The organism is Actinomycetota bacterium, from assembly GCA_040754375.1.
Lineage (GTDB): Bacteria > Actinomycetota > Acidimicrobiia > Acidimicrobiales > AC-14 > JBFMCT01.
Genome location: JBFMCT010000004.1, coordinates 1 through 55,200, shown reverse-complemented (window position 1 = coordinate 55,200; position 55,200 = coordinate 1). Strand labels below are relative to the sequence as shown.

At 72.4% G+C, this 55,200-nt stretch carries 62 protein-coding genes and 1 tRNA gene (1 of these 63 only partly in view); 33 read left to right on the top strand and 30 right to left on the bottom strand.

Translation table 11 applies throughout. The features are described 5' to 3' along the window. The 4 genes from AB1673_03075 to AB1673_03060 all read right to left on the bottom strand — a co-directional run. Window positions 1-368 carry the 5' end (the start) of a pitrilysin family protein gene (locus AB1673_03075; protein MEW6152960.1) on the bottom strand. 904 nt of this gene lie to the left of the window's left edge, so only the first 368 of its 1,272 coding nucleotides appear in the window; it begins with the start codon at window positions 366-368; the stop codon falls past the left edge of the window. Window positions 369-378: 10 nt separating this feature from the next. Beyond that, a complete protein-coding gene (locus AB1673_03070; GenBank protein MEW6152959.1) occupies window positions 379-2,850 on the bottom strand; it encodes a polyribonucleotide nucleotidyltransferase in 2,472 nt (823 codons plus the stop codon). Window positions 2,851-3,054: 204 nt separating this feature from the next. After that, window positions 3,055-3,312: a 30S ribosomal protein S15 gene (gene rpsO, locus AB1673_03065; protein ID MEW6152958.1), complete on the bottom strand. Its 258-nt coding sequence runs from the start codon at window positions 3,310-3,312 to the stop codon at window positions 3,055-3,057. An 87-nt stretch (window positions 3,313-3,399) separates the two neighbouring features. Beyond that, window positions 3,400-4,785 carry a hypothetical protein gene (locus AB1673_03060; protein MEW6152957.1) on the bottom strand — a complete coding sequence of 462 codons (1,386 nt, stop codon included), beginning with the start codon at window positions 4,783-4,785 and terminating at the stop codon, window positions 3,400-3,402. 80 nt (window positions 4,786-4,865) lie between these two features. Here AB1673_03060 and AB1673_03055 point away from each other — a divergent pair, with 80 nt between their 5' ends. The 4 genes from AB1673_03055 (at window position 4,866) to AB1673_03040 (ending at window position 6,238) form a co-directional block, all read left to right on the top strand. Beyond that, the gene (locus AB1673_03055) at window positions 4,866-5,036 is read left to right on the top strand and encodes a hypothetical protein (protein MEW6152956.1); all 171 of its coding nucleotides are present in this window, start codon (window positions 4,866-4,868) and stop codon (window positions 5,034-5,036) included. 175 nt (window positions 5,037-5,211) lie between these two features. Continuing rightward, window positions 5,212-5,469, top strand: a complete 258-nt coding sequence (locus AB1673_03050) for a hypothetical protein (GenBank protein ID MEW6152955.1) — start codon at window positions 5,212-5,214, stop codon at window positions 5,467-5,469. Further along, window positions 5,459-5,788 (top strand): type II toxin-antitoxin system PemK/MazF family toxin, encoded by a 330-nt coding sequence (locus AB1673_03045; GenBank protein ID MEW6152954.1) that lies wholly within the window; start codon window positions 5,459-5,461, stop codon window positions 5,786-5,788. The genes AB1673_03050 and AB1673_03045 overlap by 11 nt, the downstream gene beginning before the upstream one ends. 12 nt (window positions 5,789-5,800) lie before the next feature. Then, a complete protein-coding gene (locus AB1673_03040) occupies window positions 5,801-6,238 on the top strand; it encodes a PIN domain-containing protein (protein ID MEW6152953.1) in 438 nt (145 codons plus the stop codon). 48 nt (window positions 6,239-6,286) lie between these two features. Here AB1673_03040 and AB1673_03035 read toward each other — a convergent pair whose 3' ends face one another. From AB1673_03035 to AB1673_03020, 4 genes are all read right to left on the bottom strand, one after another. Then, window positions 6,287-7,360, bottom strand: a complete 1,074-nt coding sequence (locus AB1673_03035; GenBank protein ID MEW6152952.1) for an iron-siderophore ABC transporter substrate-binding protein — start codon at window positions 7,358-7,360, stop codon at window positions 6,287-6,289. Window positions 7,361-7,464: 104 nt separating this feature from the next. Beyond that, a complete protein-coding gene (locus AB1673_03030) occupies window positions 7,465-8,448 on the bottom strand; it encodes an ABC transporter substrate-binding protein (GenBank protein ID MEW6152951.1) in 984 nt (327 codons plus the stop codon). Between the two features lie 146 nt (window positions 8,449-8,594). Continuing rightward, the gene (locus AB1673_03025) at window positions 8,595-8,996 is read right to left on the bottom strand and encodes a type II toxin-antitoxin system VapC family toxin (protein ID MEW6152950.1); all 402 of its coding nucleotides are present in this window, start codon (window positions 8,994-8,996) and stop codon (window positions 8,595-8,597) included. Then, window positions 8,993-9,250: a type II toxin-antitoxin system prevent-host-death family antitoxin gene (locus AB1673_03020; protein ID MEW6152949.1), complete on the bottom strand. Its 258-nt coding sequence runs from the start codon at window positions 9,248-9,250 to the stop codon at window positions 8,993-8,995. The genes AB1673_03025 and AB1673_03020 overlap by 4 nt, the downstream gene beginning before the upstream one ends. A gap of 150 nt (window positions 9,251-9,400) precedes the next feature. On the opposite strand from AB1673_03020, the gene AB1673_03015 reads away from it, so the two are divergent. Both AB1673_03015 and AB1673_03010 read left to right on the top strand, forming a co-directional pair. Beyond that, window positions 9,401-9,673 carry a ribbon-helix-helix protein, CopG family gene (locus AB1673_03015; GenBank protein ID MEW6152948.1) on the top strand — a complete coding sequence of 91 codons (273 nt, stop codon included), beginning with the start codon at window positions 9,401-9,403 and terminating at the stop codon, window positions 9,671-9,673. Then, window positions 9,670-10,077 (top strand): PIN domain-containing protein, encoded by a 408-nt coding sequence (locus tag AB1673_03010; GenBank protein MEW6152947.1) that lies wholly within the window; start codon window positions 9,670-9,672, stop codon window positions 10,075-10,077. The genes AB1673_03015 and AB1673_03010 overlap by 4 nt, the downstream gene beginning before the upstream one ends. A gap of 47 nt (window positions 10,078-10,124) precedes the next feature. Here the strand turns inward: AB1673_03010 and AB1673_03005 are convergent, their stop codons facing one another. The 11 genes from AB1673_03005 to AB1673_02955 form a co-directional block, all read right to left on the bottom strand. Further along, window positions 10,125-11,039 carry an ABC transporter ATP-binding protein gene (locus tag AB1673_03005; protein ID MEW6152946.1) on the bottom strand — a complete coding sequence of 305 codons (915 nt, stop codon included), beginning with the start codon at window positions 11,037-11,039 and terminating at the stop codon, window positions 10,125-10,127. A gap of 135 nt (window positions 11,040-11,174) precedes the next feature. Then, window positions 11,175-12,023, bottom strand: coding sequence for a (2Fe-2S)-binding protein (locus AB1673_03000; protein MEW6152945.1), 849 nt, complete (start codon window positions 12,021-12,023; stop codon window positions 11,175-11,177). Continuing rightward, entirely contained in the window at window positions 12,020-12,988 is a 969-nt protein-coding gene (locus AB1673_02995) for an ABC transporter substrate-binding protein (GenBank protein MEW6152944.1), read from the bottom strand. Before AB1673_02995 ends, AB1673_03000 begins: the two co-directional genes overlap by 4 nt. A gap of 1 nt (window position 12,989) precedes the next feature. Further along, on the bottom strand, window positions 12,990-13,982 hold the full coding sequence (locus AB1673_02990; protein MEW6152943.1) for an iron chelate uptake ABC transporter family permease subunit: 993 nt from the start codon (window positions 13,980-13,982) through the stop codon (window positions 12,990-12,992). A gap of 83 nt (window positions 13,983-14,065) precedes the next feature. Then, on the bottom strand, window positions 14,066-15,136 hold the full coding sequence (locus AB1673_02985) for an iron chelate uptake ABC transporter family permease subunit (protein MEW6152942.1): 1,071 nt from the start codon (window positions 15,134-15,136) through the stop codon (window positions 14,066-14,068). Between the two features lie 130 nt (window positions 15,137-15,266). Then, entirely contained in the window at window positions 15,267-15,677 is a 411-nt protein-coding gene (gene arfB / locus AB1673_02980) for an alternative ribosome rescue aminoacyl-tRNA hydrolase ArfB (GenBank protein ID MEW6152941.1), read from the bottom strand. Window positions 15,678-15,697: 20 nt separating this feature from the next. Further along, window positions 15,698-16,582 carry a GTPase Era gene (era, locus tag AB1673_02975; protein MEW6152940.1) on the bottom strand — a complete coding sequence of 295 codons (885 nt, stop codon included), beginning with the start codon at window positions 16,580-16,582 and terminating at the stop codon, window positions 15,698-15,700. After that, window positions 16,579-17,859, bottom strand: coding sequence for a hemolysin family protein (locus tag AB1673_02970; GenBank protein ID MEW6152939.1), 1,281 nt, complete (start codon window positions 17,857-17,859; stop codon window positions 16,579-16,581). Before AB1673_02970 ends, era begins: the two co-directional genes overlap by 4 nt. A 16-nt stretch (window positions 17,860-17,875) precedes the next feature. Further along, window positions 17,876-18,391 (bottom strand): rRNA maturation RNase YbeY, encoded by a 516-nt coding sequence (gene ybeY / locus AB1673_02965; protein MEW6152938.1) that lies wholly within the window; start codon window positions 18,389-18,391, stop codon window positions 17,876-17,878. Further along, window positions 18,388-19,299 (bottom strand): PhoH family protein, encoded by a 912-nt coding sequence (locus tag AB1673_02960; GenBank protein ID MEW6152937.1) that lies wholly within the window; start codon window positions 19,297-19,299, stop codon window positions 18,388-18,390. The genes ybeY and AB1673_02960 overlap by 4 nt, the downstream gene beginning before the upstream one ends. 74 nt (window positions 19,300-19,373) lie before the next feature. Further along, window positions 19,374-19,718: a histidine triad nucleotide-binding protein gene (locus AB1673_02955; protein ID MEW6152936.1), complete on the bottom strand. Its 345-nt coding sequence runs from the start codon at window positions 19,716-19,718 to the stop codon at window positions 19,374-19,376. Window positions 19,719-19,785: 67 nt separating this feature from the next. Here AB1673_02955 and AB1673_02950 point away from each other — a divergent pair, with 67 nt between their 5' ends. Then, window positions 19,786-20,379 (top strand): hypothetical protein, encoded by a 594-nt coding sequence (locus tag AB1673_02950; GenBank protein MEW6152935.1) that lies wholly within the window; start codon window positions 19,786-19,788, stop codon window positions 20,377-20,379. Here the strand turns inward: AB1673_02950 and AB1673_02945 are convergent. Further along, on the bottom strand, window positions 20,349-20,579 hold the full coding sequence (locus AB1673_02945) for a helix-turn-helix domain-containing protein (protein ID MEW6152934.1): 231 nt from the start codon (window positions 20,577-20,579) through the stop codon (window positions 20,349-20,351). The genes AB1673_02950 and AB1673_02945 overlap by 31 nt on opposite strands. Before the next feature lie 111 nt (window positions 20,580-20,690). Between AB1673_02945 and AB1673_02940 the strand changes: the two genes are divergently transcribed. The 3 genes from AB1673_02940 (at window position 20,691) to AB1673_02930 (ending at window position 21,387) form a co-directional block, all read left to right on the top strand. Beyond that, a tRNA-Ala gene (locus AB1673_02940) sits at window positions 20,691-20,764 on the top strand. A 66-nt stretch (window positions 20,765-20,830) separates the two neighbouring features. Next, entirely contained in the window at window positions 20,831-21,079 is a 249-nt protein-coding gene (locus AB1673_02935; protein MEW6152933.1) for a ribbon-helix-helix domain-containing protein, read from the top strand. Continuing rightward, on the top strand, window positions 21,073-21,387 hold the full coding sequence (locus AB1673_02930) for a type II toxin-antitoxin system PemK/MazF family toxin (GenBank protein ID MEW6152932.1): 315 nt from the start codon (window positions 21,073-21,075) through the stop codon (window positions 21,385-21,387). The genes AB1673_02935 and AB1673_02930 overlap by 7 nt, the downstream gene beginning before the upstream one ends. A gap of 104 nt (window positions 21,388-21,491) precedes the next feature. Here the strand turns inward: AB1673_02930 and AB1673_02925 are convergent, their stop codons facing one another. Beyond that, on the bottom strand, window positions 21,492-22,967 hold the full coding sequence (locus AB1673_02925) for a metallophosphoesterase (GenBank protein MEW6152931.1): 1,476 nt from the start codon (window positions 22,965-22,967) through the stop codon (window positions 21,492-21,494). A gap of 206 nt (window positions 22,968-23,173) precedes the next feature. On the opposite strand from AB1673_02925, the gene AB1673_02920 reads away from it, so the two are divergent. The 3 genes from AB1673_02920 (at window position 23,174) to AB1673_02910 (ending at window position 24,544) form a co-directional block, all read left to right on the top strand. Then, window positions 23,174-23,698 (top strand): septum formation family protein, encoded by a 525-nt coding sequence (locus AB1673_02920; protein MEW6152930.1) that lies wholly within the window; start codon window positions 23,174-23,176, stop codon window positions 23,696-23,698. A 226-nt stretch (window positions 23,699-23,924) separates the two neighbouring features. Further along, window positions 23,925-24,254: a metalloregulator ArsR/SmtB family transcription factor gene (locus AB1673_02915; GenBank protein ID MEW6152929.1), complete on the top strand. Its 330-nt coding sequence runs from the start codon at window positions 23,925-23,927 to the stop codon at window positions 24,252-24,254. Continuing rightward, window positions 24,251-24,544, top strand: a complete 294-nt coding sequence (locus AB1673_02910) for a hypothetical protein (protein MEW6152928.1) — start codon at window positions 24,251-24,253, stop codon at window positions 24,542-24,544. Before AB1673_02915 ends, AB1673_02910 begins: the two co-directional genes overlap by 4 nt. Before the next feature lie 82 nt (window positions 24,545-24,626). Here AB1673_02910 and AB1673_02905 read toward each other — a convergent pair whose 3' ends face one another. Both AB1673_02905 and AB1673_02900 read right to left on the bottom strand, forming a co-directional pair. Next, window positions 24,627-25,598 carry an SPFH domain-containing protein gene (locus AB1673_02905; GenBank protein MEW6152927.1) on the bottom strand — a complete coding sequence of 324 codons (972 nt, stop codon included), beginning with the start codon at window positions 25,596-25,598 and terminating at the stop codon, window positions 24,627-24,629. Between the two features lie 3 nt (window positions 25,599-25,601). Next, window positions 25,602-26,096, bottom strand: a complete 495-nt coding sequence (locus AB1673_02900) for an NfeD family protein (GenBank protein MEW6152926.1) — start codon at window positions 26,094-26,096, stop codon at window positions 25,602-25,604. A 215-nt stretch (window positions 26,097-26,311) separates the two neighbouring features. On the opposite strand from AB1673_02900, the gene AB1673_02895 reads away from it, so the two are divergent. The 3 genes from AB1673_02895 to AB1673_02885 are packed head-to-tail and all read left to right on the top strand — an operon-like array spanning window position 26,312 to window position 28,744. Then, on the top strand, window positions 26,312-27,217 hold the full coding sequence (locus tag AB1673_02895) for an ABC transporter ATP-binding protein (GenBank protein MEW6152925.1): 906 nt from the start codon (window positions 26,312-26,314) through the stop codon (window positions 27,215-27,217). After that, window positions 27,214-28,020 (top strand): ABC transporter permease subunit, encoded by an 807-nt coding sequence (locus AB1673_02890; protein MEW6152924.1) that lies wholly within the window; start codon window positions 27,214-27,216, stop codon window positions 28,018-28,020. The genes AB1673_02895 and AB1673_02890 overlap by 4 nt, the downstream gene beginning before the upstream one ends. Window positions 28,021-28,045: 25 nt before the next feature. Beyond that, complete coding sequence (locus tag AB1673_02885) at window positions 28,046-28,744, top strand: hypothetical protein (GenBank protein MEW6152923.1); 699 nt, start codon at window positions 28,046-28,048, stop codon at window positions 28,742-28,744. Window positions 28,745-28,773: 29 nt separating this feature from the next. Here AB1673_02885 and AB1673_02880 read toward each other — a convergent pair whose 3' ends face one another. Beyond that, on the bottom strand, window positions 28,774-29,187 hold the full coding sequence (locus AB1673_02880; GenBank protein ID MEW6152922.1) for a hypothetical protein: 414 nt from the start codon (window positions 29,185-29,187) through the stop codon (window positions 28,774-28,776). Window positions 29,188-29,331: 144 nt separating this feature from the next. On the opposite strand from AB1673_02880, the gene leuS reads away from it, so the two are divergent. Further along, window positions 29,332-31,761: a leucine--tRNA ligase gene (gene leuS, locus AB1673_02875; protein MEW6152921.1), complete on the top strand. Its 2,430-nt coding sequence runs from the start codon at window positions 29,332-29,334 to the stop codon at window positions 31,759-31,761. Window positions 31,762-31,806: 45 nt separating this feature from the next. Here the strand turns inward: leuS and AB1673_02870 are convergent, their stop codons facing one another. Next, window positions 31,807-32,973, bottom strand: coding sequence for a hypothetical protein (locus AB1673_02870; protein ID MEW6152920.1), 1,167 nt, complete (start codon window positions 32,971-32,973; stop codon window positions 31,807-31,809). A 20-nt stretch (window positions 32,974-32,993) separates the two neighbouring features. Next, complete coding sequence (locus tag AB1673_02865; protein ID MEW6152919.1) at window positions 32,994-33,701, bottom strand: Bax inhibitor-1 family protein; 708 nt, start codon at window positions 33,699-33,701, stop codon at window positions 32,994-32,996. A gap of 117 nt (window positions 33,702-33,818) precedes the next feature. Between AB1673_02865 and AB1673_02860 the strand changes: the two genes are divergently transcribed. Together AB1673_02860 and AB1673_02855 are read left to right on the top strand one after the other, a co-directional pair. Continuing rightward, entirely contained in the window at window positions 33,819-35,696 is a 1,878-nt protein-coding gene (locus tag AB1673_02860; GenBank protein ID MEW6152918.1) for a prolyl oligopeptidase family serine peptidase, read from the top strand. 82 nt (window positions 35,697-35,778) lie between these two features. After that, window positions 35,779-36,972, top strand: a complete 1,194-nt coding sequence (locus AB1673_02855; protein MEW6152917.1) for a hypothetical protein — start codon at window positions 35,779-35,781, stop codon at window positions 36,970-36,972. A 71-nt stretch (window positions 36,973-37,043) separates the two neighbouring features. On the opposite strand, the gene AB1673_02850 is transcribed toward AB1673_02855, so the two are convergent. Further along, window positions 37,044-37,910 (bottom strand): hypothetical protein, encoded by an 867-nt coding sequence (locus AB1673_02850; protein ID MEW6152916.1) that lies wholly within the window; start codon window positions 37,908-37,910, stop codon window positions 37,044-37,046. Between the two features lie 90 nt (window positions 37,911-38,000). Continuing rightward, the gene (locus tag AB1673_02845; protein ID MEW6152915.1) at window positions 38,001-38,903 is read right to left on the bottom strand and encodes a PAC2 family protein; all 903 of its coding nucleotides are present in this window, start codon (window positions 38,901-38,903) and stop codon (window positions 38,001-38,003) included. Window positions 38,904-38,990: 87 nt separating this feature from the next. Between AB1673_02845 and trxA the strand changes: the two genes are divergently transcribed. The 9 genes from trxA (at window position 38,991) to holA (ending at window position 47,167) form a co-directional block, all read left to right on the top strand. Then, on the top strand, window positions 38,991-39,695 hold the full coding sequence (trxA, locus tag AB1673_02840; protein MEW6152914.1) for a thioredoxin: 705 nt from the start codon (window positions 38,991-38,993) through the stop codon (window positions 39,693-39,695). Window positions 39,696-39,721: 26 nt separating this feature from the next. Beyond that, entirely contained in the window at window positions 39,722-40,027 is a 306-nt protein-coding gene (locus AB1673_02835) for a hypothetical protein (protein MEW6152913.1), read from the top strand. 176 nt (window positions 40,028-40,203) lie between these two features. After that, on the top strand, window positions 40,204-40,992 hold the full coding sequence (locus AB1673_02830) for a ComEA family DNA-binding protein (protein ID MEW6152912.1): 789 nt from the start codon (window positions 40,204-40,206) through the stop codon (window positions 40,990-40,992). A 625-nt stretch (window positions 40,993-41,617) separates the two neighbouring features. Continuing rightward, a complete protein-coding gene (locus tag AB1673_02825; GenBank protein MEW6152911.1) occupies window positions 41,618-43,408 on the top strand; it encodes a ComEC/Rec2 family competence protein in 1,791 nt (596 codons plus the stop codon). A gap of 102 nt (window positions 43,409-43,510) precedes the next feature. After that, window positions 43,511-43,966 (top strand): CrcB family protein, encoded by a 456-nt coding sequence (locus AB1673_02820; protein MEW6152910.1) that lies wholly within the window; start codon window positions 43,511-43,513, stop codon window positions 43,964-43,966. Continuing rightward, window positions 43,963-44,340 (top strand): CrcB family protein, encoded by a 378-nt coding sequence (locus AB1673_02815; protein ID MEW6152909.1) that lies wholly within the window; start codon window positions 43,963-43,965, stop codon window positions 44,338-44,340. The genes AB1673_02820 and AB1673_02815 overlap by 4 nt, the downstream gene beginning before the upstream one ends. Before the next feature lie 172 nt (window positions 44,341-44,512). Then, a complete protein-coding gene (locus tag AB1673_02810; protein MEW6152908.1) occupies window positions 44,513-45,373 on the top strand; it encodes a DUF2470 domain-containing protein in 861 nt (286 codons plus the stop codon). A 103-nt stretch (window positions 45,374-45,476) separates the two neighbouring features. Beyond that, complete coding sequence (locus tag AB1673_02805) at window positions 45,477-46,160, top strand: hypothetical protein (GenBank protein ID MEW6152907.1); 684 nt, start codon at window positions 45,477-45,479, stop codon at window positions 46,158-46,160. Beyond that, on the top strand, window positions 46,157-47,167 hold the full coding sequence (gene holA, locus AB1673_02800; protein MEW6152906.1) for a DNA polymerase III subunit delta: 1,011 nt from the start codon (window positions 46,157-46,159) through the stop codon (window positions 47,165-47,167). Before AB1673_02805 ends, holA begins: the two co-directional genes overlap by 4 nt. 18 nt (window positions 47,168-47,185) lie before the next feature. Here the strand turns inward: holA and rpsT are convergent, their stop codons facing one another. Further along, on the bottom strand, window positions 47,186-47,455 hold the full coding sequence (rpsT, locus tag AB1673_02795; protein MEW6152905.1) for a 30S ribosomal protein S20: 270 nt from the start codon (window positions 47,453-47,455) through the stop codon (window positions 47,186-47,188). Window positions 47,456-47,479: 24 nt separating this feature from the next. Here rpsT and AB1673_02790 point away from each other — a divergent pair, with 24 nt between their 5' ends. Then, complete coding sequence (locus tag AB1673_02790; GenBank protein ID MEW6152904.1) at window positions 47,480-47,947, top strand: hypothetical protein; 468 nt, start codon at window positions 47,480-47,482, stop codon at window positions 47,945-47,947. Between the two features lie 78 nt (window positions 47,948-48,025). Here the strand turns inward: AB1673_02790 and AB1673_02785 are convergent, their stop codons facing one another. Further along, window positions 48,026-50,791 carry an HAD-IC family P-type ATPase gene (locus AB1673_02785; GenBank protein MEW6152903.1) on the bottom strand — a complete coding sequence of 922 codons (2,766 nt, stop codon included), beginning with the start codon at window positions 50,789-50,791 and terminating at the stop codon, window positions 48,026-48,028. Between the two features lie 60 nt (window positions 50,792-50,851). Between AB1673_02785 and AB1673_02780 the strand changes: the two genes are divergently transcribed. From AB1673_02780 to AB1673_02765, 4 genes are all read left to right on the top strand, one after another. Then, entirely contained in the window at window positions 50,852-51,262 is a 411-nt protein-coding gene (locus AB1673_02780; protein MEW6152902.1) for a hypothetical protein, read from the top strand. Window positions 51,263-51,313: 51 nt separating this feature from the next. Then, the gene (gene lepA, locus AB1673_02775; protein ID MEW6152901.1) at window positions 51,314-53,101 is read left to right on the top strand and encodes a translation elongation factor 4; all 1,788 of its coding nucleotides are present in this window, start codon (window positions 51,314-51,316) and stop codon (window positions 53,099-53,101) included. A 96-nt stretch (window positions 53,102-53,197) separates the two neighbouring features. Beyond that, window positions 53,198-54,562, top strand: coding sequence for a deoxyribodipyrimidine photo-lyase (locus AB1673_02770; GenBank protein ID MEW6152900.1), 1,365 nt, complete (start codon window positions 53,198-53,200; stop codon window positions 54,560-54,562). Window positions 54,563-54,709: 147 nt separating this feature from the next. After that, window positions 54,710-55,200 (top strand): SH3 domain-containing protein (locus tag AB1673_02765; protein ID MEW6152899.1); only part of this gene is annotated, 491 nt, incomplete at its 3' end.

Genomic DNA, 55,200 nt, shown 5'->3' with positions numbered 1-55,200 from the left:
GCGTCGATCTCCTCGGGGCGGAACGACGGCGACCAGATGATGTCCGACAGGATGTCGAGGGCCAGGGTCAGGTCTTCGTCGAGCAGCCTCACGTAGAACGCCGTGTACTCCTTGGTGGTGAAGGCGTTCATCTCCCCGCCCACGGCCTCGACGGCCTGGGCGATCTCGTGGGCACTGCGCGTCTCGGTTCCCTTGAACAGGAGGTGCTCGAGGAAGTGGGACGCGCCGGCCACGACCGGGTCCTCGTCACGGGAGCCGGCATCGACCCAGAACCCCACCGACGCCACCTTCGAGCCGGGCATGTGCTCGGAGACGACCGTCAGACCGCTGGCCAGGACCTCCTGGCGGACCAGGTCGCTTCTCGTCACTGGCGCCGGCCTAACGCCGGCGGCCGCGACCGCGGTCACGGTCGCGGTTGCGGCGGGGGCCACCGCCCCCCTCGTCGGGACGGCCGGCGCCCGCCGGCTCGCCGGCGGGGCCGAGGTCGCCGAAGGCCTGGCGGGCCTCGGCGTCGAAGGTGTCCTCGAACGACACGAACTCGCGGCCCGAGGGGCCCTCAGACGACCTCTCGGCGCCGCGGTCGCTGCGGTCGCCCCGGTCACCTCCCCGGCCACGGCCCCGGTCGCCTCGGTCGGCCCGCTCGCCTGCCCCGCCGCCCCCACCTCCGTCGCCTCCGTCGCCATCGCCATTCGCCCCGACGGGCGAGAGGGCGACCTTGCCGGTGGTGGGGTCGATGTCGTCGACCCGCACCTCGATGTCGGTGCCCAGCGAGACGACGTCCTCGACGCGGTCCACCCGCTTGCCACCACCCAGCTTGGAGATGTGGATGAGGCCGTCACGGCCCGGCAGGATGTTGACGAAGGCCCCGAACTTGGTGATGTTGACCACCTTGCCGGTGTAGACGGCGCCGATCTCGGCCGTGGGCGGGTCGAGGATCAGCTCGATGCGGCGGCGGGCCTCGGCCACGGCCGCCCCGTCCTTGGCCCCGATCGTGACCCTACCGACGCCGTCAGCGTCGTCGACGTTGATGTCGGCGCCCGTCTCCTGCTGCATGGTGTTGATGACCTTGCCCTTGGGCCCGATCACCTCGCCGATCTTGTCCAGGGGGATCTCGAAGCTGACGATCTTGGGCGCGGTGTCGCGCACGTCGGCCCGGGGCTCGGCGATGGCCGCGTTCATGACCTCGAGCACCTTCATACGGGCGTCGCGGGCCTGGTCGAGGGCGGCCGCCAGCACGTCGGCCGGCAAGCCGTCGATCTTGGTGTCGAGCTGGAGGGCGGTCACGAACTCGGCCGTACCCGCCACCTTGAAGTCCATGTCGCCGAAGGCGTCCTCGGCCCCGAGGATGTCGGTGAGGGTGATGTAGCGCCCCTCCTCGAAGATCAGGCCCATGGCGATCCCGGCCACGGCCGCCTTGGTGGGCACGCCCGCGTCCATCAGCGACAGGCTCGACCCGCACACCGAGGCCATCGAGGTCGACCCGTTGGAAGACAGGCAGTCGGAGACGAGGCGGAGCGTGTAGGGGAACGACTCCTCGTCGGGCACCACCGGCAGCAGGGCCCTTTCGGCCAGCAGGCCGTGGCCGATCTCGCGGCGCTTGGGGCCACGCATGAAACCGGTCTCGCCGGTGGCGAAGGGGGCCATGTTGTAGTGGTGCATGTAGCGCTTGGAGTCGTCGATGCCGATGGTGTCGAGCATCTGCTCCATGCGGGGCATGCCCAGCGTCGCCACCGTGAGCACCTGGGTCTCGCCCCGCTGGAAGAGGGCCGACCCGTGGGCCGTGGGGATTATCCCGATCTCGGCCGACAGCTCGCGGATGTCGGTGGGGCCGCGGCCGTCGATGCGGACGCCGTCCTCCACCACCCGCTTGCGGATCAGCTTCTTCTGCAGCGACCGTACGGCTGCCTTGATCTCCTTCTCCCGGCCCTCGAGCTCGGCGCCCAACTGCTCGATGATGGCCGTGGTGGCCGCGTCGGTGGCCTCGTTGCGCTCGGCCTTGCCGGTGATGGTGCTGGCCTGGGCGATGGGCTCGGTGCCCACGGCCACGACCCGCTCCCAGACGTCGTCGCCGTAGTCGACGGCCGCCTGGAAGGGCACGCCTGCGCCCTTGCCCTTGCGGGCCACGAGCTCGTTCTGGAGGTCGATGGACTCCTTGATCCACTGCTTGGCCGCCTCCAAGCCCTGGGCCACGACCTCCTCGGTGACCTTGGGGGCACCGTTCTCGTAGAACTTCCAGGCGTCCTCGGTGCCACCCGCCTCGACCATCATGATGGCGATCTCACCGGCGGCCGTCTGGCGCCCGGCCACCACCAGCTCGAAGGTCGACAGGTCGCCCTCCTGGTAGGTGGGGTGGGCCAGCCACTGGCCGTCGGTGGTCCAGGCCAGGCGCACGGCCCCGATCGGGCCCTCGAAGGGGATGCCCGAGATCATCAGGGCAGCCGAGGCGGCGTTGATGGCCAGCACGTCGTGGGGGTTCTCCTGGTCGGCGCCCAGGATCGTGCCCACCACGTGTACCTCGTTGCGGAAGCCGTCGGGGAACGACGGGCGCAGCGGGCGGTCGATCAACCGGCAGGTGAGGATGGCCTGGTCGGTGGCCCGCCCCTCCCGGCGGAAGAACGAGCCCGGGATCTTGCCGGCCGCGTACATGCGCTCTTCGATGTCGACCGTGAGGGGGAAGAAATCGACCCCCTCGCGGGGCGCCTTGGAGGCCGTGGCCGTGACCAGCACGACGGTGTTGCCCATCTGGGCCACCACCGAACCGTTGGCCAGCAGGGCGAGCTTGCCCGCGGAGAAGGACAGGGTCTTGTCGGTGCCGCTCACGGCACCGGAAACGGAAACGGCTTCCGCCATCTCTGGCTCCTTTTGGCCGGCCGGCTTTCTTGCCGGACGGCGATCAGGGCGGCGGTGGGAGCCAGTTCCCAGTTGTCAACCACCCGGCCGGGGCCGGGGAGCTGGCAACTGGCAGCTGACGCCTCTGCGCCGCCGGATCGTTGGGATCTGTTGTCTGGTACGCAACGAGCGGCCCCGCGGGGCCGCTCGAAGAGGGTTCGCCTGTTAGCGGCGGAGGCCGAGGCGGGCGATCAGTGCCCGGTAGCGCTCCACGTCGTTGCGCCGCACGTAGTCGAGCAGCCGGCGCCGCTGGCCCACGAGCATCAAGAGGCCACGGCGACCGTGATGGTCTTTCTTGTGGGCCTTGAGGTGCTCGGTGAGGTGGTTGATGCGCTCGGTGAGGAGCGCGACCTGGACCTCGGGGGAGCCGGTGTCGGTCTCGTGAAGGCGGTACTCGGTGATCGTGGCGTTCTTGTCGGGCATCAGTTCTTCGGGTTCTGCTCGCTCGCTCGGTCGTGCCGGGCCGCGCCGGCAGGGTCGCCAGCACGTCGGGAGAACTCTACCAGCCGGTCAGCCCGTGACCCGGAAGGTGGCCGGGATCGACACCCGCAGCGTGCCCGCCGCCGGGTTCTCCTCCCGGAAGCACACCTGCCAGTTCCCCGGCCCCCGGTTGATCGGGCCCGACGTGTTGGGGATGAACCCCGTGCTGTTGGGGAACCGGTTGGTGGGGTTGAGGGGCACGGTGTCCCACATGCAGGGCCGGTCAGGACCGCCGTCGAGCCCGCTCACCAGCTTGTAGGGCCGGTTGGTCGAGGTCCCGGTGGCGTAGGCCCGAACCGTGGTGCCCGACGGCCCGCTGGCCGTGAAGCCGCCGGTGGCGAACCACGTGAAGCCCACCACCTGGGTGGTGGCCGGCGGCGTGCAGTCCTGCACCGTCTGCCAGCCCATGGCCTCCAGCATGCACAGGGCGATGGGCCCGGGGGCGTGCACCGCCTCGGCCGTGTTCAGGAAGGGTGTGGCCAGCGAGTTGGCCGACCCCGCCGGGTAGGTGAACTCGTCGAGGTGGGCGTAGCTGCTGCCCAGTGACCACGATGGCGGGGAGTAGAGCCGGGGCCGGTCGGACAGGCCTCGGTTGGTGCGGGGGCTGTTGAAGAACAGGGCACCGCTCTGGAGGGCGTTGCGCAGGGCAGCCGACGGGTTGGGGAAGGTGGTGGTGTTGAGCAGGCTCGTCCCCTGCTGGTTCTGGGTGAACCGGTCGTAGATGTCGGGCCACGGCTGGGACCCCAGGCCCCAGTAGCCCTGGTTGGAGGCGTTGACGTCCATCGTGCCCAGGAAGCCGAGGCCGTGCAGGAACTCGTGCATGACGACGCTCATCAGGTCGAACCGGCCGGCGGGCGGGTTGCCGTCGGTGCCGAAGTACCAGTCACTGCGGACGTTGATGTCGATCTCGACGTCGGGGTCGCTGCCGCCCAGGTTGGTTCCCGCCAGGGCCTCGGCCAGGGGCTGGGCGTAGAACGTGCCCGGCACCGGGGCGTTGGTGAAGTCGCGATAGACGAACGTCGGCCCGGCCCCGCCCAGGGTGCCCGCGCCGAGGTTCGTGTAGGTGGCCCGGACGGTGATGGGTTGGCTCGAGGTGATGAGCTGGGACCAGACGGCCATGGCCGCGTTGACGGGGGCCTGAGCGGCGGTCGGGAAGCCGGGGGCGAACGTCACCTGGATGGTGGATGCCGGCGGGGGCGGGGCACCGTCGACACCACCGGCCCGGACCGGGGCGGGGACATAGGTGTTGGTATCGCCGTCGGCCGCCAGCAGCAGGACGCGGCCCCCCGGCACTGAGGTGGGCGGGCTCTGGGCCGACACAGCGCCGGTCGAGGCCAGGGCGGGCAGGGCAGCCACCACCGCCAGCACCAGCCACCTCGACGAGCGAGACCTGATCGCCCTCCGCACCCCCGTCACGGCCCTCCCCCTCAGCTCGGCACCGGCTCACGAAACCTACCAGCGCCCCCACGGCGGGCGCCCGCTCTAGCCAGGGCCGGATGGTGCTGCCCAAGCGTCTGCGCGAGCAGGTGGTCACCGGGGCCGGTGAGGTGTTGGTTCGCCCCACCGCGGATGGCCTGCTGATCACTCCCGCGGGCCAGGCGAGCCACGTCACGCTGGGAGCCGATGGCATGCCGGTCCCTGCTCCTGGGACGACCGGTCTCCAATGACGAGGTGCTGGCGGCCATCGACGAGGAACGCGCTCACCGGTGATGGGCACCTCGGCGCTGGTCGCCACCTTGGTCGCCGACCACGAGCACCACGGTCTGGCCCGGGCCCACCTGCGTCCCGACCGGCCGGTCCCGGCCATCGTCGCGGGGTCGGGCATCGCAGTATGGTTCTTTCATGGCCAAAGTCACTCAGATTGCCTTCCAGATAGACAATGAGAGCCTGGCCGCGGTGGACCGCGAGGCCGAGCGGCGCTCGGTGGCCCGGGCCGAGGTGCTGAGGCTCGCCGTCCGGCGGTTCCTGGCCGCCGAGCGGGAGGCCGATATCGACGCCCGGCTGGCGGCCGGTTACGACGCCCGGCCCGCGGGTGCCAACGAGGAGGCGCTGGCCGAGGTGAGCCTCGACGGGCTGGCAGCCGCCGACCTTGACTGGTAACCCGCCGCGCCGGGGCGAGGTGTGGCTGGCCGAGATGGACAAGCTCCGGCCCGCGGTCGTGCTGCACCGCGACTTCGCCGGCCGGTCGCTGAACGCCATCTTGGTGGTACCGCTCACCACGACCATCCGCGACATCCCCACGGCGGTGCGCCTGGGCCCCGCCGACGGGATCGACCGGGACTGCGTGGCCGCCCTCGACAACCTCACATTGCTGCGCAAGGACCGGCTACGGGCTCCGCTCGGCCAGCTGTCAGCCTCGAAGATGGCCGAGCTGTGCCAGGCCTTGGCCGTCGCCGTGGCCTGCACCCCCGACCCTTGAGGAGGGTCGCCTATGACCTCCTCGGTGCAGATGGTCGACAAGTCGGGCTGGGAGCAGGCTCGCTATGGCCGCCGGGCGCGTGACCGGCTCCATTCGTTGCGGGAGTCCGGCCGGTTGGCCGTCTGCGTCGTGAGGATGGCAGAACTGCTGTACTCGGCCCGCGACGTGGCCGAACTGTCCCGGCTGAGACTGGAGCTCGGCTCCTTTCCCTACCTTCACTGCAGTGAGCGGGCCGAGCGACAGATCGAGGAGGTCATGAGCGTCCTGGCCACGAGGGGCCAGCATCACCTCCCGATCCCCGACCTCATGCTGGCCGCCATCGCCCAGGCCGCCTCGGCCACGGTGCTGCACTACGACTCCGGCTACGAGCGGATCGCCGCCGTCACCGGCCAGCCCCACGAGTGGGTCGTTCCTCGCGGGTCCGGCCACGGTGGCGACGGCGCCGAGTAGGGGCGTCGAGCTCGATCACCCGGCCGGCCCGCCGTCCACGGTCCGCCTCTACCGCGGCCCACCGGCGGCCTTGGCGGCGGTGGCCAGGATCCTCACGTACTCGTCCAGCCCCCAGGTGAGCGACAGGGCGGTCGGGGGCGATACCGAGGCGATGAACTCCTTGCCGATGACGGGTGCCACCCTCCCCGTCCGCACCTGCTCCATGAGCTGTCCGTGAGGAGACGACAGGAAAGCCTCCGAGGCCTCCGGTGTGTCGGCGTAGCTCACGAGGATGTCGCTCGTCAGCTTCTCCAACTGCTCGTAGCTCAGTGTGTAGAAGAAGCTCGACTCCCCCGAGGCTAGGGCCGTAACGCTGGGGGCGTTGACCAGGCCGAGCCCGAGGGTGAACTCCACCCGGGCGTCGGCCGGCTTGTACACGTAGAACGTGCCGGCCGAGTCCCACACCATGGCGACCGATTTGCCCTTGAGCTCGGGGTGGGCCGACGCCTTGGCCGCGACCTGGTCGTCGATGCCTCGAAGCACCTCGGCCGCCTGCTGGTCCCGGCCCAGCGCCGATCCGACGATCTTGACCGTGTCCCGCCACGGCGTGGCCCAGGGCTTACCCGGGTACGCAACCGTCGGGGCGATGGCCGACAGGAGCTTGTAGTCCTCGCCCGTTATACCCGAATAGACGGCGAGAATGAGGTCGGGACGGGCGGCGGCGATAGCCTCGAACGGTGGTTCCTCGGCATCAGGAAGAACGATCGGCAGCGCCGCGTTTTCAGCCTTGAGCCTCTCCCGGATCCATGGGAGCACGCCCTCGTTGTCGCCCCCGTAGGCCTGGAACGGTATGGCCACCGGCACCACCCCGAGCGCAACGGCGGCGTCCGCGCTCCCCCATCCCCAGGCTACGACGCGGCGGGGTTCATGAAGGATGACCGAATCCCCGAAGGCGTGAGAGACCGTGCGGGGAAACGCGGCTGTGCGTGTGCCCGACGCCGGCTGTGTTGGCGCGCCCTCTTCGCTGGTCCCGCACGCCGGCGCGACCAACAGGACCAGCGCCACGATGGCGACGCCGGTCAGTCGAGTGGCGGTCGCCCGGCCGGGCCCGACAAGCCGCCGCGACGGCATCTCCTCGATCATGCGAACTCCCCTTTCTCGGTTGGATCGACTGACTGCCGGGCCGGGCGACGCGCGGACCTCTGGGTGCGGCCCGTACGGCCCAGCGGCCCTGTCGCTTGGTCGCCTCAGGCGGGCACGTAGAGACGCTCGAGGTCGTCGACGAGGGCGCGGGCCCACAGGTGGCCCAACCCGGGCCACAACCGGGCGTCTACGAGGTCGACCCGGCCGGCGGCCACGGCCGGGATGGCCCGGAAGAGCGGCGTGGCCGCCACCTCCTCGTAGACGGCCCGGGGGATGCTCTCGCTGCCTACGGGGATGATGAGGCGGTCGGCGTCGATCTCGGCCAGTCGCTCCAGGCTCTGGTCCCGCTCGCTCGTAGCCGGGCCTACCACCTCCAGCCCGATCCGGCGCATCAGTTCGGCGGTGTCCTCGTCCTGGCCCCGCCAACTGAACGAGCCGGACTTGTAGAACTCGATGCGCGCCACCCTCAGCCGTGGTTGGCCGGAGCGACGCTCGGCCAGGCGGTCGAGGCGGGTCTCCAGCTCGGCCACGAGGCGCTCGCCCTCGGGCCGGCGGCCGAGCACGTCGCACACGCTCAGGAACAAGGTGCCCCAGCTCTTGAGCGGGCCGTTCTCGAACCCGGGGCCGGCCGTGGCCGCGCTCTCGCCCAGTCCCACGTAAGGGGCGATCTTGACGAGCTTCTCGTAGACCGGCTCAGCCGTCACCCAGTTCCACCCGAGCATGAGGTCGGGGCGCAGGGCCAGCAGCTCCTCGGGGTCGGGTGGGATGTTCTCGGTGATCTTGACGGAAGAGCCCAGCTTGACCCACGGGCCAGCGAAGCTGGTGGTGAGCACCGGCATGACCCCCACAGCGACCATATCGATCTCGAAGGAACCGATGGCGGCCACCACCCGTCCCGGGTCGGCCGGCACCTCGACCGGGCCGTTGTGTGAGGTGACCGTGCGGGTCGCCGCCCCGTCCGGTGCGGTCACACGATCGCGGCCGCACGCGGCCAACAACCCGGCGGCAGTGAGCGCCGCCACGAACTCTCGGCGGGTCAGTTCGTCCTGCACCTCGGGAAGCGCTGGGCACAGCGACGTCGTACTCATTCGCTCTCCTTGGGCTCGTGCACGTCCTTCTCGGTGAACCCCGGCTCGCGACGCAAGGACCACCCAGCAGTTCAGGAATCTATGGTATACCTAAGAGGTCTTCTTAGGCAAGCCTTATAACCCGCCTTGGCCGCCCCGGCGAGGGCTCAGACGCCGGCCACCGCGAAGCCGAGGGCACGGGCCGCCTGCCCCTGGCGCACGTCGAAGGTCAGGAACGTCATAGCCGTTCCCAGCCGCTTGGCGGCACCGAGATGGAGCGCATCCATCGTCCGCACCCCGGTCTGCTCGGCGATGGTCGCGCTCAGCTCGCACGTAGCCGGGTCGAGCTCCACGATGGAGATCGACCCCAGGTCCGCACCGAAGTCGGCGCGGGCTGCCGTCGCGTCCGCGGGTTGAAGAAGGCGAGCAAGGTTGCGTCGCACCTCTACGACGGTGTGCCGACCGGTGACGAGCTCGGGGTCACTGGCCAAGAGCTCGACGGCCCGGTCCGAGTCGGCCTCGTCCACGTAGCGCTTCAGCAGTGCGCTCGAGTCGACGTAGAGCGTCACTCGGAGCGGTCCTCGTTCAGGACGTCGAGGGTGCTGCGGTCGGACCTTCGCCGACGGACCGCCCCCAGGCCGGTCCTCGCCGCTGGCGTGAGCCATCCCGCCTCAGCCGCGGCGTTCAGGTCGACGCGACCGACGGGCGGACCGAGGACGGCCACCGGCCGGCCTCGGTCCGTGACGGTGATGAGCTCGCCCGCGGACGCCCGCTGTATGTAAGCGGACAGCTTTGCTTTCAACTCCCGGATGGCCACGTCCATGTGGTCACGGTACTAGGCCTCGTGACCACATTGCTCGGGCCAGGTCTCCGTCGACAGGTTCGGGTACTCAGAGTGGTGGGACTGCGGGCCAGGCCGACCCGGACGATCACCGCCGCCGCACGGCTGCCGCCCACGACGAGGACGACAGGGATGATGGCATTTACGGCACAACTGTTATCATTCTCGGTCGTGGTGCGAACTCAGATCTCCCTCGAGCCCGAGCAGATGGACCGGCTGCGCGAGCTCGCACGCTCGCGAGGAACGTCTATGGCAGCCCTCGTACGACAGGGGGTGCTCGCCCTCATCGAGGACGCCTCGACGACTGATCGTCGTGCCCGAGCCCGAGCAGCTTCGGGGCGCTTTTGTTGGAGCGGCGACTCCCGAGACCACGATCGTGACCTCCTCGAGGCCTTCGGGGGATGAGCGTCTTCGTCGACACCTCGGCGTTGCTGGCCGTGCTCAACGCCGCCGACGTGGCCCATCGCCGAGCCGACGAGATGTGGGCGCAACTGCTGGCGGGTGACCGCCCACTTCGCACCCACAGCTACGTCGTGGTCGAGACCTCGGCCCTCGTGCAGCGACGCCACGGGATGGACGCGCTGCGGAGCCTCCACGACGAGATCCTGCCGGTGCTCTCGGTCCGATGCCCTGACATCGAGCTTCACCGCCGTGCGACCACCGCGCTCGTAGCCGCCGGACGCCGGGACATCTCGCTCGTCGACTGGACGTCGTTCGAGGTCATGCGCGAGGAAGGCCTGGTCGATGCCTTCGCCTTCGACGAGGACTTCGACGAACACGGCTTTCGCACCTTGCCGCGGCCTAGCTGAACGGGAACGGTCGACGGCGGGCCCGTCAGCCTCCCGGTCGGCGGTCACTACTCGGGCTCCACGGATGGGGACGGGGCCCGCCTCGAGCCGGCGCTCGCGGGCCGGTGCCCGTTGGGGGCAGGCCCGGTCTGGGAGCCGGGACGGTGGGGGTGGCCGGCGGGGACTACGAGGGGGGTGCCGGCCACCGGGTCGGCGATGATGCGCACGGCCAGGCCAAACACCCGCTCGACCATCGCCTCGGTGACGACCTCGGCGGGAGAGCCCTCGGCCGCGATGGCCCCATCGACCATGGCCACGAGGTGGTGGGCATAGCGGCACGCCTGGTTCAGGTCATGGAGCACGATGACGATGGTGCGCCCTTCGTCACGGTTCAGGCGGGCCAGCAGGTCGAGGATCTCGACCTGGTGAGCCATGTCGAGGAAGGTGGTGGGCTCGTCGAGGAGCATGATGGGCGTGCCCTGGGCCAGGGCCATGGCGATCCAGGCCCGCTGGCGTTGACCCCCGGACAGTTCGTCGACGGGCCGGTCGGCCAGCTCCACCGTGGCCGTGGCTTCCAGCGCGGCGCTGACCGCGGCCTCGTCGTCGGGGCTCCACTGCTGCAACCACCGCTGGTGGGGATTGCGGCCCCGGGCCACCAGGTCGGCCACGGTGAGGCCCTCGGGGGCGACGGGAGACTGGGGCAGTATCCCCAATCGGGTGGCCACCTCTCGGGTCGGCAGCTTCCCGATGGCGTGGCCGTCGAGGTACACCGTGCCCGACTTCGGCTTCAGGAGGCGGGCCAGGGCCCGCAGCAGGGTGGACTTGCCGCAGGCGTTGGGCCCCACGACCACGGTGACCCGCCCCGGGGGGATAGCGATCGAGAGGTCGTGCACCACGATCCGGTCGTCGTAGGCCAGCCGCACACCCTCAGCCCGCAGCCGCTCCGCAGACGCCGTGCCCCTACCCGCGCCCGGCTCCGCCATCACGGGTGCTCCCAACCACGCCAGGTGGGCTCGGCCTGCAGCTCGGTTGCGAGCGCCATCACCGGGAGGGCCGTGGACAGGCTGGCGGCCGCTCGTAGCCGCCAGAGGATGACAGAGTCATGGGACATCCGACCGCTACCTCTCCGCGTCCGGCGCGGCGAGCCAGTCGGCGAGCTTCCGGTGGCGATGGTCGGGGTCAGTGAACGGGCAGGTGGTGCAGTAGCCGTCCCCGCACGGGTCAGGGTCGGCCACGGTGAGGTAGTAGAGACAGCAGGTGCCCTTGACCTGGAACCACGCCTCGTCCCCGCCGGCGGCCGTGACGGGCAAGGGGTGGGGGCGGTTGAGGCCCACCGGTACCTGGGCGGCCAGGGCATCCAAGAGCTCGGCCGCCTCCGCCCAGGCCGCCAGGCCAGCCCGGCCGGTAGACCGAGCCACGGCCAGCGCGGTGCCGCCCACGCGGTCGGCCACCGACCCCCACAATCCACGCCTTCCGTAAGGCGTGCGGTCCCGCACCGCCTCGAGGAGGGGCCCGACCGAGGCGGTAAGGCGTTCCGCCCACCACATCCGCAGAGCCGCCGGGTCGGGTACCACCACCGTGCCGGCCTCACCCGCGGCCGGGTCGTCCGCCAGTACTGCCGCCCGCGCTTCGAGGAAGGCCAGCGCGTCGAACCAGCCTTCCTCGTGCAGGTGCAGGGCCACGTTGGAGGGCGCCGGGTCGGGACAGCGGCGATCGGTCACGAGCGCGCCCACAGTGGCGCTCACTACCGGGCCACTCACCCGCGCGCCGAGGTAGGAACCGGCCACGTCGGCCCGACCTTCGCTGGCCCGTAAGTCGGTGGCCAAATGGTCGAGCAGCCCGGTGCCGATCACCTGGTCGAGACCGACCCACCCCTTACCTTGGGGGGCACCTACCGCGAAGCCCAGGTGCCCCGCAGCCGCGCTCAGCCGCGCCCCGGTCTCGGCCAAGTACGTGGCAGTGCTCATCGCGACCGGCCACCGGCCAGGGTGTCGAAGAGATCGTCGAGCACGGCCATGGCCTCGGTGACCCCGAACCCGAACCAGTAGGTGGGGACCTCGTGGACGTTGCCGGCCTGCACGGCCCGCAGCGTCCCCCACACCGGCTGTGCCCTCAGAGCCTCGACGGCGGAGGCGGCCTTCGCCGGGTCGTCCTCGGAGGCGAAAACGTAGAGGTGGTCGGCGTCGACCTCGTTCACCCGCTCCAGTGAGAGGCGGCCCTCGGCCTGGGGGGTGCTTATGCCGGCGTCGCCCAAGATGGCGGCCGCGAACCCGGTCGTCGAGTAGTTCTGCACGGCGTCAGGCCGGGCGCGCACCACCGAGACCGTCAGGTTGGCCCGGGACGAGCCGACCTTGCGGCCCAGCTCCTCCGCCCTGGCCTGGTAGCGGACCAGGGCCTCCTCACCCCGCTCGCGCCGGCCTACGGCATCGGCGAAGTAGGAGAAATAGTCCTTCCAGCGCAGGTCGTTCTCGAAGTCGTAGGCCACGACCGGGGCTATGCGGCTGAGCGTGTCGTACTCGCCTGCGAAGAGCTTCCCGCCGAAAGCACCATGGAGGATGAGGTCGGGCCGCTGCTGGACGAGGGCCTCGACGTTGAGGCTCGTCGCCCGCAGCGGCACCGAGGCCGTGCGGTCGCCCTGGAGGGGTGACAGCCGGCCGATCACCGCCACCGGGCTCAGTCCGACGGTGATGGCCGCATCGAGGGCGATGACGTTGAGCACCGCCACCCTCATGGGGGTGGCCGGCACCTCCACCGGCCCGAAGGCGGTGCCGACCGTGCGGGTCGAGGGGCCGGCGGTCGTCGAGGGCGCCGCCCCCGGCGGGCCGTCGGCGTCTCCGCATGCGCCCAGAAGGCCGGCGGCGATCATGATCCCCACGAACTCTCGACGGCTCAGGTCGTCGTCGATGCTCGGCGGGTCAACGAGGGCGGGCATGTCAACCTCCCTTTCCGATGCGATTGGCTCGGGCCAACAACCAGATGAGGTACGGGGCGCCGATGACGGCGGTGACGACGCCGACGGGCAGCTCCGTGGGGGCGAAGAGGCGGCGGGCCGCCAGGTCGGACAGCAGCATCAGGGCGGCCCCACTGAGGGCGGCCGGCCCCAAGGCGGCGGTGGCTCCGCCGACCAGGCGGCGAGCGATCTGGGGCGAGACGAGGGCAACGAAGGCCACTGGTCCGGCCGAGGCGGTGGCCACCGCCGCCAGGCCCACCCCGGAGATGATCAGCCCGGCCCGGGCTGCCTCCACCCGCGTTCCCAGCCCCCGGGCGGCGTCGTCGCCCAGTTGCAACGCACGGAGCTGGCGGCCCAGGCCCAGGGTCAGCGGCAAGAGCAGCACCAGGGCCAAGGTGACCGGCCGCACGTGCTCCCAACCTCGCCCATTGAGGCTTCCAGTGAGCCAGACCGTGGCCTGATGGGCCTGGAAGATCTCGGCCCGGGTGAGCAGGTAGGAGGTGATGCTGGAGAGCATGGCGGTAACCCCGATGCCCACCAGCACCAGCCGGTAGCCCGTTACCCCCCGGCGGTAGGCCAGCAGGTAGACAGCAACGGCAGTGGCCAACGCCCCGGCCAGGGCCCCCAGGGAGACCTGCGTCGAGGTGCCCCCGACGACCACGATCACCAGCACGGCGGCAGCCGCGGCCCCGGCGTTGACACCGATGATGTCGGGGCTGGCCAGAGGGTTGCGGGCCAGGCTCTGGAAGACGGCGCCCGACAAACCGAAGGCGGCGCCTACCAGGGCCCCCGTCAGCACGCGCGGCAGACGCAGGGTGTTGACGATGAAGAAGGCGTCGGTGTCGCCGTAGCCGAACACCGCGGGTACGACCTCGGCGAGAGGTATGGGGAAGTCGCCCACACTGATGCTGACCGCCCCAGCCAGGGCGATGACCCCCAGCAGGGCGAACGACACCCCGGCCACTCGGACGTTCACGGCCCGCGAGATACTCGGACGGGCTACCCGCAACACCCGAAGGCTGGGCAGCACCACCGTGCGAGAGAGGCTGACCGGTGACCTCACAGCTCGGCCAGCTTGCGGCGGCGGACCAGGGCGATGAAGAAGGGTGCGCCCACGAAGGCGGTGACGATGCCGACCTCGAGCTCGGCCGGCCGGGCCAGGACACGGCCGACGATGTCGGCGACCAGCAGCAGCACGGGGGCGAGCAGTGCCGAGTAGGGGAGGACCCAGCGGTAGTCGGGCCCGCACATGGCCCGGGCAATGTGGGGCACAGTCAGGCCCACGAAGCCGATGGGGCCGGCGGCCGCCACCGCCGAACCCACCAGCAACACCACCGAGACGGCGCCCACGAGCCGCGAGAGCCCGACCCTGCTGCCCAGTGAGCGGGCCACGTCGTCGCCCAGGCTGAGGGTGTTGAGGGCCCGGGCCGCGGCCAATGCCAGCACCACACCGACCACCAGGAAAGGCAGGACCTGGCGGACGATGTCGCCGTCGCGCCCGGCCAGAGAACCGACCACCCAGAACCGGAACTGGTCGAGGGTGGCGATGTCGAGAAGGAGCACGGCGCTGGTGAGTGCCCCCAGCAGAGCGCTGACGGCCGCCCCGGCCAGGGCCAGCTTGACCGGGGTCGGGCCCTGTCGGCCCAGTGAACCGAGGCCGTATACCAGCACGGCGGCCCCGAGCGTGCCCGCGAAGGCGAACCATACGTACACCGAGAGGTCGGAGATGCCGAAGGCGTAGATGGCGATCACCACGGCCAAGGAGGCGCCGGCGTTGACCCCGAGGATGCCGGGGCCGGCCAACGGGTTGCGGGTCACCCCCTGCATAACGGCGCCGGCCAGCCCCAGGGCCACACCCGCCCCGAGACCGACGACCGTGCGGGGAACCCGCAGGCTGCGGATGATCAGGTGGTCGTTGGACCCGTCGAAGGCGAAGAAGGCGTCGAGCACCACCCCCAGGGGGATGGGCTTGGAGCCGTAGGCCACGCTGGCCAGGGAGGCCCCGACAACCGCGGCCAGCAGCAGGACGAGGCCGCACCACCGGGCCAACGCCCGCCGGGCCAGAGCCGGGGGCCGGGCTACGGAGGGACCGGGCGCGGGGCGGGGAGGGGCGACCGCTGGGGCGGTCATCGGGGCCTCGGCTGCGCCCGGTCCATAGTTCCGCCCTCGCCCGGTGCGGCCCCCAACGCAGTTCGGCTCACCGCGGCATCCTGCCCTTGTGTTAGGGCAGCCGTCAAGAAGGAGTTAGGGATCCCTAATATCAGTCGGTGGGTGGCCGGCCTCGCTGGCGCTTGACCTCGGACCGTTGGCGCTTGTCCTTCAGGCGAGCCTCTTTGGCGCCCCGGGAGGGCCGGCTGGCCACCCGGGTCTTGGGCACCCGCAGGGCGTCGGCCAGGCGGGCCGCCAGCCGCTGGAGGGCCAGGTCGCGGTTGCGGGCCTGGGAGCGTTCGTCGGAGGCGACCACCCGGACGACCGGGCCCAGGCGTTCGAGCAACCGCGCCCGCTGGCGGGGCCCGAGCGAGGGCGAGGAGGCCACGTCGAAGCGGACCTCAGCCCGGGTGTTGGCCGTGTTGGCGTGCTGGCCTCCCGGGCCACCCGACCCGCTGAAGCGCCACTCCAGCTCGTCGAGGGGTATGCGGCAACTGGAGCTGACCCGCAGCATCTCGGCCATCGTGGGTGGCTCCCGCCGGCCTACAGGCCCAGGCGGTCGAGGGAGTGGGGGCGGCGCTGCCAGTCGGGCTCGACCTTGACCACCAGTTCGAGGAAGGCGCCGTCGACGAGTTGGGCGCGCACGGCCGTTCCGACCCGCTTCAACACCTCGCCCCCCTTGCCGATGACGATCCCCTTCTGGGACTCCCGCTCGACGAGCACCTCGACCTTCACGTGGGGCCAGTCCCACTCGGTGACCCGGCAGGCGATGGAGTGGGGCAGCTCCTGGCGGGCCACGGCCAGGAGCTGCTCGCGGACCAGTTCGGCCACCCAGAAGGCGTCGGGGACGTCGGTGACCGTCCCCTCGGGGTAATAACGAGGGCCTTCGGGAAGGCGCTCGACGACCGCCGCCACCAGCTCGGACGTGCCCGCGCCGGTCGTGCCCGAGACCGGGTAGTACTCGGAGAACTCGAGCTCGGAGGCCCGGCGCAGTTGTTCGAGCACCTCCCGGCGGGGAGCGGCGTCGATCTTGGTGACCACGCAGATCGTGCTCGCCCGGGGCAGGCGGTCGGCCACGAACCGGTCTCCCCGGCCCAGGGGCTTGGTGGCGTCGAGCACGAAACAGACCACGTCGACCTCGTCGAGGGCCTGGCGGGCGGTGGCGTTGAACCTCTCCCCCGCGGCCGTCTTCGGTTTGTGGATCCCCGGGGTGTCGACGAACACGACCTGGCTGGAGGGGCTGTCGAGCACCCCCCGCACCTGGGTGCGGGTCGTCTGGGGTTTGTCCGACACGATCGACACCTTGGTGCCCAAGATGGCGTTGAGCAGCGTCGACTTGCCGGCGTTGGGCCGCCCCACGAGGGTGGCGAACCCCGACCGGAACGGCTCCGGACCGGGCGCCCCCTCGGGCGCTGGCTCGCCGCTCACTCGGTCGCCGGGCCGTCGCCGGGCTCGTCGGCAGCCAGCTTGGTTATGCGCACCCGGCCGATGCGGCGGCCCTGCACTCGCTCGGCGTGGAGCCGGTGGCCGTCGTGGTCGACGGCCTCGCCCTCGCTGGGCACGTGGCCCAGGAGGTTGAGCACCAACCCGCCCACGGTGTCGAAGTCGCCGTCGGCAAAGGCGGCCCCGATGAGCTCGTTGACCTCGTCGATCGGCATGCGGGCGTTCACCCGGACGCCGCCGTCGGGCATGGGCTCGACGGGTGCCTCCTCGGCGTCGTACTCGTCGACGATCTCCCCCACTAGTTCCTCGATCAGGTCCTCGAGGGTGACGAGGCCGGCCGTCCCGCCGTACTCGTCGACCACGATGGCCATGTGGGCCTTCTCCTTCTGCATCTCGGGCATGAGCTCGGCCACCCTCTTGGTCTCGGGCACGAAGCTGGCTGACCGCACCAGTTCACGCACGGGCCGGTCCTCGCCCCCCGAGCGCAAGGCCCTCATGAGGTCCTTGGCGAACAGGATGCCGACGATGTCGTCGATGCCCTGCTCGTAGACCGGGATGCGGCTGAACCCGGCCGACATGAACAGCTCCATGGCGTCGCCGGCGCGCGCCCGGGCCTCGACGGTCACCATGTCGGGCCGGGGCACCATGACCTCGCGCACGACCGTGTCGCCGAACTCGATGATGGAGTGGATCAGCTTTCGCTCGGTGCGCTCGATCACCTCCTCCTCCTCGGCCACGTCGGCCAGGGCCAGCAGCTCCTCCTCGGAGACGAACGGGCCCCGCTTCAGCCCCTTGCCCGGGGCCAGGACGTTGGACACCCAGATGAGGGCGGCCATCAGCAGGCGGACAGGCCACAGGCGGGAGATGCCGTAGACGAGGGGGGCGACGGCCAGCGCCGCCTTCTCGGAGTGCTGGACGGCGTAGGTCTTGGGCACGACCACGGCGGCCACGAAGATCACCAGTGTCTCGGCCGTCACGGCCACCGCCACCCCGGCCAGGCCGAAGGACCGGTCGGCCAGGATGGCCACGACGGTGGCGGCCGTGACGTGGCAGGCCAGGACGAGCAGCAGCAGCGGGTTGAGGGAGCGTTCGGGGTGTTCGAGGAGCCGGGCCAGCGAGCGTGCCCCCCGCCGACCGTCCTCGACCAGGGAGGCGGCCTTCGTGCGGGTCACCCGGGTGATGCTGGCCTCGGCCATGGCCAGCACGGCGGCCGCCACCACCAGGGCGCCCACCGTGGCCCACAGCGCCGGTTCGCCGTTCACCGGCTACTTGGGGGGTTCATGGGCGGTGGAACCGGGCCAGCAGCTCCTGCTCGCGCTCCTCCATCGCCTGGGCCTCGGCGTCCTCGGCATGGTCCATACCCAGCAGGTGGAGGATCCCGTGTACCACGAGCAGGGCCAACTCGTCGTCGTAGGTGCCGGCGTGGTTGGGCGCGTTGCGCCGGGCCACGGCCGGGCAGACGACGACGTCGCCCAGCAGGGTCGGAAGATCGGACGGTTCGATGTCGTCGCCCGGGCCGGCGGGGCCGAGGGAATCGGCGACCCGCCCCCCCTCGTACACGTCGTCGTCGATCGGGAAGGCCAGCACGTCGGTGGGCCCGTCCTTGCCCATGAACCGCTTGTTGAGCTCGGCCATGGCCTGCTCGTCCACGAACAGCAGGCATACCTCGGCGTCGTCGCGTACGCCCTCGGCGCCCAGGACCGATTCGGCCAAGGTGACCCAGCGCAGCGTGTCGACCGGTTCGTCGGACTGCTCGTCGGCCGCGAACACGGCCACCGGGGAGGGCGCGCTCACGGCCGCTGGCCGTCGGTCGCCCGCTCGTAGGCGTCGACGATGTCTTGGACGATCCGGTGGCGCACGACGTCGCGCGAGCTCATGTGCACGAACTCCAGGCCGGCGATGCCCGACAGGACGGCCTCGAGGCCCAGCAGGCCGCTGCGCCCGGCCGCCAGGTCGACCTGGGTCACGTCGCCCGTGACCACCGCCCGGGAGCCGAAGCCGATCCGGGTGAGGAACATCTTCATCTGCTCGGGCGTGGTGTTCTGGGCCTCGTCGAGGATGAGGAAGCTGTCGTTGAGGGTGCGGCCCCGCATGTAGGCCAGCGGTGCCACCTCTATGGTGTCCCCTTCGAACAGGCGCTTGGAGCCCTCGGGCCCCAGCATGTCGTAGAGGGCGTCGTAGAGGGGACGCAGGTAAGGGTCGACCTTGGCCAGCACGTCGCCGGGCAGGAAGCCGAGCCGCTCCCCCGCCTCCACCGCCGGGCGGGTGAGGATGATGCGGTTGACCTGCCGGGCCTGGAGGGCCTGAACGGCCATGGCCACGGCCAGGTAGGACTTGCCCGTGCCCGCCGGGCCGATCCCGAAGGTGATCACGTTGCGGGCGATGGCGTCGGTGTAACGCCGCTGGCCGCTGGTCTTGGGCCGCACGGCCCGGCCCCGGGCCGACCGCAGCACCTCCGACGACGTCACCTGGGACGGGCTCTCGTCGGCCTTGACCATCTCGATGGTGCGCCCCACTCCCGCGGGGTCGAGCTGCTGGCCCTGGCGCAGGAGGGTCACCATCTCCTCGAACAGCCGGCCGACACGGTCGGCGTCCTCGCCGCTGACGGTGATCTCGTTGCCCCGCACCATTATCTCGGCGCGCTCGAAGGCCGCCTCGATCAACCGGAGCAACTCGTCGCGCTGGCCCAGGAGCTCAACCATCAGGTGGTTGCCGGGCACGAGGACTTTGACGGGGGTGGGGGACACGCTGGTGGCGCCAGGTTACCCGGCGGCCCTCACCCCGGCGGCCACTGCATGGGCCGCCCCCCCAACACGTGGAGGTGGAGGTGGGGCACCGAGTTCTGGGCGTGCTCGCCCACGTTGAACACGAGCCGGTAGCCGTGGCCCTCGACCTGCTCGCGCCGGGCGACGTCCTGGGCGGTGGCGAACATCTCGGCCAGGAGGTCGGCGTGCTCGGGCCGCACCGTGTCGGCCGACTCGATGTGCTGGCGGGGCACGACCAGCACGTGGGTGGGCATGGCCGGGGCGATGTCCCGGAAGGCGTAGGTGTGGTCCGACGACGCCACTTCGGTGGACGGGACCTCCCCGGCCACGATCCGGCAGAACAGACAGCCGCTCACCCCGCGACGCTACCCCGGCCCACGGTACGCGCCCGGCGTAAGTGCGGGGGTGGGTACGCTCCCGCCGGTGGCGGACATCGGCGACGAGGGCCGGTTCGACGAGATCGACCGGTGGGCGGCCGAGGCCCGGGCGCGCGAGGCCGCCGATGCCCGGGTCAGGGAGCGCTGGCTGCGGGCCCAGGCCGAAGAGGGCGCCCAGATGGCCCAGGTACTGGCCGGCCTGGCCGAGCGGGGCGCGACGGTGGTCGTGACCACGATTGCCGGACGGTCGGTGGTCGGCCGGCTGGCGTCGGTCGGCCAGGACTTCGTGAGGGTGGCCACGACGGCCGGGTCGACCAGCCTCGTCCCCTTCTCGGCGCTGGCGTGGCTGCGCGAGCCCCCCGGCGACCGGCGCCGGCCCGACCCGGCCGTGGGGCCCGACCCGTCGCCCTTCGCGGACGACGGCGGTCCGCCAGGGGCGGCCGCGTTGGTGGACCTCCTGGCCCAGGCCGCGGCCGTGCGGCCCCGGGTCACCGTCCACTCCAACGGCGCCTCGGTGACCGGCGACCTACGGTCGGTGGGCATCGACATGGCCGTCGTGCAGACCGACGGTGACCCGCCCGGGCTGACCTATGTGCGGCTCGCCTCGGTCTACGAGATCTCTTTCCTCGACTCGGGGTAGAGGTGCTCGAGGGTGCCCGGTTGGATCCGGGACGACTCGATGAAGGCCTCGACCTGGGACTGCTGCAGCCGGATGACCCGGCCGAACTTGTACGCCGGTAACTGGCTCTCGTCGATGAGCCGGTAGAGGGTCCGCACGGTGACCCCCAGCCGCTTAGCGGCCTCACCCGTGCTCATCCAAGTGATCTCGTCCTCTGCCATGGAGATGATGATAGCGTGTGAGTGCCATCTCTTGTGGGATCTCATGAGGTTTCAGCCCACCGCCCCGAGCGGTCGCTGGCCGCCCACCAACTGCTACCGTAGGGCGGTTACGGGGCTGTAGCTCAGTTGGCTAGAGCGCTTGCATGGCATGCAAGAGGTCGTCGGTTCGAATCCGATCAGCTCCACTCGGAGGTACCGGACGGGCCGACGTTCAAACCCGGGGTTGCATTGCGGACCGCTATGCTGAATGCATGACGCAGTTCGTTACGCGCGTTGATCCTGAGCTCGCCCATGCGGTAGACGCCCTGGTGGCGTCCGGGGCTGTCGAGAGTCGGTCCGAGGCCGTCCGCGCCGGCTTGTCCGAGCTAGTCGAGCGTCACCGGCGCCGTGACATCGGGGATCGGATAACCCGTGCCTATCGAGAGCAGCCGCAGACGGACGAGGAACTGCTCGGGCTCGACGAAGCTACCCGCGCGCTGATCGCCGAAGAACCATGGTGACGGTTCCCGGACAGGGCGACATCTGGTGGGCCGAGGTAGAAGACATGCGGCGCCCGGTGCTGGTCGTGACGCGCTCTGAGGCGGTGCCGGTCCTCACGGCGATCGTGGTGGCGCCCGTCACTCGTAGCGTACGAAGCATTCCCACCGAGGTCCCTCTCGGCCGTGACGAGGGCCTCGCCATCGACTGCGCGGCCACCTTCGACAACCTCCAGCGCGTCCGTCGAAGCGCTCTCACGACACGGGTGGGTCAGCTCGGGCCGCGCCGAGCGGAGTTGTGCGAGGCGCTTCGCGCTCTTGCCGACTGCTGAGCAATCCACTGGCCGGGTGGTCCTCGCTGCCGCCGGGTGGTCAGGGTTGGAATGAAGCTGCGTCATCTCCACTCGCCGTTGTCCCTGTTCCAATCCCGTCCCGGTCAAGGGACAGTCGTGGTCGAGGCCAACGGCTCCTGAGGCTGCACGAGGTGGCGTTGGATGCGCACGGAGCTCTGGCCCAGGCCCTCCACGGTGACCCGGTCGAAGGCCACCAGGGCTCGCGACGGGGGGTCGAAGTAGAGGACCGTGCAGGTGAGCGGCTCGGGCCCCTCACCCTGGAGGCTGCGTAGGCCCGCGCCACCGGTCGACCCCTCCACCATGAGGAGGGCGTCGCCGATGCTCGAACGGCGGGGCTGGTGGGTGTGCCCGGCCAGCACGAGGGGCGTGAGGTGGCCGATGCCGGCCGCCATCCGGGCATCGTGGACCGCCACCAGGTCGACGGGCGGGGGCAACACGGCTTCGAGCGCAGCCGTCACCTGGGGCACCAGGGCGGCCGCCTCCTGGCGCTCCACGTCGGTACCGGTCTCCCTCGACTTGTCGGGGGTGAACCGGGGATCGGGGAACCCCCACATGCGCAACCCGACCACCTCGTGGGCCCCGCCGTCGAGCACCACCGCGTTGGGTTGGGACGCCACCGCTTCGGCCGTGCCCACCGAGTCGTGGTTGCCGCGCACCCACACGTAGGGGACACCGAGGGTCCCGATGGCGTCGATGAGCCGGCTCTCGGGCTCGCTCCCCCAGTCGGTCAGGTCCCCGGTGTCGACCACGGCGTCCACCCCGAGCTGGCTGATGATGGTGCGCATCAGGTCGAAGGCCTGGGGGTTGTTGTGGACGTCGCTGACGTGCAGCACCCGGGTGGTGGCGGCCCGGCCGGGGTCGAACGTAGGCAGCTCCCGGCCCACGTCGTAGAGCATGGCCACGTTGGCCACCAGGCCGGCGAGTTGCGCCCGGTACTCGCCGAAGCGCTCCACGATGGCCCCCACGTCGCCCACCACCTGGGGTGCGACCGACAGCAGCCCGCTGTAGGCGGGCTCGGACACGGCCTGCGGGCGCCACGAGGAGGCGGTGAGGGCCAGCATCGCTCCCATCACCGCCGCGACCACCGGCCCACCCACCAGCAGCGATCGCCAGCGCAGGGCCCCCAGCAGGGTGCCAGCCAGCCCGCCGATCACCCCGGCCAGCACCGAACGGCGGGCCAGGTCGGCCAGAGCGTCCCTGGCGTCGCCCGCGATGGTCTCTTCGAAGTCCTCCAGCACGGTGGGGTCGCGGGCGATGGCCTCGGCCTCGTCGAGCCGCAACTCCTCCACGCGGGCCTCGACCCGTACCGGGGCGCTGTGGGTGTCGAACCGGATGGTCCCCAGCGGGGCCAGCCGCACGACGGTCTCGGCGGTGGTCGACGGCCGCGCCTGCATCGTCACGTCGAAGGGCCCGATCGAGGCCCGCGAGTGGCCTCCCAGCATCAGCCCGATCACCGTGCCGGCCAAGGCCAGGAGCCCGACGCGCAGGGCGCGCCAAGCGGCCCGGTGGCGGTTCGGCTGGGGCGGGACCTCGGCGGTGGGGGGGTCGGGGCGGGCCACGGACAGCTTGTGGGTGGCTACCCATCGAACCTTCCCGCCCAAACCGCGGCCGAGGAACGAGGGCAGCGGTACTCTCGGCCGGTGTGAGCACGGCGGGATGGCCTACCCCGAACCCTCCGCCTCCCCCTCCGCCTCCGCCCGCCTGGCTCCCGGGAACGGGCCCGTACCCAGGTCCTCCCCCGCCCCCCAAGCGGAAGCTGGCCGAGGTGGCGCGGGGAGTGGGCATCGGCGCGTTGCTGGCGGCAACGCTGGTCCTGAGGGTCGTGGTGAACGTCGGGTTGCTCGACGGCGACCGCCCTAGCCCCCGCGACCGGTGGGTGGCGCAGGTGCCAGCGGCGACGCACCCGTTCGTCGACACGGTGTCACCTCGCGACCTGGGCCCTGGGGCCTGCCTCGACCGGGCCCCCTACCTCCTCGCTCGCGTCGTGGCCTGCGGACAGGGCCACATAGCCGAGATCGTCACGGTCTTCGCCGTCGAGGGCGAGCCAGGCCGGCCCTACCCGCCCGTGAACGATCTCGTCCGGCAGGCACTGGGCCGCTGCCGGTCCGATGTCGATGCGTACGCCGGGGTGGCGGCGGGCCGACCCCGGCCCGCTCATTTCGTGGCCGTCCCTGCCTCCTCGGACTGGGACCGCGGTGAACGCCGGGTCGTCTGCTACGTGACCGGCCCCGGGGGCGATCCTCTCGTGGGCTCGGTCAGGGCCGGTCCCGCGCCCGCCGGGCCGGCCTAGGAGGCTGGTGTCTTTCGCGATCGGCGCTTCGCGCCGAGCGGCCGACCTGCCCCTGACCAGCACCTTTGCAGTGTCGCCGAGCCGCGAACGGGGCGGTCGGCCGCCTGGGGAGGGTCTAGACACCAGCCTCCTAGCGGTTCCCCCAGGAGGAGCCCGGGGGACATGTTCCGGTCGCGGCCGCTGGCCAGCCGCTTACATTCACTTATAAGCATGAGACAATATATGAGTGGACACGACCAACGACGGCTCGCTCGTGCCGGCGGCCGAGTTGCTGCGGGCACTGGCCCACGAGCACCGGCTGGCCATCGTGCTCGAGCTGAGGGAGGGGCCCCGGTGCGTCCACGAACTGGTGGAGGCCCTGGGCGTGACCCAGCCCCTGGTCTCCCAGCACCTGCGGGTGCTGCGATCCCTTGACCTGGTCACCGGCCAGCGCCGGGGCCGGGAGATCGCCTACTCGCTGGGCGACGAGCACGTCGCCCACATCGTGCACGACGCCGTGGTGCACGCCACCGAGCGCGGCCGCCGTCGGGCCACGCCCACGAAAGGAGAACGATGACTTCCATCCACACCGTCCACGAAGATCACACCCACGCCCACAGCCCCTCGTGCGGGCACGCCTCGGTCGCCCATGACGACCACGTCGACTACGTCCACGAGGGCCACACCCACCGCCTCCACGACGGCCACTGGGACGAGTGCGTGACGGCCCACGCCGTGCATGACGACCACGGCCACGGCCACGGCGAGAACTGCGGCCACGAAGCCGTCGACCACGACGGTCACCTCGACTACGTCCACGACGGCCACCGCCACGCGGTCCACGAGGGCCACTGGGACGAGCACTGACCGATGCTGAACTGAGCTGCTGAGCCGAGCCGACGGGCCGGTGCCGGCGCGGCCGCCGCCTTACTCGCCGGGACGGGAGGGGTCAGTGGCGGGCGGGGGCGCCGTCGTGGGCCGCGCCGTCCATGGCCTGGAACAGCTCCTTCATGCCGCCCAGGGCGCCCAAGACGGAGCTGAGCTCGGTCGGCAGGAACAGCTTGGTGGCGTGGCCGTCGGCGATGGTGGCCAGGGCCTCGAGGTACTTGATGGCGATCAGCTCCGACGTGGGCCGGCCGTCGTGGATGGCCTGGTAGACGGCGCGGATGGCGGCCGCCTCGCCCTCGGCCACCGCCTCCTGGCGGAAGCGTTCGGCCTCGGCCGCCGTGCGGGTGGCCGAGGCCTCGCCTTCGGCCGCCAAGATGGCCGACTCGCGCAGGCCCTGGGCCTCGAGGATGGCCGACTGCTTGGCCCCCTCGGCCCGGGTGATGGCCGCCTCCCGCTCACCGGACGCGGCGGTGACGACCGCCCGCCGGGTGCGCTCGGCCTTCATCTGCTCGTGCATGGCGCTCATCACGTCGTTGGGCGGGTCGATGCGCTGGATCTCCACCCGCACCACCCGGGTGCCCCACTTGTCGGTGGCGTCGTCGAGGATCTCCCGCAGCTTGGTGTTGATCGTGTCCCGGGAGGTCAGGGCCTCGTCGAGCTGCATGTCCCCGACCACGTTGCGCAGGTTGGTCTGGGCCAGCTTGGTGACGGCCATGTAGAAGTCGACGACGTTGTAGACGAGCCGCCGGGGGTCGGTGGCCTCGTAGTAGACGACGGCGTCCACTGACACGACCACGTTGTCCGACGTGATGACCTCCTGGGGCGGCACGTCGACCACCCGCTCACGCATGTCGACACGCACCATGCGGTCGATGAACGGGAAGATCAGCCGCAGGCCCGGCTCCTCGGTGGCGTGGTACTTGCCGAGCCGCTCGACCAGGCCCCGCTCGTAGGGCCGGATGATCTTCACGGCGCTGACGACCACCACGAACATCACAAAGGCGATGGCCGCCAGCACGACGATGACCGACATTGACTACTCCTTGTCCTGCGAAATGGGGGGCAACAAGGGCGGTTCGTCGAGAGGGAGCACGACCAGGCGGGTGCCGTCCACCCGGCTGACCAGGACAGTGGAGCCCGCCCGGATGGGCACCCCCACCAGGCTCTCGGCCCTCCACTCCTCCCGGTCGAGGCGGACTGTGCCGGTCGCGCCCACCGAGCCGGGGATGTCCCGCAGCACGAAGGCCTGGCGGCCCACCCAGCGGTCGGCCCCGATCTCGGACCGCTCGCGGCTGTCGAGGCGGCGGCGCAGGGGCCACAACACCGACGAAGCCAACGCCGACACGACCACGAAGACGAGCCACAGCATCCCGACGGGGGCTCCCAGGAAGCCGGCCACGGCGGCCGCCCCGGCCCCGACACCGAAGGGCAGCAGGAAGAACGATCCGGCCACCGCGATCTCCCCGACCGTCAACCCCACGGCCAGCACGAGGAAGATCCACCGCCAGGTCTCGGGCGAACTGAAGTCCATCGACGACGACCTCCTAATGCCTCATCAGGAAAGGTTTGGCTCGTTTCTCGCTTGACCCCAAGAGGTGTCGACCGCGGGCGAGTTGGCCAGGACCAACCGAAGGTAGGGCGAGAAACGAGGCAAACCTTGACCGTGGAGGCATTAGTCGAACACGGTACCGCTGCGGCTCCTCTTCCGCCCTCGTTTTCGGACGGGCCGGTAGCGTGCGCCAACGCATGGACGGGCCCGCGGTCGAGACCAGGGAGTTGACCAAGCACTTCGGGGCCGTCCGGGCCCTGGAGGACGTGGACCTCTCGGTGCAGCCCGGCGAGGTGTTCGGGTTCCTGGGCCCCAACGGGGCCGGCAAGACGACCGCCATCCGCCTCATGCTCGACTTCCTGCGCCCCACCCGGGGGTCGGTCAGCGTGCTCGGCGGCCACGGTGGCGACCCGGCCGTGCGCGCCCGCATGGGCTACCTGCCCGCCGATGTCCATCTCGACGCCCGCTACCGGGCCGACGAGCTGTTCGCCTTCCTGGGAGCCCTGCGGGGGACGCCCGCCCCTTCCCTGCTCCCCACCCTGCTCGAACGGTTCGGGCTCGACCCGACCCGGCCCATCGGCGAACTGAGCACCGGCAACAAGCGCAAGGTGGGCATCGTCCAGGCCTTCATGCACCGCCCCGAGCTGGTCGTGCTCGACGAGCCGACCTCGGGCCTCGACCCCATCTTGCAGTACGAGTTCCTCGAGCTCGTGCGTGAACAGGTGGCGGAGGGAGCCACTGTGTTCCTGTCGTCGCACTACCTGCCCGAGGTGGAGCGGGTGGCCGACCGGGTGGGGATCCTGCGCCAGGGCCGGCTGGTGGCTCTTTCCAGCATCGCCGAGCTGCGGGCCCGGGCCCGCCAGCGCATCGACCTGTTCGTCTCCGGCCCGGCCGACCTGGCCGCCTTCGAGGGCGCGGCCGGGGTGGTCGAGGCCCACGCCCCGTCGGGCCCGGGCGGCGGACTTGTGCGCCTGGTCGTCGAGGGCCCGGTGGACGCCGCCCTCAAAGCGGCCGCCGGCTCTCTGACCGTGGAGCGCATCGTCACCCACGAGGCCGATCTCGAGGAGGTCTTCTTGGACTACTACCGCCAGGACGACCGGTGACGGTGGCCCGCCGGTTCGCCCGCGACCACCGCCGCTCGTTCCTGTGGTGGGCCGTGGGCATGGCCGCGGTGGTGGCGTTCACAGCCGCCCTGTGGCCCAGCGTGCGGGGCCAGCAGCAGTTCGAGGAACTGGTGCGCGACCTGCCCGAGGCCCTCAGGGCCCTGTTCGGTAGTGGTGAGGGCATCGCCTTCACGTCCGCCCCGGGCTACCTCCACAGCCGGCTGTTCTCCACCCTGTTCCCCCTACTGGTGATGGTGTTCGGGATCGGCCTCGGTGCCCGGGCCATCGGGGGCTCGGAAGAGGACGGTTCGCTCGAGCTGGTGGCCGCCCACCCCGTCACCCGGGCCCGGCTGGCGGCCGAGCGTTACCTGGCCATGGTCGTGCTGGTGGCCGGCCTGACGGTCGCCGGGCTGGCCGCCCTGCTGGTCGTGGGCCCGGCCGTGGGGCTGCTCGACGGGGTCGGAGTGGGCCGGGTGCTGGTGGCCGGTGTGGCCCTGCTCGGCCTCGGCCTGCTCAGCTCCTCGCTGGCCTTCGCGGCCGGCGCGGCCTTCGGCCGGCGGGGGGTGGCCGTGGCCGTGGCCAGCACGTTCTCGGTGGCCGGTTACCTGCTCCAGAGCCTGATCGCGGCCACCGACGTGTTCGACGCCGCCCGGTTCGTCTCGCCCTGGCACTGGTACCTCGACCGCAACCTGCTGGCCCAGAGCCCGACGGTGGCCGCCCTGGCCGTGCCCTACATCCTGGCCGGGGCCGTGGCCGTCGTGGGCGGTTGGCGGTTCCTCCACCGCGACCTGAAGATCCCGTGACATCCGGCGTGCCAGGCTGGTGGACGTGAACAGACAGCGGGCCGTCGCCCTGGCCGCCATCGCCGCGGTGGCCGTGGTGGTGCTGATCGTGGGCCTGTCGGGCGGTGGCGGCGAGACCGACAGGCTGTTCGCAGCCGACCGGGCGGCCGACGGGGAGACGTCCGACCGGCGCTTGCCCGCGGGCCGCTCGGGCATCGAACCCGACGTCCCCCCGGTGCTGACCGCCCCGGGGGTGAACGGTGGGGCCGCCAACCCCGACCAGCCCACCTCCGACGCCAGCGCGACCACCTCCCCGGGCTCTTCGCCCGACAGCCCCACCACCACTGCGGCGGGGGGCGGGGCTGGGGTCGGGGGCACCGGGGGCTCGACGGGCTCGGCCCCCCGCACCGGCGGTGCCGGCGGGAGCGCGGGCGCCGGTGGGGCCGGTGGTGGCACCGGGGGCTCGGGGGGCGGGGGTGGGTCGACCCTGTTCTTCACGACCGACGACAGCGGGACGACCCAGTCGGCCAAGGTGGGCGACCTCGTGCTCGTGCTTCTCGAACCGCTGAACGGCGTCCGCTACTCGGACCCGGTGTCGAGTGGGCCGGCCGTCGTGCGCGACACCAACGACGTGGTCGAGGGCATCGTGTTCACCACCTTCACGGCCGCCGCCCCGGGCACGGCCACCATCTCGGCCACGTCCGGTTCCACCACCTTTCGGGCCACCGTCACCGTCTCCGCCTGAGCGGGGTGCAGCCCCGGCTCAGCGGCCCGTCAGCACCGGCCGGTGGTGTGCAGGTCGACCCGGGCCGAGCTGAACTCGCCGGCGGCCACGTTGATGGCCGGCCGGGCCTGGGCCAGGCTGGCCTCGCTGTTGACGCCGGACGTGGCCGCCAGCACCTGGTTGTAGGCGGCGGTCAGCTCGGCCGTGCTGAGCCCCGAGGTGTCGCGGGCCGCCCGCTCGACATCGGCGTACTCGGACTCGAGGCGGCTGCGCAGCTCGCCCACCCGGGCGGCGTTGGCGGCCGTGGGCTCCAACGCGGCCAACTGGGTGACGATGGCGTCGACCTCGGCGACTTCCCGGCACAGCCGGTCGGCCTTGTCCTGGGCGGTGGACCGGTCGCGACAACCGGACAGCACCACCAGCGCCAGAGCGCACACCACAGCCGCACAACGCCTCTTGTTCACGCAGTCCCCCCTACGCCTTCGCCCTTGTCGAGTAGACGATCCTAACGGCCCTGGTTGCACGCTGCCTGCCCGTCGTGTCGGTGGCGGACGTGGGCACGCGCTAACCGGGGCGGGCCGGCGACGGGCGCCGGTACGATCGCCCCTGTGAGCACCGAGGGCCAGACCGAGCAGGGCTACGACGCCCAGCAGACCGAGCGCAAGTGGCAGGCCCGGTGGCGGGAGACGGGCGCCTACCAGGTCGACAACGGCGACCCCCGGCCCCACTTCTACTGCCTGTGCATGTACCCCTACCCGAGCGGCCCGGCCCACATGGGCCACGTGCGCAACTACACCTTCGGCGACCTGATCGTGCGCCACCGCACGATGTCGGGCTACGCCGTGCTCTCGCCCATCGGGTTCGACTCGTTCGGGCTGCCGGCCGAGAACGCCGCCATCCGCTCGGGCGTGCACCCCCGGCCGTTCACCGACGAACGCATCGGTGAGCTGAGGGCCTCGCTGGAGAGGCTGGGGTCGATGTACGACTGGCGCCGCGAGGTGCGCAGCCACGACCCCGAATACATGCGCTGGACGCAGTGGATCTTCCTGCGCCTGTGGGAGGCGGGCCTGGCCTACCGCAAGAAGGCCCCGGTGAACTGGTGCCCCGGCTGCCAGACGGTGCTGGCCAACGAGCAGGTGCTGGCCGACGGCACGTGCGAGCGCTCGGGCGACGTGGTCAGCCGCCGGGACCTCGAGCAGTGGTTCTTCAAGATCACCGACTACGCCGAGCAGTTGCTCGACGACCTCGACGGCCTCGACTGGCCCGAGCGGGTCAAGGTCATGCAGCGCAACTGGATCGGGCGCTCGGAGGGGGCCGAGTTCGACCTGGCTGTGGCTGGCCGCGAAGGCGTCTCGATCACCGTGTTCACCACCCGGCCCGACACGTCCTTCGGGATGACCTATGTCGTCCTGGCCCCCGAGCACCCGCTGGTGGAGTCGCTCACGACCCCCGAGCAGGCGGCCGCGGTGGAGGCGTTCGTGGCCCACGTCAGCCAGGAGTCCGACGTCGACCGGATGTCGTCGGAGGGCCCGCTGTCGAAGCGGGGCGTGTTCACCGGGTCGTACGCCGTGAACCCGTTCAACGACCAGCCCGTGCCTATCTACCTGGCCGACTACGTGCTGATGACCTACGGCACGGGCGCCATCATGGCCGTGCCCGGCGAGGACCAGCGCGACTGGGACTTCGCCAAGGCCTACGACCTGCCCATCGTCCGCACGGTCCAGCCCCCCGAGGGCTGGGAGGGTGAGGCCTACACGGGCGACGGCCCGGCCATCAACAGCCGGTGGCTGGACGGGCTGGGCAAGGCCGAGGCCATCGCCAAGGCCATCGAGTTCCTGGAGGAACGGGGCATCGGGCGGCGCACGGTCAACTACCGCCTGCGGGACTGGTTGCTGTCGCGCCAGCGCTACTGGGGTTGCCCCATCCCCATCGTCAACTGCCCCGAGCACGGGGCCGTGGGCGTGCCCGACGACCAACTGCCGGTGGCCCTGCCCGACGACGTCGAGTTCCGGCCCACGGGCGAGTCGCCGCTGCGCTTCCACCAGGGGTTCCTGAACGCCCCCTGCCCGAAGTGCGGCGCGCCGTCGGTGCGCGAGACCGACACCATGGACACGTTCGTCGACTCGTCGTGGTACTTCCTGCGCTTCTGCGACCCGACGAACCGCTCGGCCCCGTTCGACCCGGCCGTCGTGGAGTCGTGGATGCCCGTCGACCAGTACATCGGGGGCATCGAGCACGCCATCTTGCACCTCATGTACGCCCGGTTCTTCACCAAGGCCCTGGCCGACCTGGGGGTGGCCCCCAAGGACATGCGCGAGCCCTTCGCCCGCCTGTTCACCCAGGGCATGATCCGCATGGGCGGGTCCAAGATGTCCAAGTCGAAGGGCAACCTGGTGGCCCCTTCCAAGTACTTCGAGTCGGTAGGGGCCGACGCCCTGCGCCTGTTCCATTTGTTCGTGGGGCCGCCGGCCGACGACGTCGACTGGTCCGAGCAGTCCGACGAGGTCATTGAGGGCTGCCGGCGGTTCCTCCAGCGGGTGTGGCGCCTGGGGGTGGCCGAGCCGGTGGCCGGGGACAACGACCTCGAACGGGCCACGCACCGGCTGATCGAGAGGGTCTCGGGGGACTACGAGCGGTGGTCCTACAACACGGCGGTGGCCGCGACCATGGAGTTCACCAACCTGCTGACCAAGCGGGGCGGCGGGGACGGCTTAGCGGTCGACACCCTGCTGCTGCTGATGGCCCCCATGGTGCCCCACCTGACCGCCGAGCTGTGGGAGCGCCGCCACCCCGGCGAGCACGTCCACGACCAGCGCTGGCCGGTGGCCGACCCCGAACTGGCCCGGGCCGAGACGGCCACCATGGTCGTGCAGGTCAACGGCAAGGTCCGGGACCGCATCGAGGTCGACGCCGGCGTGGGCGCCAAGGACATGGAGCGCCTGGCCCTGGCCTCGGACAAGGTCACCGCCGCCCTCGAAGGCCGCGCCCCCCGCAAGGTCATCACCGTCCCCCCCAAGCTCGTCAACCTGGTGGTCTAGCCGGGCCGGCCCCGCGCACGGGCGGTCAGGGGCGGTCAGGGGCGGTCAGGGGCGGTAGCGGCGGCCTTCGGCCGAGGACTGGATGGGGTGGGCGCTGGGCGTCGAGGGGCCGGCCGGTTCGGTGCCGCCCCAGACGATCATCTCCGAGCCCGTCCAGACACCGGGTGGGGCCAGGCGGCCCGACCAGCGGGCCATGGGGCGCCACGTGTCGGCCGCCGGGTCGTAGGCCGCGCCGTCGCCGAAGAAGTTGGCGAACGTGCCCGGGCTGCCGCCCCACACCAGCACCTCGCGACCCGTCCAGGTGGCCGTGGGGCTGACCCGGGCGTTGAGCGGGGCCTCGGCCAGCGATCGCCACGTGCCGGCCGCCGGGTCGTAGGCCGCGCCGTCGTTGAACACCTGGCGCCAGTCCTCCCCGCCCCAGATGACGGCCTCGGTGCCCGTCCACGCGATGCGGGCGAACCGGCCTTCGAGGGGGGACCGGGGCAGGGAACGCCAGCGGTCGGTGGCCGGGTCGTAGGCCGCGCCGTCGGCGAAGGCGGTGTCACCCGTGCCGCCGCCCCACATGAGGACCTCCCGTCCCGTCCACACGATGCCGCCCCGCAGGTCGCGGGCCGACAGGGGCGAGGGCGAGAGCGTGCGCCAGCGGTCGGTGGCCGGGTCGTAGGCCGCGCCGTCGGCCAGGAGCTCGGCGCTGGCGAAGTCGCGCCCACCCCACACGACCAGTTCCTGGCCCGTCCACATGCCGGCGGTGCGGCGGGCCGGGAAGGGGGCGGACGCGATCGGCCGCCACCGGTCGGTGGCCGGGTCGTAGGCCGCGCCGTCCACGAAGCCCTCCTCGGCCGAGGCCCCGCCCCAGACGAGCAGTTCGGACCCCGTCCACGCCGACGCCATGCCCGTGCGGGGGGCGAGGGGGGCGGGGGCGATCATGCGCCAGCGGTCGGTGGCCGGGTCGTAGGCCGCGCCGTCGCCCTGGGGGTCGGCCGCGGCCCCGCTGCACGGGACCTCGCGGCAGCTCGACCCACCCCAGACGATCATCTCCGTGCCCGTCCACTCCTGTACGGCCGAGGACCGGCCGGCCAGGGGCGAGGGGCTCATGGCCAGCCACTCCCCCTCGGCCTCGGTCGGCGCGCCGCCATCGCCGGCCCCGTCCCCCGAGAGAAGGCGGACGGCACCGACGACGGCGAGGAGCACGGCGGCGGCCACGGCCGCCACCAGGGGCTTGCTGCGGCCGGCTATCGCCGCATCGCCGCGAAGAGGCGCAGGACATACCAGAACAGCAGCATCACCGAGGCGAAGAGCTGCACGGCCGCCCCCACGTAGGCCTCGGCCGGGTACTGCCGCATGATGGTCTGGGTCTGGTAGAGGATCGAACCGCCGGCCAGGGCGATCATGGCCACCGAGAACCAGACCCCGAGGTTGAACCCGAACAGGAGCGAGGACACGATCAGCACCAGGGCGGCCACGAAACCCCACTTCATGATGGGCTTCATGTAGGACAGGTCCTTGCGGGTGTTGTAGCCGACCACGCTCAGGCCGGCGAAGCCCACGGCCGTCACGAACGCGGCCGACCAGACCGTCGAGCCGGCGTCGGCCACGTTGAACAGCAGGTAGAGGAACGGGGCGAAGATCAGGGCCTCGGCCACGGCCAGGGCGAACAGCCCGGCATACTGCTTGGACGGGTTGAGCACGTCGTGGGAGGCGTTGACGGCCAGCCAGTTGACGATCATGAACCCGCCCAGCACCAGGAGCCAGGCCGACGGGCTGCCGGCGATGATCTCGTAGAGGCTGCGGGCGATCCCGGTGGTGAAGAAGAACGCCTCGATGCCGACGAAGGCGACGATGGCCAGCGCCAGGTGCTGGTACACCCGGATGACGAAGTCCGAGCGCGTCCTCTCGTCCTGGGTGGCTACGGGCTGGTAGCTCGGGGGGGCGGTTGACATCTGTGGACCTCCGTCACATCGCGGTGATGCTCACCTGTACTGACGCTACCGGGGCCGAAAAGGTTCCGCGCGGACCGCCGGGCGGGGGCAGCAGGGCCGGCATGGTTGGCTTGTGCCATGGCCGACAAGAAGAAGCCCTCCCCGACCGGCGATGCGAACGTCCCGGTTTGGGAGCAGCGGTTCCGCGCTCCGACCGCCGGGTTCCCCCACTGGGGCCGCGACGCCCCCGAGCGGATGGCCCTGGCCTCGAACGAGGGCGGGGCCTGGCAGGTCTACGCCTGGGACCGCGCCACCGGCCTTCGCCGCCAGGTGACCGACGACCCCATCGGGGTGCCGGGAGGGGCCGTGACCCCGGACGGCCGCCTGGTGGTGTGGTTCCACGACGCCACCGGTGACGAGATCGGCCAGTGGGTGGCCGAGCCCTTCGAGGGGCCCGCAGCCGGGGACAGCCACGACCGAGACGCGGCCGCCGGCGGGGGCGGGGGCCGGAGCGAGCCCGGTCACGTCCCCCTGGTGGACGGGGTGCCCGATGCGTGGAGCACGGGCCTGTCGATCGGGGACCGGTGCATCGCCCTGGGCACGGCGGCCGACGACGGTTACGCCGTGTGGGTGGCCACCGGCCCGGGGGCCGCGGCCCGGCGCCTGCACCACCACCCCGAGTTGGTCGAGGTGGCCGGATTGTCCCGTGACGGGCGCCTGCTGGCCCTCCAGCACGCCGAGCACGGCGACAACATCCACCTGGCGGTGCGGGTCGTCGACCCCCAGTCCGGTGAGGTGGCCGGCGAGCTGTGGGACGGCGAGGGCCTCGGACTGTCGGTTGCGGGCTGGGCCCGGACGCCGGGGGACCAGCGGCTGGCGTTGGTCCACGAGCGGGAGGGCAAGGACCGCCCCGCCATCTGGGACGTGGCGTCAGGCCGGCGCGAGGACCTGGCCGTCGACCTCCCCGGGGACGTGAGCGTGGCCGACTGGTTCGGTGACGGCGCCTCCCTGCTCCTGCTGCACGAACACGAAGGCCGCGACCAGCTCTACAAGCTCCACCTGCCGACGGGCGCGCTGTTCCCCCTGGAGCACCCCACCGGCACCGTGTCGGCGGCCGCCGTCCGCCCCAACGGGGAGGTCTGGCTGCGGGTGTCCAGCGGCGCCCGGCCGGCGCGTACCCTGGGCGCCCGGGACCTGCGCGAGGTCGTCCCGGCCCCTGGGGCCCCAGCCCCCGAGGGCCGGCCGTTCCAGTCCTGGTGGTTCACCGGGCCGGCGGGACCGGTGCACGGGTTCTACGTGCGCCCGCCGGGGGACGGGCCCCACCCGGTGGTCATGCTCGTCCACGGCGGGCCCACGTGGGCCTACAGCGACAGCTTCATGGCCGACGTCCAGGCGTGGGTCGACCATGGCTTCGCCGTCGGGATGGTCAACTACCGGGGTTCGACGGGCTACGGCGTGGCGTTCCGGGACGCGTTGATCGGCAACCCCGGGTTCCCGGAGGTGGAGGACGTGGTGGCCGGGCTCGACGACCTCGTGGCCCGGGGAGTGGCAGACCCGGGCCGGGCCGTCCTGGCCGGAGGCTCATGGGGCGGCTACGTCACCCTGCTGGGCGCCGGCCTGGCCCCCGACCGCTGGGCCGCGGCGGTGGCCGCCGTGCCCGTGGCCGACTACGTGGCGGCCTATCGCGACGAGGCCCCTAGCCTCCAGTCGTTCGACCGGTCGCTGTTCGGCGGGAGCCCCGACGAGGTCGGCGGTCTCTACCGGGAGCGGTCCCCGCTGAGCTACGTGGACCGGGTGAAGGCCCCCGTCCTGGTACTGGCCGGGGACAACGACAGCCGCTGCCCGATCCAACAGGTCCTGAACTACACGGACGCCCTGGCCGCCCGCGGAGGCGAGGTTGAGATCTACCGCTTCGACGCCGGGCACGGTTCGATGGTGGTCGACGAGAGGGTGCGCCAGATGGCCGCAGAACTGGCTTTCGTGCTCTCCCGAGTCTCGACCTCGACCTCGACTTGATGTTATAGACCCTACTTGACCTGCACTTTTGATCGATTGTTGGAGGTGACAGGACCACTCGGCGTGACTAGAGTTTCACCTGATGAGCGGGACGACGTCTGCTGCGCGCCTCCAACGCGTACACCTGGCCGTGGCCACCGCCGCGGCCGCCGCCGCCCTGCTCCTTGTTCTCTTCTTCGGGGCCTCGGCCGCCTCGGCCCAGACCTCGGGCAGCTCGGGGGACTCGGGCAGCACGGGTGCGGCCACGGCCGGCGGCGGCGCCGGTAGCGACGCCTCCTCGGGGGCCGGGGCCGGCTCGGATGCCGGTTCGGGAAGCAGCGGCACGGCCTCCAACACGGCCGGTGCCCTCGGGTCCGGTGGCCAGGGCGGGGGCGGCGGGGCCGCCGGGGCAGACGCCGGGGGCGGCGGGGCGGCCCTGAACATCCTCTCCGACGGGACCAGCACGGCCACCGGCGGGAGCAGCGTGGCCGTGGGCAGCGCCAACGGTGGGGCCGGCGGCAGCTCGACGGTGGTCATCAACCCCACGGCGACCAGCGGCTCGTCGGGCGCCAGCAACGCCCAGGCCAGTGCCACCAACACCGGCAACACGGGCGACGCCACCTCGACGGCCATCTCCAATCCCGTTGCCCAGTCGGGCAACTCGGGCGCCACCGGCTCGACCGGGGCGGCGACCTCCAACGTCACAGCCAACAACACCGCCATCTTGGGATCGGCCACCGCCACGGGCGGTGCGGCCAACTCGGGCAGCTCCGGCAGCTCGGGGGCCACCGGCCCGGCCACCGCGGTGGGCAACGCCAACAGCTCGGCTAACTCGGGTGCGGGTGCCGACGCCATCTCCCAGTCGGGCGGCACCGGGACGGCGTCCAACACCATCGACGCCGCCAGCCTCGGTGGGGCGGGCGGGACGGGCGGCGTGGCCGCCGGCTCGGCCGGGGCGGGCGGCGCGGCGGTCAACGTCGGCGGCGGCTCGTCCAGCGCCACCGGCGGCAGCAGCGTCGGCACGACCGTGGCCGGCGGCGGCGACGGCGGCAACAGTGGCCTCACCGCCACTCCCCTTTCGACCTCCGGTTCCTCGGGCACGTCGGGCGCCTCTTCGAGCGCGACCAACACCGGGGCGACCGGCGCCGCCAACTCGGCGGCCACTTCCAACCCTGGAGCCGCCACCGGCGGTTCGGGTGAGACCGGCCCTACGGGGCCGATCAGCGAGTCCACCTCGGCGGAGAACTCGGCGATCCTGGGCGACGCCCGGGCGCTGCGGTTCTCCGGCTTCATCTGAGCCGGCCCCCACTTCCAACACTCGACGACACTGCGCCCCCGACGGGGCGCAGTTCTCGTTCCGGGCCCGGGTCAGGAACCGAGGTCGCGCAGCAGTTTGGGGAGGTTGAGGGTGAGGACGTCCTTCAGGAGGGCGGCCAGGCTGGGGGCGACTCGCACCGAAGGGGCGGCGGCCGTCGAGACGGGCAGGGGCAGGCAGGCGTGGTTGTGGTCGAGGTCGTCCTGCACCCACTGGACGAGGGCGACGGGCCCGCCCGTGAACGACCGCTCGGGCCCGCACCAGGTGGCCGCCTGCTCGCCGTTGCGGGCACCGGCCACCCAGTTGGGGAGCTCGGGCATGGACGCCCCGCCGGTGATCACCCCCCACTGGTAGCCGGTCGAGTAGACCCCGATGGGAACGTTCTCAGTCCGCAAGTAGGCGAGCGCACCCGAGATGGAGGCCACGTTGAGGGCCTTGTCGGACGACCACGAGTTCATGGTCTCGACGTCCAGCCACCAGCTGTGGTTCGACGCCGCCCCCGTCTCGGCCTGGGCGTAGGCGAACGCCAGCCGGGCGCCGTTGTACCCATAGTTGTAGGCGCAGGCCGTCTCGTTGGACTGGCTGCAACCGGGATCGGGGCTGCGCTGGGCGTGCCAGTCGAGCGCCCGGGTGGCTGTCCCGGGATTGGCGGTATTGACGTAGAAGGCGGCCGCCGGTGCCCCCTTCGCCCATTCGTACTGCACACCCAGGCACCGGTTGTCGGTGTAGGGGCGGCCTCCGTTCACCCCCACGATGCGGAAGGCGCCGTCACCCGGCAGGGCACGCCCGCATTGGGGCCACGACACGTCGTAACCGTGGCCGTGGGCCTGGGCCCCGGACACGGCCGTGAAGGCGGGCACCAGGCCCAGACTGGCCACGCCCAGCAGGCCGGCCGCAGTGGCAACTAGAGAACGTCGCAAGGCGTCTCCCCTCGGGGTTTGGAGTCGCGTCCTTGCGGGTAACGATAGAGACAACGGCGGACGCTTATGGCGCGCGTCCCCGCCGGGGCTCTACGGGCTCTGCTCGCGCAGGAAGCGTTCGACCTCGGCGGCCAGCTCGTCGGCCCCCGGCAGGTCCCCCCACGAGGGGCCTTCCCCCCCTTCGGCTTCCCGGGCGGCCTCGGCGTCGGCCTGGGCCTCGAGCTGGCGGACGAGGGCCCGGTGCTCGGTGCTGTTCTCGATGAGCTCCTCCAGCCGCTCACGGGCGGCGGCCGCCGCCTCCCGCAGCCCGCTGGCGTCGACCTTGACCCCGGCGACACTGGCCAGGCCGTCCAGCAGCAGGACACTGGCCTCCGGGTAGGGCATGGCCGCCGCGTAGTGGGGCACCTTGGCCCACAGGGCCACGGCCGGGATGTCGAGGTCGGCGAAGCGGCGCTGGAGCGCCACCACGATCCCCGCGGGTACGTCGAGGCTGCCCTTGACCACCCCCACCTGGGCGGCCAGCTCGGCGGACGTGGCCGTCGCCACGAGGGCGCCCGGCCGGGTGTGGGGCACGGGGGCGGGGAAAGCACCCATCCCCACCAGCATGCGCACCCCCAGGACCTGGCTCAGCTCCCCCACGGCCTCCGCGAACCGGCGCCACGAGTGGTCGGGCTCAGGGCCGACCAGGAGCAGGACGTCGTTGCCCTCGGCGTCCTTGCCCGCCCTTAGCTCGATCTCGGGCCACAGCACGTCCTGGTAGACCCCGTCGACGATCCGAGCGACCGGACGGCGGGCGCGATGGTCGAGCAGGGCATCGTTGTCGAACGTGGCCACCAGGGCCGTCTCCATGCCCTCGACGAGCGCGCCGAGGGCGCCGCTCCCGCCCAGCCCGGCGTCGATCCAGCCGTCCGGCGCCATGACCAGGACGGGGGATTCGACCGGAGGATGCCCGGCCGAGAGCTGGTAGAGGTCTGAGCCCGAGCCGGGAGTCATACGATCACCGTAGAACAGTGCCATGGAATCGGGGCCCGCCGGGAAGGGTTGTCCCCAGTGGTCGAAGCCAGGAGGACTGGAGAAGCCATGGTTACCGATGTCACCGACGCCACCTTCGAGCAGGACGTGGTCCTGCGCTCCACCCAGGTCCCGGTCGTGGTCGACCTGTGGGCCGCCTGGTGCGGGCCGTGCCGCACGCTCGGGCCGGTGCTCGAGAAGGTGGTGGCCGAGACCAACGGTCAGGTCGAGCTGGCCAAGGTCGACGTCGACGCCAGCCCCCAGGTGGCGGCCGCCTTCGGGGTGCAGTCCATCCCCGCGGTCTACGCCCTCAAGGACGGCAAGGTCGTCGACTCGTTCATCGGGGCGCTGCCCGAAGCCCAGGTCCGGGAGTTCGTGGCCCGCCTGGCCCCGCCCGAGAGCGAGACCGACCTCCTGGCCGCCAAGGGCGACGAGGCCTCATACCGGCAGGCGCTGGAGCTCGACCCGTCCCACGAACGTTCGGTGATCGGGCTGGCCGAGTTGCTCGTGGCCCGCGGTGACAGCGAGGAGGCCCTGGCCCTGCTGGCCCGGGTGCCGGAGTCGCCGGCCACCCGCCGGGTCGCGGCCCTGGCGCGCGTCGGGCCCGACGGCGGCCGGCCGGCCGACGTGGAGGCCCGCCTCGACAGCCTGCTGGACCGGGTCAAGGGCGACGACGACGCCCGCCAGGAGTTCGTCGACGTTCTCGAACTGCTCGGCCCCGACGACCCCCGCACCCCCCGCTACCGCCGGGCGCTGGCCTCGCGGCTGTACTGACGGCCGGCGGGACGAGCGTGGGCGGCGTGGGCTGGCAGCGGCGGGGCGACCACTGGCTGTGGGTGGGCGGGCCTGTTCCCCCGGGCTCGGATGCCATAACGATCGGCTCGGTCATCTCCGTGCGGACGGCCCACGCCGGCAACGCCCGCCTGCTGCGCCACGAAGAGGAACACGTTCGCCAGTGGCGGCGCTTGGGGGTTGTCGGCTTCCTGCGGGCCTACCTGGGCTCCTATGCGCGGGCGCGATGGGCCGGTTTCGGTCACCGGGCTGCCTACCGGCTGATCCCTCTGGAGATCGAGGCCGAGCGAGCCGCCGGGCGGGAGGTTCGCTAGACCTGTCGGGCTATCCCCCGCCCGTACCCCGCCCGCCGGGGTACGGGCGTGATCGTCGCTTCGAGGCCCGGCCGAGGAGGTCGCCAGGCGATCCGGTAGGAACTGTCACATCCTGCGGTATATGATGGCCTCAGGCGCTTCCCCCTGTCGTCCCATCGACCGGGAGAGCCGCGCCCGTGGAGCCGCCGTCCGAGACCCCCGCCACCCCGCCGAGCTGGCTCGGCCCCTGGGCCCAACGTGTGCCCCCGTGGGCCTGGTGGCCGGCGGCTGCACTGGCCGGGGCGGTGGCCGTCGTGTTCGTGGTGAGCGTCCTGCGCTCGCCGTCAGGGCCCGCCCCCCGCCTGACCCTGCCTCAGGCGGGCGCCACCGAAGGCGCCCTTCCGCCTGGTGCCTCCCCCGCCACTGACCCTGCGGGCGGTCCCTTGGCCGGCCCCGGGGCCGGCGGCGGAACGGTCGGCGGCGGAGCGGTCGGCGGCGGAGCGGGGGGCGGGGCGGTCGGCGAGGGCCCGGGTGAGGGTCCCTTGGCCACGGTGCACGCCGCCGGAGCGGTGGCCAGTCCTGGCGTCTATGCCCTGCCCGCGGGCGCCCGGGTCGCCGACCTGCTGGCCGCGGCCGGCGGTCCATTGTCCGAGGCCGACCTCGACCGCCTCAACCTGGCCGCACGAGTGGCCGACGGCGACCGGGTCTACGTCCCCCGGCGGGGCGAGGGCGAGCCCCCGAGCACGGAGGTCGGCGGGCTAGCAGGGGCCGGGGGCGGGCCACCGACCACGGCCGGGCTGGTCGACCTCAACACGGCCACGGCCGCCCAGCTCGACACCCTCCCAGGTGTCGGGCCGGCCACGGCCAACGCCATCATCACCTACCGCACCCGTCACGGGCCCTTCCGGTCCGTCACCGAGTTGCTCGAGGTCCCGGGTATCGGCCCCGCCAAGCTCGAGTCCCTCCGCCCCTTGGTGAAGGTCTGATGGCGCGGGCCCAGGGCCGCGGATTGACCCGGCGTCGACCAGCGGGGGAGGCAGGGGGCCGCGTTGGGCCCGCGGGTGCGGGGCCGGGCCAGGCCCACGGCAGCAGGGCCATGCGGGGCCGCCGTGGTGAGCCGCGGGGTCGGGCCGGGCAGCAGGGCCCTAGGCGGGCGGGCCAGCGTGGAGGTAGGGGCGGCGTCCGTGATGGGCCCGCGGGTGCGGGGCCGGGCCAGGCCCACGGCAGCAGGGCCATGGACCGCGCGCGGGCCAGTGGGGGCCGAGGGGGCGGGGCCGCCGTGGTGGGCCGCGGGGTCGGGCCGGGCAGCAGGGCCCTAGGCGGGCGGGCCAGCGTGGGAGGTAGGGGCGGCGTCCGTGGTGGGCCCGCGGGTGCGGGGCCGGGCCAGGCCCACGGCAGCCGGGCCCTGGCCAGGTGCGGGGGCGGCCCAGGCCCGAACCCGCTCGGGGACGGGCTGGGCTCGGTGAGCGGCCTTCGGAGCAGCTGTGCCGGGCTCGGCCCGGCGTCCACAGCCGTCGACGGCTGGACCCCGGGCCGGCCCCCCACCGTCATGTCGGGCGGGGGGAGCGTGCCGCGGGCCCGGCGTGCGCCCGATGCCACTCGGTTCCGCCCGTGAGCGATGTCGCCGCGGTGCTCATGGCGCTGTCCGCAGCGGCCGGCGCCCTGTGGGCGAGGCCCGTCCCGCTGGCGGTGGCGGTCGTGGCCGCCTTGGTCGCCCTGGTCCTGCGCCGGCCGCTCCTGCTCGTCATCGCAGTGGCGCTGGCCTCATCGGAGATGGGGGCCAGATCGTGGGCCGGCCTGGCCCCGCCCGAGCCCGCCCCTTTCGCCGGGGTCGTGAAGCTGGCGGGCGATCCCCGCAACGTGTCGGGCGCGCTGCGCGTCGACCTCCGGGTGGACGGGCGCCGGGTCGAAGCCTGGGCCAGGGGCCGGGCCGCGGGCCGGCTCGACCGCCGGCTGGCGGGCGAGCGGGTCGAAGTGCAAGGCCGGCTCAGCCCCCTGCCCGACGACCTGCGGCGCTGGCTCGCGCCCCGGCACATCTCCGCCCGTATGACCATCGACGAGGTCGGCGACTGGGAGCCGGGCGGCCTCACCAGCCGGCTGGCCAACGGCATCCGGCGCACGATCGTCTCGGGCGCCGAGTCGGTCCCGATCGAGCGCCGCAGCCTGCTGACAGGCTTCGTGCTGGGCGACGACCGGGGCCAGCCGCCCGAGGTGACCTACGACTTCCGGGCGTCGGGACTGGCCCACCTCCTGGTCGTGTCGGGGCAGAACGTCGCTTTCGTCCTGGCCCTGGCCGGGCCCGTCCTCCAGCGCCTCGGGTTGCGGGGCCGGCTGGTGGCCGCCATGGCCGTCCTCGTGTTGTTCGGGGTGATCACGCGGTGGGAGCCCCCCGTGCTCCGTGCGGTGGCCATGGCCTCGGTCACGCTCCTGGCCACCAACCTCGGGCGGCCGGCATCGACGGTCAGGGCCCTAGCCCTGGCGGTCACCGCCCTGGTGATCATCGACCCGATGCTCGTGCACTCCGTCGGCTTCCGCCTGTCGGTGGGAGCGTGCGTCGGCATCGCCTTGTTCGCCCGGCGACTGACCGCCTTGATCCCCGGGCCCCGGCCGGTGGCCGCCGCCCTCGGGCTGACCCTGGCCGCCCAGGCGGGCGTGGCCCCCATCATGGTCCCTACCTTCGGCAGCCTGCCGGTGGCCACGGTGTTGGCCAACCTGGCCGCCCTGCCGGCGTCGGGCCCGCTGATGGTCTGGGGACTGGCGGCCGGGTTCCCGGCCGGGCTGGCGGGCGAGCCGCTGGCGACCCTCGCACACCTGCCGACGAGAGCCATGCTCGCCTGGGTGGCCGGAGTGGCCAGGGTGACCGGGTCCATGCCCCTCGGCCACCTCGGGCTCGCCCATGTGGTCGCCGCGGGGGCCGCCCTGGCCGGGTGTGCCTGGGCCCTGACCCGGGGGCGGCGAGGGCTGGCCGGGGCCGGGGCGGGGTTGGCGATGGTGGCCATGCTGCTTCCCGCGGTGGGGATCGCCCGGCCCGGCACCGACATGGCCGTGTCGGTGGGCCGGGGAGCAACCCTGTGGCGCCATGGGCATGCGACCGTCCTGGTGCTCGACGGAGCCAGTGGCTCGCCCGACCGGTTGATGTCGGCCCTCCATCAAGCAGGCGTGCGCGACCTCGACATCCTGATCGCCAGCCGGCCGGGGACCAGCGAGGCCCGCGCCGCCGAGACCCTCCAGCGCAGGTTCCCGGCCGGGGTTGTACTGGCCCCGCCCAAGTCCAAGGTCCTGGGCGCCACCGTCCCGCCATCGGGCAGCGTCGTCGAGGTCGGAGCCCTGATCGTCCACATCGAGCACGCCGACGGCCGCCTGGCGACCACCGTGTCCACCAGCCGAGCCCCACCAAGGTGACTCGGCCTCGGCCCGGGCCGTGGTCTTGCTGACGGGTGGCCTGGACCGCATGGTGCCAGTCCGCCCTATGGTGGCCGGTCGTTCGCGCGTCCGAGGAGGTACATGGCTGCCCATCGTGAGCCCGCGCCGGGCGCCAAGGCCTCGGGTGAAGCCCTCAGTTGGGCCGTGGTCGCGGCCGTGGCTGCCGGCGGAGCACTGGGGACGCTCGGCCGCTACCAGCTCGAGCAGGCCTGGCCGGCCGTCAGCGGGCGGCTGCCGTGGGCCACCCTCTCGGTGAACGTGTCCGGGTCATTGCTGCTCGGGGCGCTGGCCGTCCTGCTGGCCGGCTGGGCCCCCCGGGGGCTGGCGCCGCGCCTGGCCGGACCCTTCGTTGGCACCGGTCTGCTCGGCTCGTGGACGACGATGTCGGCCTTCGCCGTACAGACCCACGAACTGGCCCGCGCCGGGCGCTGGGCGGCCGCCGCCCTCTACGTCGGGGCCACCGTCGCGGCAGGCACTGCGGCCGCCGCCCTCGGGGTCTTGGGGGCGCGGCGCCTTCCGGCCGGGAACCCGGGGTGACCCTCGCGGTGATCGTGGGCTTGGCCGGAGGCCTCGGGGCAGTGTTGCGCCACCTGGTGAACGTCGCCTTCACCCACCGGGCTGGCATGGGCTTCCCGTGGTCCACCCTGGTCGTCAACGCCATCGGTTCGGCCGTGCTCGGGTTGTTAGCCGGCGTGATGGCCGCCGGGACAGCCTCCGAGACGGTCCTCGTGGTCGTCGGGGCCGGGTTGTGCGGCGGTCTCACGACCTGGAGCGCGGCCGCCTGGGAGACGGTCAAGCTGGCCGGCGATCGGCGCAGGGTGGCCGCCGCCGGGTTCGCCCTCGCCAACCTGGCGCTCAGCCTGGGCTCGGCAGCCGGCCTCTTCGCCGTCGGTGTCATCCTGGTCAGATGACGGACAGGGCGCGCGCTCGGCCGGTGGGGATGGCCTGGGCCACCGTGGAGTCAGCCTGACGCCGCCCCCGCCAGCCCGGGCCGCCGCCTGGACCGGTGTGGCGGACGCGCCGTCGCTGGCGTGTTTGGCACACCGGTTCGCCAACAGCCGGGTAGCGCCTACCGTCGGGGCCATGACGCAACGACCGTCTCAGCACGCCGTTCCCGATGCCGGCACCGGCGAGGGCTCCGGGAGCACGGAGACCCGGCCCGCCGGGCCGGCACCGGCCGAGCCCTCCCACGCCGAGCGGTGCCGGACGCTGGTGGCCTCCTCGAGCCGTGGGGCGCTCTGCACGTTGGCCGTCGAGCCCGGGGGCTACCCCTACGGGTCAGTGGCCAGCTACGCCATCGACGGGGCTGGCAACCCGCTCCTGTTCCTGAGCCGCATGGCCCAACACACCCAGAACGCCCTGGGCGACCCCCGCGCCAGCCTCCTCGTGAGCGAACCGGTCCCCGACGGGTCCGACCCGCTGGCCGTCGGACGGGTGACGCTGCTGGGGCTGATGGCCGAAGTCGGGCCCGACGAGAGAGCCGACACCCGGGCCCGCTACCTGGAGGCCGTGCCCACGGCGTCGTACTACATCGACTTCGGCGACTTCACCTTCTTCCGCCTCTCGGTGGGCTCCATCCGCTACGTCGGTGGTTACGGGCGCATGAGCTGGGTCGAGGCGGCGGCCTACGCCAGCGCCCGGCCCGACCCTCTAGCCGGGGCAGCGGCCGCAGCCATCGTCGGCCACATGAACGCCGACCACGCCGAGGCCCAGGTGCTCCTGTGCCGCCACCAGGGCGGTCGGCCGTCGACGGCCGAGGCGACCATGTCGGCGGTGGACAGCTACGGGTTCGAGATGGTGGCGGCCGGTCCCGAGGGCCGGTCGGCCGTCCGCCTGGCTTTCCCGGAGCCGTGCACGACCCCCGACGAGGTCCGCCGGGCCATGGTTGCCATGGTGGGCGAGGCCCGCCGCCAGCTCTCGCCCGCGTCGTCCCCCGGCGCTTGACGGCCGTGCGAGGCTGGCGCCCCGCGTTCCATGACGGGCTTCGACCGGTCGCAACGAAGTCGGCCCGCCCCTCCCCGGACCACGCCGCTACCGTCGCGCCGTCATGTTCCTGCGGCTCGGTGAGCGTACCTACGACCTCACCACCCGCTCGCTGGTGGTAGCCGTCCTCGACGCCCGTTCCCCCGACCTGGTCGGGCGTGCCCGGGCGCTAGCCGCCGCCGGTGCCGACCTCGTCGAACTGGTCCACCCGGTCGCCGGCCCCGAGGGGACGGCTTCTGGCACGGACGCCGATCGGGCAGCCGGGGCCGTGCGCTCGGTCCGCCCGGTGGTCGCCGTTCCGGTGGCCGTCACCCTCGCCGCCGGGAGCGATCCCCAGGTGACGGCCGCGGCAGTGGCCGCCGGTGCCGTGATGGTGCGGTGGGCGGCCCCGGCCGGGGGCCAGCCCACCGGTTCGGCCCCTAGAGGGCCCGGGGACCGGGGGGGCGCGGGCCGGCCCGGGGACCGGGGGGGCGCGGGCGCGGTGGTCGTGACCGGCGACCGCGCCACCGCGGCGGCGTGGGCCGAGACCATCCCGGGGCGAGTAGTGCTCGAAGTGGCGGCCGGACAGCGGCCGCCAGCCGGCGGCCCGGCACTCCCGTGGCTGGTCACCGTGCCGGCCGGTGAGGACGGCATCGCCCCCGCGGCCCTCGCCCTCTCCTTGGGGGCGAGGCTCGTGCGCACCACCGACCCGTTGCCGGCCCGCCGGGTCAGCGACGTGGTGGCGGCCATCGCCGAGGCCGGCCGGTGAGCGTGCCCTTCCCGGCCTACCTGATCAGGGGTCAGGACGAGGTGGCCGTGGCCGAAGCCGTGCGGTCGGTGGTCGCCGACCTCGTGGCCGGCGAGGACGCAGGCCTGGTCGTCGAGGACTTAGGGGCCGACGACTACGAGGTCCGCGACATCGTCGACACGGCCCAGACCCCGCCCTTCCTGACCGCCCGACGGGTGGTGGTGGCCCGGGCCGTCGGGCGGTTCTCGACGGCCGACGTCGGGCCTCTGGTGTCCTACCTGTCCGACCCGCTCCCCACGACGGCGGTCGTGCTGGTCGGGGGCGGAGGCCAACTGGCCCGGCCCCTGGTCGACGCCGTGCGCAAGGTGGGCCACGTGGTCGACGCCGATGTCCCCGCTGGCAAAGGCCGGTCGGCGTGGCTGGCGGCCCGGCTCCGCGACGCCCCCGTCAAGCTCAACGCGGCGGCCGCCGCGGCCGTGGCCGAGCACCTGGGGGAGGACCTGAGCAGGCTGCCCGCCCTGCTGGAGACGCTGGCCTCGGGCTTCGGTCCCGGGGCCCGGCTAGGAGCCGAGGACGTCACCCCCTTCCTGGGCCAGGCCGGCTCGGTCGCTCCCTGGGAGCTGACCGACGCCATCGACCGGGGCGACGCGGCCAAGGCCCTGGAGCACCTCCGCCGCCTGCTCGAAGGCGGGGGACGCCACCCACTGGTCGTGATGGCCAGCCTGCACACCCACTACTCGCGCATGCTGCGCCTCGACGGGGACGACGAGGTGACCGACGAGAGGTCGGCAGCCGCCGCCCTGGGGATGACGGGGTCGACGTTCCCGGCCAAGAAGGCCCTCATGCAGGCCCGGCGCATGGGCAACGCCCGCATCGCCCGGGCCATCAGCCTGCTAGCCGACGCAGATCTGGCCCTCAAAGGCACGGTCGACTGGCCGCCGGCCCTCATCATGGAGGTACTGGTCGCCCGCCTGGCCGCCTCCAGCCGCTCCGGCCGGGCTACTGCCGCACCCGCCCGCGGGCGCTAGCGGCGCTGGGCCTGGGCCTCAGGACGAGGCCGCTCCTGCCTTGGCTATGCGGCGCATGAGACGTGACTTGCGGTTGGCCGCCTGGTTCTTGTGGATCGTGCCCTTGGCCGCCGCCTTGTCGATGCGCTTGATGGCCAGCTTCAGGGCCTCGGCACTGTCACCGCCCTGCTCGGCGACCTGGACAGCCGACTTCACGCGGGTCTTGATCTCCGAGCGCGCCGCCTTGTTGCGGAGGCGTCGGCGCTCGTTCTGGCGATTTCTCTTGATCTGGCTCTTGATGTTGGCCATGGAGCGACAAGGCTACATGACGTGTTGCTACGCGGCCGAAACGGGACGGAACTGGGCCTGACGATCACCGGCTACCAGTTCCCGGACGAGACGGTCGACCCCTGGGACTCCAACTCCCTGCTGATCGAGGTACGTATCGTGGCCCCCCAGGGTGCCTGGCACGTAGTCGACCCCTGCCTCACGACTTGGGAGACAGCCCACACGGTGCGCTGGCTGCTGGCCCTGTCCCAGCGCGCCGACCTGGTGGCCAACCGGCCCATCGCCATGAGCGAGCCCAACCTCACCCTCACCGGCCGCTCGGTGCCCGGTCACGCCGACCGGGCGCTGGTCACGGCCTGTTTCGCCCTCGAGCTACGCCCGCCCTGGGTCACGGGCGGCGGCGACCTGTGCGTCGACCTTGACCTCGACCGGTCCCAACTGGCCCAAGCGGCCGCCGATCTACGCGCCCAGCTCGGCCGCCACCCTCAGCGGGGGGACGATCCGACCCTCTGAGCCCGACGCGCGGCCCTGTCGGGCGGGGGCCGGTCCAGTGGGGGCCGGCTTACCGGCGGCCGGCGTCACGGGGGCTCCTCACCGGTGGGCCCGCGGGCCGGCCGGTCGGCGCACCGGCCGGCGGGCTCGGAACGCCTTGTGGGCCTCGACCGCGACCAGCACGGTGGCGGCCACGGCCACGATCCGGGCCCAGGCGTCGGCCCCGATGGGCTCGACCCGCAGGACGTACTGGGTGGGAGGCAGGTAGAGGGCGGCCACGTGGACCGCCAGCGCGGCCACCGCGGCCACGAACAGGAAGGGGTTGGAGACCGGGCTCAGACGGAACAGCGAGACGGCCTCCGAGCGGGCATTGCCCACGTGGAACGCCATGAACACGACCATGGTCGACAGGGCCACCGTCTGGGCCTGGGCCAGCGTGCCGCCCCGGTCGAGCTCCCAGCGGAACAGGGCCAGCGTCCCGGCCGCCATCACCAACCCGGCCAGCAGCACCCGTTCCCACAACAGCCGCGACAGCACGCCCTCGCCGGGCCGGCGGGGCGGACGTTGCAACACCCCCTTCTCGCCGGGCTCGAAGGCGAGGGCCACGTCCTGCAGACCGTTGGTGACCAGGTTCAGCCACAGGAGCTGGGCCGGGAGCATCAGCAACGGCCAGCCCGCCCAGACCCCCACGAGGATGGCCACGATCGTGGCCGCCCCCGTCGAGACCAGGAAGAACGTCACCTTGCGCACGTTGTCGAAGGCGACCCGGCCCTCCTCGACGGCCGCGGTGATGCTGACGAAGTTGTCGTCGGCCAGGACCATGTCCGCCGCCTCCCGGGCCACGTCGGTCCCGCTGCGGCCCATGGCCACCCCTATGGCGGCCGCCTTGAGGGCGGGGGCGTCGTTCACCCCGTCGCCCGTCACGGCCACCACCTCGCCGTTGGCCTCCAAGGCCCGGACGATGCGCAGCTTGCCCTCGGGCGAGACCCGGGCGTAGACGTTGACGTGCTGGGCCTCGGCCCGCAGCGTCTCGTCGTCCATGGCGTCGAGCTCCGTGCCCGTGACCACGTGGCCGTCGGGGTCGCCGATCCCCAGGTCACGGGCGATGGCGGCCGCCGTGATGGCGTGGTCGCCGGTGATCATCGCCACCCGAACTCCGGCCCCGTGGCAGGTGGCGACCGCTTCGCGCACGCCCGGCCGGGGCGGGTCCATCATGGCCTGCATCCCGAGGAACACCATGGCCTCGGGCTCACCTACGTCCTGCGGGCCGGCCAGCGGGCGGGGCAGCTCGCGGTAGGCCATGGCCAGGACCCGCAGGCCCCGGGCGGCCAAGTGGCGGGCGGCGGCGTGGACGGCCGCCGGGTCGATGGGCACCGGGCCAGACGGTCCGGCCATGTGGCTGCAGAGCCCGGCCAGGCGCTCCGGCGCCCCCTTGGCATAGACCGTGTGCGCCCCGTGGCGGTCCCGCACGCTGGCCGAGTAGCGGCGCTCCGGTTCGAAGGGGACCTCGGCGAACGACGGGAGGGCCTCGCGAACCTCGTCGGGCTCGATCCCCGACCCGATGGCCGGCACCAGCAGAGCAGCCTCGGTGGGGTCGCCCGTGAACTGCAGGCCGTCGGCGGTGCGGTAGACCTCGGCCTCGTTGGCCAGTACGCCGGCCAGGAGGGTCAGGTGGAGCGGGGTGCCGTCTCGCACTGGTGCGGGTGTCCCGTCGGCGGCCAGGCACACCCCCCCGTCGTCCACGGTGTACTCCTGCCCGGCGGCCCACACCCGCTGGACGGTCATGCGGTTCTGGGTGAGCGTGCCCGTCTTGTCCGATCCGATCACCGTCGTGCTGCCCAGGGTCTCGACGGCCGGCAGGCGCCGGACGATGGCGTTGCGCCTGGCCATCCGCCGCACCCCGAGGGCGAGCGTGACGGTGAACACGACGGGCAGGCCCTCGGGGATGGCGGCCACAGCCAGGGCCACGGCCGTGAGGAACATCTCCTCGGCCCGACCACCGCGGGCCACACCGGTGACGAAGGCCACCACCGCGGAGACGCCGACGGCCACCCCCACGAGTTTGGCGAACTCCCCCATGCGCCGCTGCAAGGGCGTCTCGGGCGCCTCCTCGGCCCGGATCATCCCGGCTATGGCCCCCAGTTCGGTGGCCGCCCCCGTGGCCACCACCACACCCCGGCCCCGCCCGGTGGTGACCACCGAACCGGTGTAGGCCATGTTCACCCGGTCGGCCAGCGGCACCCGCTCGGCCACCGGTCCGGTCCGCTTGGTGACCGGCAGCGACTCGCCCGTGAGCAGGGACTCGTCCACCCCCAGGGCATTGGCCGCTACCAGCCGGAGGTCGGCGGGCACCCGCGCACCCGGTTCGAGCAGCACGACGTCACCGGGGACGAGCTCACGGCTGTCGACCTCCCACTCCTGGCCGTCCCTGACCACCCGGGCCCGGGGGACGACGAGGCCCATCAGCGCCCGAACGGCCCCTTCCGCCTTACGCTCCTGGGTGAACCCGATGACGGCGTTGAGGGCCAGCACCACGGCGATCACCGACGCGTCGAGGTACTCCTCCAGCAGCACGGTGACGACCGTGGCGGCCAGCAGGATGTAGATGAGCGGGCTGCGGAACTGGCGGGCCAGCACGACCAGCGGGGGCGTGGGCGGCTGGTCCGCGAGTTGGTTGGGGCCGCACTGCTGGCGCCGTCGCTCCACTTCGGCCGCTCCCAGGCCGCCGGGACCGCTGCCCAGGACGTCCTCCACCTCGGCGCTGGCCATGGCGTGCCAGGCCCGTGGCCCCTCGGTGATGGCGGTGTGGGTCCCGGAGTCGGCCATGTGGTGTCGCCCGCCCCGGGCCCCTGGGGTTAACCCCACAGGGCGAACACACCTGCCAGCACCATTGCCGCCCCGGGCTCGGGATGTTGCACTGAGCCTATGGCGTACGAGCCCTCGCGGGCAGCCCGCCTCGTCTCCTCGGCCGTCGGGCCGCTGCTGCTGGCTCTGTTGACCCCAGGGTGTGGGGCCTCCGGGAGCGAGGCCCGTGACTGCCGGTCCGAGGGGCAGGCGTCGCTGTGCGTCGACACCGGCAACGGGGCGTTCACGGTCACGGGCGCCGGGTTCCAGCCCGGGTCCGACGTCGGGCTCAACCTCGACGGTGGTGCGGGCCGGCTGGTGAGCGTGGGCGACGACGGCCGCCTGCCGCCCCCTGGCGCCTCGCTCGCCCTGCTCCCCGGGCCCGACCTGGAGGAGCACCGGTTCGAGGGCGTGGACGCCGCCGGGCGGCCCGTGGTGTTCCTCGTTCTCTGTCTGGTCGACGAGACCCGCCAGTCCCGCTGCACGTTCTGAGCGACGCCTGACGGGCGACGGCCCGGCCAGCGGCCAGAATGGGCGCGAGCCATGATCCCTCAAGACAAGACCCGCAACTTCGCCATCATCAGCCACATCGACCACGGCAAGACGACGCTGTCGGACCGCATCCTCGAACTGTGCGGCGCCGTCGACCCCCGGGACATGCGCGAGCAGTTCCTCGACTCGATGGACATCGAGCGGGAGCGGGGGATCACGATCAAGGCCCAGAACGTGCGCCTCGACTGGAAGGGCTACACGCTCCACCTGATCGACACCCCTGGCCACGTCGACTTCGGCTACGAGGTGTCGCGCAGCCTGGCCGCCTGTGAAGGGGCGGTGCTGCTGGTCGACGCCACCCAGGGCATCGAGGCCCAGACGCTGGCCAACGCCTACCAGGCCATCGAGCACGACCTAGAGATCGTGGCCGCGGTCAACAAGATCGACCTGCCGGCGGCCGAGCCCGAGCGGGTGATGGCCGAGATCGAGGCCGTCCTGGGTATCGACCCCACGACCGTCCTGCGTATCAGCGGCAAGACGGGCGCGGGCGTGCCCGAACTGCTCGACGAGGTCGTGGCCCGGGTCCCGCCCCCGTCGGGCGACGCGCACGCCCCCCTCCAGGCCCTGCTGTTCGACTCGTACTACGACCAGTACCGGGGGGTGATCAGCGCCATCCGGGTCGTCAACGGGGTGCTCACGGCCGGGTCGCGCCTGCGTTTCATGCAGGCCAAGGTGACCCACGACGCCGAGGAGGTCGGGGTGCGCTCCCCCTCCCCGACACCGGTGGCCGAGCTGGGCCCGGGCGAGGTCGGTTACCTGATCGCCGGCATCAAGGACGTGGGCGAGGCCCGGGCGGGTGAGACAGTCACCACTGCTGCCCGCCCCGCCCCCGAGGCCCTGGTCGGCTACCGCGAGCCCAAGCCCATGGTGTTCTGCGGCCTGTACCCGGTCGACGGCGACGACTTCTCCGACCTGCGCGACGCCCTCGACAAGCTGCGCCTCAACGACTCGTCGTTCACCTTCGAGCCCGAGTCCTCGGGTGTGCTCGGCTTCGGGTTCCGCTGCGGTTTCCTGGGACTGCTGCACATGGAGATCGTTCGCGAGCGGCTCGAACGGGAGTTCAACCTCAGCCTCATCGCCACCGCCCCGTCGGTGGCCTACGTGGCCCACCTGGCCGGGGGCGGCACCACCGAGGTCTCCAACCCCGCCGAGCTGCCCCCGCCCAACCAGCTCTCGGCCATCGAGGAGCCTTACCTCACCGTCACCCTGCTGCTGCCCACCGAGTACACGGGCACGGTCATGGAGCTGGCCCAGGGCCGGCGGGCGGAGATGCAGAAGATGGAGTACCTCGGCCCCGAGCGGGTCGAGCTCGTCTACCGCATCCCCCTGGCCGAGGTCGTGATCGACTTCTTCGACCAGCTCAAGAGCCGCACCAAGGGTTACGCCTCGCTCGACTACGAACCCGCGGGGTACGAGCACGCCGACCTCGTCAAGGTCGACCTGCTGCTCAACGGCGCCCAGGCGGACGCCTTCAGCGCCATCCTCCACCGGTCCCGGGCCGAGGACTACGGCCGCCGCCTGACCGAGAAGCTCAAAGAGCTCATCCCCCGCCAGCAGTTCGACGTCCCCATCCAGGCCGCCATCGGGGGCCGGATCGTGGCCCGTACCACTGTCAAGGCCGTCCGCAAGGACGTGATCGCCAAGTGCTACGGCGGTGACATCACCCGCAAGCGCAAGCTCCTCGAGAAGCAGAAGGAGGGCAAGAAGCGCATGAAGTCCATCGGCCGCGTCGAGGTCCCCCAGGAAGCCTTCATCTCCGCCCTGCGCCTCGACGGCTGATCATGGTCCGCCCCCACTGAGGCCCCCCGAAACCTGCGCGGGAATCGTGGGCGTTCCGCCCACGTTTCCCGCGCGGGTTTCGTCAGGGGACGGCCCGTGACGGCGGTCCTGTGGTTCCGGCGGGACCTGCGGCTGGCCGATCACCCGGCGCTGGCCGAGGCTGGGGCGTCGCGCCCGGGGGGTGTGGTGGGCCTGTTCGTCGTCGACGACCGTCTGTGGGGGCCGTCGGGGGACAACCGCCGGGCCTGGCTGGCCCGAACGCTGGCCGCCCTGGACGAACAGGCGGGGGGCCGCCTGGTGGTCCGCCACGGACGGCCCGAGCAGGTGGTTCCCGCCCTGGTACGGGAGGTGGAGGCCGAAGCGGTGTACGTGTCGGCCGACTTCGGTCCGTACGGGCGCGGGCGGGACGGTGCCGTGGCCGAGGCCCTGGGCCCGGTCCCGCTGGTGGGGTCGGGTTCGCCCTACGCCGTCGATCCCGGAGAGGTACGGGCGGCCCGCGGGGAGCCGTACCGGGTGTTCACCCCGTTCCACCGGGGGTGGACAGCCCACGGCTGGGGTGTCCCGGTGGAAGTCCCGCCCGTCACGTGGGTCGGCGGGGTGGCATCTGCGGGCCGGCCCGGGGCCCCCGATGTCAAGGCCGCGCTGCCACCAGCAGGTGAGGCGGCTGCCCACCGGCGGCTGGACGCCTTCATGGCCGACGTGGACCGTTACGGCACCCTCCGGGACCGGCCCGACCTCGACCGCACCTCCCGGCTGTCGCCTTACTTGCGGTGGGGCACGCTGCACCCCCGGCAGGTGCTGGCCCAGCTGGGCGAGGGCCCCGGCGCGGCCAAGTTCCGGGCCGAGCTGGCCTGGCGGGAGTTCTACGCCGACGTCCTCTGGCACCGGCCCGAGTCGGCCCGCAGGGCGCTCCAGCCGGCGATGGCCGCCATGGAGGTCGATACCGGGCCTGAGGCCGACCGCCGGTTCGAAGCGTGGGCCACGGGGCAGACGGGTTACCCCTACATCGACGCCGGCATGCGCCAGCTCCTGGGGGAGGGCTGGGTGCACAACAGAGTGCGGATGGCGGTGGCCAGCTTCCTGGTCAAGGACCTGCATCTGGACTGGCGGCGGGGCGCCCGGTGGTTCATGCGCCACTTGGTCGACGGCGACTTGGCCTCCAACCAGCACGGCTGGCAGTGGGTGGCGGGCACCGGCACCGATCCCGCTCCCTATTTCCGGGTCTTCAACCCCGTCACCCAGGGACAACGCCACGACCCCCACGGCGACTACGTCCGCCGTTGGGTGCCGGAGCTGGCGGGGGTGGCCGGAGCGGCCGTGCACGAGCCGTGGAAGCTGGGCGGGCTCCTGGCCCCGGCCGGTTACCCGCCCCCGATCATCGACCACGGCCAGGAGAGGGCCGACGCACTGGCCCGCTACCAAGCCGCCAGGTCCACCTCCGCGGGCCGGGCCCACCGGTAGGATCGGTGTGCTTCGCGCTAGTGAGCGCGGGCACCGTGGGGGCCGCATGCGCAATGCAGTGCGCGGTGACCAGCACTTTGCCGTCGTAGGATCCTGACGCCCAGCCATCTACGTTCCCGAGGAGCCACCAGCGGTGAGCGGTCCCCGATGACCGACAGCGGCGGGTTCGTGGTCACCCACGTCGCGCCCCCCGACGGGCTCCAGGTCTGGCGCGAGCCCGACCCGGCGGGCGAGGTCGTGGCCACTCTCCAGCCCGGTGTCCAGATGCAGCTCATCGAGCGGTGGGGGGCGTGGGCCCATGTGGCCTTCTCCAACAACTGGTCGGGCTGGGTCGACGGCCGCCTCTTGCCGGATGGGCCCGCCGGTCGTCACGGCCGCGGCGAGGTCGGGGGCGGGGCCGGGGGCAGTGCGAGCCCGGGCGGGCCTGCCAACCGGGGCAGCGCCGGTGTGGCGAGCGGGCCGGGTGGGGGCCCCGGCAGCGGTGAGGGCGGCCTGGGGGGCAACGCTGCGGTGGCCGGGGCCGCGGGCGGCGGGGTGGGTAGCGCGTTCGCCGGCGGAGTGGCGGGAGGCGGCCCGGGGGGCGGGGGCGGGCCAAGTCAGGGCGGCGCGGGTGGGCCGGGCCAGGGTGGCGCGGGTGG

Bases quoted from the DNA above. Each gene is read 5' to 3' on its own strand.
- AB1673_03070 (MEW6152959.1), bottom strand. From the start codon at position 2,850: ATGGCGGAAGCCGTTTCCGTTTCCGGTGCCGTGAGCGGCACCGACAAG.
- rpsO (MEW6152958.1), bottom strand. From the start codon at position 3,312: ATGCCCGACAAGAACGCCACGATCACCGAGTACCGCCTTCACGAGACC.
- AB1673_03055 (MEW6152956.1), top strand. From the start codon at position 4,866: ATGGTGCTGCCCAAGCGTCTGCGCGAGCAGGTGGTCACCGGGGCCGGT.
- AB1673_03050 (MEW6152955.1), top strand. From the start codon at position 5,212: ATGGCCAAAGTCACTCAGATTGCCTTCCAGATAGACAATGAGAGCCTG.
- AB1673_03040 (MEW6152953.1), top strand. From the start codon at position 5,801: ATGACCTCCTCGGTGCAGATGGTCGACAAGTCGGGCTGGGAGCAGGCT.
- AB1673_03035 (MEW6152952.1), bottom strand. From the start codon at position 7,360: ATGATCGAGGAGATGCCGTCGCGGCGGCTTGTCGGGCCCGGCCGGGCG.
- AB1673_03030 (MEW6152951.1), bottom strand. From the start codon at position 8,448: ATGAGTACGACGTCGCTGTGCCCAGCGCTTCCCGAGGTGCAGGACGAA.
- AB1673_03020 (MEW6152949.1), bottom strand. From the start codon at position 9,250: ATGGACGTGGCCATCCGGGAGTTGAAAGCAAAGCTGTCCGCTTACATA.
- AB1673_03015 (MEW6152948.1), top strand. From the start codon at position 9,401: ATGATGGCATTTACGGCACAACTGTTATCATTCTCGGTCGTGGTGCGA.
- AB1673_03010 (MEW6152947.1), top strand. From the start codon at position 9,670: ATGAGCGTCTTCGTCGACACCTCGGCGTTGCTGGCCGTGCTCAACGCC.
- AB1673_03005 (MEW6152946.1), bottom strand. From the start codon at position 11,039: ATGGCGGAGCCGGGCGCGGGTAGGGGCACGGCGTCTGCGGAGCGGCTG.
- AB1673_03000 (MEW6152945.1), bottom strand. From the start codon at position 12,023: ATGAGCACTGCCACGTACTTGGCCGAGACCGGGGCGCGGCTGAGCGCG.
- AB1673_02995 (MEW6152944.1), bottom strand. From the start codon at position 12,988: ATGCCCGCCCTCGTTGACCCGCCGAGCATCGACGACGACCTGAGCCGT.
- AB1673_02985 (MEW6152942.1), bottom strand. From the start codon at position 15,136: ATGACCGCCCCAGCGGTCGCCCCTCCCCGCCCCGCGCCCGGTCCCTCC.
- arfB (MEW6152941.1), bottom strand. From the start codon at position 15,677: ATGGCCGAGATGCTGCGGGTCAGCTCCAGTTGCCGCATACCCCTCGAC.
- AB1673_02960 (MEW6152937.1), bottom strand. From the start codon at position 19,299: ATGGTTGAGCTCCTGGGCCAGCGCGACGAGTTGCTCCGGTTGATCGAG.
- AB1673_02945 (MEW6152934.1), bottom strand. From the start codon at position 20,579: ATGGCAGAGGACGAGATCACTTGGATGAGCACGGGTGAGGCCGCTAAG.
- AB1673_02935 (MEW6152933.1), top strand. From the start codon at position 20,831: ATGACGCAGTTCGTTACGCGCGTTGATCCTGAGCTCGCCCATGCGGTA.
- AB1673_02930 (MEW6152932.1), top strand. From the start codon at position 21,073: ATGGTGACGGTTCCCGGACAGGGCGACATCTGGTGGGCCGAGGTAGAA.
- AB1673_02910 (MEW6152928.1), top strand. From the start codon at position 24,251: ATGACTTCCATCCACACCGTCCACGAAGATCACACCCACGCCCACAGC.
- AB1673_02905 (MEW6152927.1), bottom strand. From the start codon at position 25,598: ATGTCGGTCATCGTCGTGCTGGCGGCCATCGCCTTTGTGATGTTCGTG.
- AB1673_02900 (MEW6152926.1), bottom strand. From the start codon at position 26,096: ATGGACTTCAGTTCGCCCGAGACCTGGCGGTGGATCTTCCTCGTGCTG.
- AB1673_02895 (MEW6152925.1), top strand. From the start codon at position 26,312: ATGGACGGGCCCGCGGTCGAGACCAGGGAGTTGACCAAGCACTTCGGG.
- AB1673_02865 (MEW6152919.1), bottom strand. From the start codon at position 33,701: ATGTCAACCGCCCCCCCGAGCTACCAGCCCGTAGCCACCCAGGACGAG.
- AB1673_02860 (MEW6152918.1), top strand. From the start codon at position 33,819: ATGGCCGACAAGAAGAAGCCCTCCCCGACCGGCGATGCGAACGTCCCG.
- AB1673_02855 (MEW6152917.1), top strand. From the start codon at position 35,779: ATGAGCGGGACGACGTCTGCTGCGCGCCTCCAACGCGTACACCTGGCC.
- AB1673_02845 (MEW6152915.1), bottom strand. From the start codon at position 38,903: ATGACTCCCGGCTCGGGCTCAGACCTCTACCAGCTCTCGGCCGGGCAT.
- trxA (MEW6152914.1), top strand. From the start codon at position 38,991: ATGGTTACCGATGTCACCGACGCCACCTTCGAGCAGGACGTGGTCCTG.
- AB1673_02820 (MEW6152910.1), top strand. From the start codon at position 43,511: ATGGCTGCCCATCGTGAGCCCGCGCCGGGCGCCAAGGCCTCGGGTGAA.
- AB1673_02810 (MEW6152908.1), top strand. From the start codon at position 44,513: ATGACGCAACGACCGTCTCAGCACGCCGTTCCCGATGCCGGCACCGGC.
- AB1673_02805 (MEW6152907.1), top strand. From the start codon at position 45,477: ATGTTCCTGCGGCTCGGTGAGCGTACCTACGACCTCACCACCCGCTCG.
- rpsT (MEW6152905.1), bottom strand. From the start codon at position 47,455: ATGGCCAACATCAAGAGCCAGATCAAGAGAAATCGCCAGAACGAGCGC.
- AB1673_02780 (MEW6152902.1), top strand. From the start codon at position 50,852: ATGGCGTACGAGCCCTCGCGGGCAGCCCGCCTCGTCTCCTCGGCCGTC.
- lepA (MEW6152901.1), top strand. From the start codon at position 51,314: ATGATCCCTCAAGACAAGACCCGCAACTTCGCCATCATCAGCCACATC.